57 protein-coding genes, 1 tRNA gene and 1 riboswitch (2 of these 59 only partly in view) are annotated in these 55,657 nt (G+C 69.4%); of the genes, 33 read left to right on the top strand and 25 right to left on the bottom strand.

Annotated features, from left to right (window positions below; genetic code table 11):
• Together ACO0LU_RS14170 and ACO0LU_RS14165 are read right to left on the bottom strand one after the other, a co-directional pair.
• Window positions 1-633: the 5' portion of a Gfo/Idh/MocA family protein gene (locus ACO0LU_RS14170; RefSeq protein ID WP_424791992.1), read on the bottom strand. Its footprint begins 501 nt before the window's first position; the window shows 633 of its 1,134 coding nt (coding positions 1-633); it begins with the start codon at window positions 631-633; its stop codon lies off the left edge, out of view.
• Entirely contained in the window at window positions 630-1,505 is an 876-nt protein-coding gene (locus ACO0LU_RS14165) for a PmoA family protein (protein WP_424791991.1), read from the bottom strand. Before ACO0LU_RS14165 ends, ACO0LU_RS14170 begins: the two co-directional genes overlap by 4 nt.
• Before the next feature lie 196 nt (window positions 1,506-1,701).
• Here ACO0LU_RS14165 and ACO0LU_RS14160 point away from each other — a divergent pair, with 196 nt between their 5' ends.
• Entirely contained in the window at window positions 1,702-2,379 is a 678-nt protein-coding gene (locus ACO0LU_RS14160; RefSeq protein ID WP_424791990.1) for a ThuA domain-containing protein, read from the top strand.
• A 19-nt stretch (window positions 2,380-2,398) separates the two neighbouring features.
• Here the strand turns inward: ACO0LU_RS14160 and ACO0LU_RS14155 are convergent, their stop codons facing one another.
• The gene (locus ACO0LU_RS14155) at window positions 2,399-3,964 is read right to left on the bottom strand and encodes a UxaA family hydrolase (protein WP_424791989.1); all 1,566 of its coding nucleotides are present in this window, start codon (window positions 3,962-3,964) and stop codon (window positions 2,399-2,401) included.
• 131 nt (window positions 3,965-4,095) lie between these two features.
• Here ACO0LU_RS14155 and coaD point away from each other — a divergent pair, with 131 nt between their 5' ends.
• From coaD to ACO0LU_RS14130, 5 genes are read left to right on the top strand one after another with little or no spacing between them, the layout of a single operon-like run.
• Window positions 4,096-4,617, top strand: coding sequence for a pantetheine-phosphate adenylyltransferase (coaD, locus tag ACO0LU_RS14150; protein ID WP_424791988.1), 522 nt, complete (start codon window positions 4,096-4,098; stop codon window positions 4,615-4,617).
• Complete coding sequence (locus ACO0LU_RS14145; protein WP_424791987.1) at window positions 4,614-5,156, top strand: hypothetical protein; 543 nt, start codon at window positions 4,614-4,616, stop codon at window positions 5,154-5,156. The genes coaD and ACO0LU_RS14145 overlap by 4 nt, the downstream gene beginning before the upstream one ends.
• On the top strand, window positions 5,153-5,809 hold the full coding sequence (locus ACO0LU_RS14140; RefSeq protein ID WP_424791986.1) for a YceD family protein: 657 nt from the start codon (window positions 5,153-5,155) through the stop codon (window positions 5,807-5,809). The genes ACO0LU_RS14145 and ACO0LU_RS14140 overlap by 4 nt, the downstream gene beginning before the upstream one ends.
• Entirely contained in the window at window positions 5,793-6,515 is a 723-nt protein-coding gene (gene rnc / locus ACO0LU_RS14135; protein ID WP_424791985.1) for a ribonuclease III, read from the top strand. Before ACO0LU_RS14140 ends, rnc begins: the two co-directional genes overlap by 17 nt.
• Window positions 6,508-7,518 carry a DNA-formamidopyrimidine glycosylase family protein gene (locus ACO0LU_RS14130; RefSeq protein WP_424791984.1) on the top strand — a complete coding sequence of 337 codons (1,011 nt, stop codon included), beginning with the start codon at window positions 6,508-6,510 and terminating at the stop codon, window positions 7,516-7,518. The genes rnc and ACO0LU_RS14130 overlap by 8 nt, the downstream gene beginning before the upstream one ends.
• Window positions 7,519-7,593: 75 nt before the next feature.
• Here ACO0LU_RS14130 and ACO0LU_RS14125 read toward each other — a convergent pair whose 3' ends face one another.
• The 3 genes from ACO0LU_RS14125 to eda all read right to left on the bottom strand — a co-directional run bounded on the left by ACO0LU_RS14125 (window position 7,594) and on the right by eda (window position 10,569).
• Entirely contained in the window at window positions 7,594-8,523 is a 930-nt protein-coding gene (locus ACO0LU_RS14125) for a DUF368 domain-containing protein (protein ID WP_424791983.1), read from the bottom strand.
• Window positions 8,524-8,672: 149 nt separating this feature from the next.
• A complete protein-coding gene (locus ACO0LU_RS14120) occupies window positions 8,673-9,773 on the bottom strand; it encodes a sugar kinase (RefSeq protein ID WP_424791982.1) in 1,101 nt (366 codons plus the stop codon).
• 166 nt (window positions 9,774-9,939) lie between these two features.
• Window positions 9,940-10,569: a bifunctional 4-hydroxy-2-oxoglutarate aldolase/2-dehydro-3-deoxy-phosphogluconate aldolase gene (gene eda / locus ACO0LU_RS14115; protein ID WP_424791981.1), complete on the bottom strand. Its 630-nt coding sequence runs from the start codon at window positions 10,567-10,569 to the stop codon at window positions 9,940-9,942.
• A gap of 207 nt (window positions 10,570-10,776) precedes the next feature.
• Here eda and ACO0LU_RS14110 point away from each other — a divergent pair, with 207 nt between their 5' ends.
• The 4 genes from ACO0LU_RS14110 to ACO0LU_RS14095 all read left to right on the top strand — a co-directional run bounded on the left by ACO0LU_RS14110 (window position 10,777) and on the right by ACO0LU_RS14095 (window position 14,693).
• Window positions 10,777-11,850: a LacI family DNA-binding transcriptional regulator gene (locus ACO0LU_RS14110; RefSeq protein ID WP_424791980.1), complete on the top strand. Its 1,074-nt coding sequence runs from the start codon at window positions 10,777-10,779 to the stop codon at window positions 11,848-11,850.
• Between the two features lie 43 nt (window positions 11,851-11,893).
• A complete protein-coding gene (locus tag ACO0LU_RS14105) occupies window positions 11,894-12,544 on the top strand; it encodes a response regulator (RefSeq protein WP_424792119.1) in 651 nt (216 codons plus the stop codon).
• A gap of 55 nt (window positions 12,545-12,599) precedes the next feature.
• Window positions 12,600-14,000, top strand: a complete 1,401-nt coding sequence (locus tag ACO0LU_RS14100) for a M20/M25/M40 family metallo-hydrolase (protein WP_424791979.1) — start codon at window positions 12,600-12,602, stop codon at window positions 13,998-14,000.
• Between the two features lie 114 nt (window positions 14,001-14,114).
• Window positions 14,115-14,693: a hypothetical protein gene (locus tag ACO0LU_RS14095; RefSeq protein ID WP_424791978.1), complete on the top strand. Its 579-nt coding sequence runs from the start codon at window positions 14,115-14,117 to the stop codon at window positions 14,691-14,693.
• Window positions 14,694-14,714: 21 nt separating this feature from the next.
• On the opposite strand, the gene ACO0LU_RS14090 is transcribed toward ACO0LU_RS14095, so the two are convergent.
• A complete protein-coding gene (locus tag ACO0LU_RS14090) occupies window positions 14,715-16,340 on the bottom strand; it encodes a GAF domain-containing protein (RefSeq protein ID WP_424791977.1) in 1,626 nt (541 codons plus the stop codon).
• 547 nt (window positions 16,341-16,887) lie between these two features.
• Here ACO0LU_RS14090 and ACO0LU_RS14085 point away from each other — a divergent pair.
• A complete protein-coding gene (locus ACO0LU_RS14085) occupies window positions 16,888-20,136 on the top strand; it encodes an Rne/Rng family ribonuclease (RefSeq protein WP_424791976.1) in 3,249 nt (1,082 codons plus the stop codon).
• A gap of 90 nt (window positions 20,137-20,226) precedes the next feature.
• On the opposite strand, the gene ACO0LU_RS14080 is transcribed toward ACO0LU_RS14085, so the two are convergent.
• Window positions 20,227-22,317, bottom strand: coding sequence for a hypothetical protein (locus tag ACO0LU_RS14080; protein WP_424791975.1), 2,091 nt, complete (start codon window positions 22,315-22,317; stop codon window positions 20,227-20,229).
• Window positions 22,318-22,637: 320 nt separating this feature from the next.
• Here ACO0LU_RS14080 and rplU point away from each other — a divergent pair, with 320 nt between their 5' ends.
• The 5 genes from rplU to ACO0LU_RS14055 all read left to right on the top strand — a co-directional run bounded on the left by rplU (window position 22,638) and on the right by ACO0LU_RS14055 (window position 27,596).
• Window positions 22,638-22,946, top strand: a complete 309-nt coding sequence (gene rplU / locus ACO0LU_RS14075; protein WP_424791974.1) for a 50S ribosomal protein L21 — start codon at window positions 22,638-22,640, stop codon at window positions 22,944-22,946.
• Window positions 22,947-22,969: 23 nt separating this feature from the next.
• Window positions 22,970-23,227, top strand: coding sequence for a 50S ribosomal protein L27 (gene rpmA / locus ACO0LU_RS14070; protein ID WP_424788809.1), 258 nt, complete (start codon window positions 22,970-22,972; stop codon window positions 23,225-23,227).
• Window positions 23,228-23,334: 107 nt separating this feature from the next.
• The gene (gene obgE, locus ACO0LU_RS14065) at window positions 23,335-24,822 is read left to right on the top strand and encodes a GTPase ObgE (protein WP_424791973.1); all 1,488 of its coding nucleotides are present in this window, start codon (window positions 23,335-23,337) and stop codon (window positions 24,820-24,822) included.
• A gap of 94 nt (window positions 24,823-24,916) precedes the next feature.
• Window positions 24,917-26,062, top strand: a complete 1,146-nt coding sequence (gene proB, locus ACO0LU_RS14060; protein ID WP_424791972.1) for a glutamate 5-kinase — start codon at window positions 24,917-24,919, stop codon at window positions 26,060-26,062.
• Between the two features lie 131 nt (window positions 26,063-26,193).
• Window positions 26,194-26,307: riboswitch (SAM riboswitch) on the top strand.
• Window positions 26,308-26,591: 284 nt separating this feature from the next.
• Entirely contained in the window at window positions 26,592-27,596 is a 1,005-nt protein-coding gene (locus ACO0LU_RS14055) for a hypothetical protein (protein WP_424791971.1), read from the top strand.
• 10 nt (window positions 27,597-27,606) lie between these two features.
• Here ACO0LU_RS14055 and ACO0LU_RS14050 read toward each other — a convergent pair whose 3' ends face one another.
• Window positions 27,607-28,017 carry a cytidine deaminase family protein gene (locus ACO0LU_RS14050; protein WP_424788805.1) on the bottom strand — a complete coding sequence of 137 codons (411 nt, stop codon included), beginning with the start codon at window positions 28,015-28,017 and terminating at the stop codon, window positions 27,607-27,609.
• A gap of 126 nt (window positions 28,018-28,143) precedes the next feature.
• On the opposite strand from ACO0LU_RS14050, the gene ACO0LU_RS14045 reads away from it, so the two are divergent.
• From ACO0LU_RS14045 to ACO0LU_RS14015, 7 genes are all read left to right on the top strand, one after another.
• Complete coding sequence (locus ACO0LU_RS14045; RefSeq protein ID WP_424791970.1) at window positions 28,144-29,436, top strand: glutamate-5-semialdehyde dehydrogenase; 1,293 nt, start codon at window positions 28,144-28,146, stop codon at window positions 29,434-29,436.
• Window positions 29,437-29,645: 209 nt separating this feature from the next.
• Window positions 29,646-29,807 (top strand): hypothetical protein, encoded by a 162-nt coding sequence (locus ACO0LU_RS14040; protein ID WP_424791969.1) that lies wholly within the window; start codon window positions 29,646-29,648, stop codon window positions 29,805-29,807.
• Between the two features lie 31 nt (window positions 29,808-29,838).
• The gene (gene nadD, locus ACO0LU_RS14035) at window positions 29,839-30,513 is read left to right on the top strand and encodes a nicotinate-nucleotide adenylyltransferase (RefSeq protein WP_424791968.1); all 675 of its coding nucleotides are present in this window, start codon (window positions 29,839-29,841) and stop codon (window positions 30,511-30,513) included.
• Entirely contained in the window at window positions 30,510-32,213 is a 1,704-nt protein-coding gene (locus tag ACO0LU_RS14030; RefSeq protein ID WP_424791967.1) for a hypothetical protein, read from the top strand. The genes nadD and ACO0LU_RS14030 overlap by 4 nt, the downstream gene beginning before the upstream one ends.
• A 53-nt stretch (window positions 32,214-32,266) precedes the next feature.
• A complete protein-coding gene (gene rsfS / locus ACO0LU_RS14025; RefSeq protein ID WP_424791966.1) occupies window positions 32,267-32,665 on the top strand; it encodes a ribosome silencing factor in 399 nt (132 codons plus the stop codon).
• Window positions 32,662-33,309: a histidine phosphatase family protein gene (locus ACO0LU_RS14020; RefSeq protein WP_424791965.1), complete on the top strand. Its 648-nt coding sequence runs from the start codon at window positions 32,662-32,664 to the stop codon at window positions 33,307-33,309. The genes rsfS and ACO0LU_RS14020 overlap by 4 nt, the downstream gene beginning before the upstream one ends.
• Before the next feature lie 26 nt (window positions 33,310-33,335).
• A tRNA-Ala gene (locus tag ACO0LU_RS14015) sits at window positions 33,336-33,408 on the top strand.
• A gap of 272 nt (window positions 33,409-33,680) precedes the next feature.
• On the opposite strand, the gene ACO0LU_RS14010 is transcribed toward ACO0LU_RS14015, so the two are convergent.
• Window positions 33,681-35,138, bottom strand: a complete 1,458-nt coding sequence (locus ACO0LU_RS14010; RefSeq protein ID WP_424791964.1) for a DHA2 family efflux MFS transporter permease subunit — start codon at window positions 35,136-35,138, stop codon at window positions 33,681-33,683.
• Between the two features lie 211 nt (window positions 35,139-35,349).
• Here ACO0LU_RS14010 and ACO0LU_RS14005 point away from each other — a divergent pair, with 211 nt between their 5' ends.
• On the top strand, window positions 35,350-35,886 hold the full coding sequence (locus tag ACO0LU_RS14005; RefSeq protein WP_424791963.1) for a carboxymuconolactone decarboxylase family protein: 537 nt from the start codon (window positions 35,350-35,352) through the stop codon (window positions 35,884-35,886).
• 66 nt (window positions 35,887-35,952) lie between these two features.
• Here ACO0LU_RS14005 and ACO0LU_RS14000 read toward each other — a convergent pair whose 3' ends face one another.
• From ACO0LU_RS14000 to ACO0LU_RS13990, 3 genes are read right to left on the bottom strand one after another with little or no spacing between them, the layout of a single operon-like run.
• Window positions 35,953-36,294, bottom strand: coding sequence for a hypothetical protein (locus ACO0LU_RS14000; protein WP_424791962.1), 342 nt, complete (start codon window positions 36,292-36,294; stop codon window positions 35,953-35,955).
• Window positions 36,195-36,938 carry an RNA polymerase subunit sigma-70 gene (locus ACO0LU_RS13995; protein ID WP_424791961.1) on the bottom strand — a complete coding sequence of 248 codons (744 nt, stop codon included), beginning with the start codon at window positions 36,936-36,938 and terminating at the stop codon, window positions 36,195-36,197. The genes ACO0LU_RS14000 and ACO0LU_RS13995 overlap by 100 nt, the downstream gene beginning before the upstream one ends.
• Window positions 36,935-38,368 carry an MFS transporter gene (locus ACO0LU_RS13990; RefSeq protein WP_424791960.1) on the bottom strand — a complete coding sequence of 478 codons (1,434 nt, stop codon included), beginning with the start codon at window positions 38,366-38,368 and terminating at the stop codon, window positions 36,935-36,937. Before ACO0LU_RS13990 ends, ACO0LU_RS13995 begins: the two co-directional genes overlap by 4 nt.
• A gap of 498 nt (window positions 38,369-38,866) precedes the next feature.
• Between ACO0LU_RS13990 and ACO0LU_RS13985 the strand changes: the two genes are divergently transcribed.
• A complete protein-coding gene (locus ACO0LU_RS13985) occupies window positions 38,867-39,085 on the top strand; it encodes a CGNR zinc finger domain-containing protein (RefSeq protein ID WP_424791959.1) in 219 nt (72 codons plus the stop codon).
• A 6-nt stretch (window positions 39,086-39,091) separates the two neighbouring features.
• Here ACO0LU_RS13985 and ACO0LU_RS13980 read toward each other — a convergent pair whose 3' ends face one another.
• From ACO0LU_RS13980 to fdhD, 5 genes are all read right to left on the bottom strand, one after another.
• On the bottom strand, window positions 39,092-40,456 hold the full coding sequence (locus ACO0LU_RS13980) for an MFS transporter (RefSeq protein WP_424791958.1): 1,365 nt from the start codon (window positions 40,454-40,456) through the stop codon (window positions 39,092-39,094).
• Window positions 40,457-40,602: 146 nt separating this feature from the next.
• On the bottom strand, window positions 40,603-41,280 hold the full coding sequence (locus ACO0LU_RS13975; RefSeq protein WP_424791957.1) for an ArsR/SmtB family transcription factor: 678 nt from the start codon (window positions 41,278-41,280) through the stop codon (window positions 40,603-40,605).
• Between the two features lies 1 nt (window position 41,281).
• Window positions 41,282-41,419 carry a hypothetical protein gene (locus ACO0LU_RS13970; protein WP_424791956.1) on the bottom strand — a complete coding sequence of 46 codons (138 nt, stop codon included), beginning with the start codon at window positions 41,417-41,419 and terminating at the stop codon, window positions 41,282-41,284.
• 155 nt (window positions 41,420-41,574) lie between these two features.
• Window positions 41,575-41,697, bottom strand: coding sequence for a hypothetical protein (locus ACO0LU_RS13965; protein ID WP_424791955.1), 123 nt, complete (start codon window positions 41,695-41,697; stop codon window positions 41,575-41,577).
• A gap of 209 nt (window positions 41,698-41,906) precedes the next feature.
• Entirely contained in the window at window positions 41,907-42,749 is an 843-nt protein-coding gene (gene fdhD, locus ACO0LU_RS13960; protein ID WP_424791954.1) for a formate dehydrogenase accessory sulfurtransferase FdhD, read from the bottom strand.
• A gap of 86 nt (window positions 42,750-42,835) precedes the next feature.
• Between fdhD and ACO0LU_RS13955 the strand changes: the two genes are divergently transcribed.
• A complete protein-coding gene (locus ACO0LU_RS13955) occupies window positions 42,836-45,145 on the top strand; it encodes an FdhF/YdeP family oxidoreductase (RefSeq protein WP_424791953.1) in 2,310 nt (769 codons plus the stop codon).
• Window positions 45,146-45,330: 185 nt separating this feature from the next.
• Entirely contained in the window at window positions 45,331-45,534 is a 204-nt protein-coding gene (locus ACO0LU_RS13950; RefSeq protein ID WP_424786265.1) for a hypothetical protein, read from the top strand.
• Window positions 45,535-45,553: 19 nt separating this feature from the next.
• Here ACO0LU_RS13950 and ACO0LU_RS13945 read toward each other — a convergent pair whose 3' ends face one another.
• Window positions 45,554-46,726 (bottom strand): mechanosensitive ion channel family protein, encoded by a 1,173-nt coding sequence (locus ACO0LU_RS13945; protein WP_424791952.1) that lies wholly within the window; start codon window positions 46,724-46,726, stop codon window positions 45,554-45,556.
• A 107-nt stretch (window positions 46,727-46,833) separates the two neighbouring features.
• On the opposite strand from ACO0LU_RS13945, the gene fdxA reads away from it, so the two are divergent.
• From fdxA to ACO0LU_RS13920, 5 genes are all read left to right on the top strand, one after another.
• Complete coding sequence (fdxA, locus tag ACO0LU_RS13940) at window positions 46,834-47,187, top strand: ferredoxin (protein WP_424791951.1); 354 nt, start codon at window positions 46,834-46,836, stop codon at window positions 47,185-47,187.
• A complete protein-coding gene (locus ACO0LU_RS13935; protein ID WP_424791950.1) occupies window positions 47,184-47,912 on the top strand; it encodes a helix-turn-helix transcriptional regulator in 729 nt (242 codons plus the stop codon). Before fdxA ends, ACO0LU_RS13935 begins: the two co-directional genes overlap by 4 nt.
• Window positions 47,913-47,980: 68 nt before the next feature.
• A complete protein-coding gene (locus ACO0LU_RS13930; protein ID WP_424791949.1) occupies window positions 47,981-48,361 on the top strand; it encodes a LuxR family transcriptional regulator in 381 nt (126 codons plus the stop codon).
• The gene (locus ACO0LU_RS13925; protein ID WP_424791948.1) at window positions 48,361-49,254 is read left to right on the top strand and encodes an NAD-dependent epimerase/dehydratase family protein; all 894 of its coding nucleotides are present in this window, start codon (window positions 48,361-48,363) and stop codon (window positions 49,252-49,254) included. Before ACO0LU_RS13930 ends, ACO0LU_RS13925 begins: the two co-directional genes overlap by 1 nt.
• Window positions 49,255-49,364: 110 nt before the next feature.
• Window positions 49,365-50,213, top strand: a complete 849-nt coding sequence (locus tag ACO0LU_RS13920) for a universal stress protein (protein WP_424791947.1) — start codon at window positions 49,365-49,367, stop codon at window positions 50,211-50,213.
• Window positions 50,214-50,504: 291 nt separating this feature from the next.
• On the opposite strand, the gene trxA is transcribed toward ACO0LU_RS13920, so the two are convergent.
• From trxA to ACO0LU_RS13890, 6 genes are all read right to left on the bottom strand, one after another.
• Entirely contained in the window at window positions 50,505-50,879 is a 375-nt protein-coding gene (gene trxA, locus ACO0LU_RS13915; RefSeq protein ID WP_424791946.1) for a thioredoxin, read from the bottom strand.
• A gap of 96 nt (window positions 50,880-50,975) precedes the next feature.
• On the bottom strand, window positions 50,976-52,022 hold the full coding sequence (locus ACO0LU_RS13910; RefSeq protein ID WP_424791945.1) for an Rv2578c family radical SAM protein: 1,047 nt from the start codon (window positions 52,020-52,022) through the stop codon (window positions 50,976-50,978).
• Between the two features lie 59 nt (window positions 52,023-52,081).
• Entirely contained in the window at window positions 52,082-52,870 is a 789-nt protein-coding gene (locus ACO0LU_RS13905; RefSeq protein ID WP_424791944.1) for a DUF5701 family protein, read from the bottom strand.
• A 101-nt stretch (window positions 52,871-52,971) separates the two neighbouring features.
• The gene (locus ACO0LU_RS13900; RefSeq protein WP_424791943.1) at window positions 52,972-53,763 is read right to left on the bottom strand and encodes a GNAT family N-acetyltransferase; all 792 of its coding nucleotides are present in this window, start codon (window positions 53,761-53,763) and stop codon (window positions 52,972-52,974) included.
• Between the two features lie 20 nt (window positions 53,764-53,783).
• Complete coding sequence (locus tag ACO0LU_RS13895) at window positions 53,784-53,915, bottom strand: hypothetical protein (RefSeq protein ID WP_424791942.1); 132 nt, start codon at window positions 53,913-53,915, stop codon at window positions 53,784-53,786.
• A 79-nt stretch (window positions 53,916-53,994) separates the two neighbouring features.
• The gene (locus ACO0LU_RS13890; RefSeq protein WP_424791941.1) at window positions 53,995-55,017 is read right to left on the bottom strand and encodes a lysostaphin resistance A-like protein; all 1,023 of its coding nucleotides are present in this window, start codon (window positions 55,015-55,017) and stop codon (window positions 53,995-53,997) included.
• Between the two features lie 163 nt (window positions 55,018-55,180).
• On the opposite strand from ACO0LU_RS13890, the gene ACO0LU_RS13885 reads away from it, so the two are divergent.
• Window positions 55,181-55,657, top strand: partial view of a metal ABC transporter substrate-binding protein gene (locus ACO0LU_RS13885; RefSeq protein WP_424791940.1) — the start only. It continues 501 nt past the right edge of the window; only the first 477 of its 978 coding nucleotides appear in the window; the start codon lies at window positions 55,181-55,183; the stop codon falls past the right edge of the window.

Genomic DNA, 55,657 nt, shown 5'->3' with positions numbered 1-55,657 from the left:
GGTCACCACCTCGTCGACGTGGTCGGCGCGCAGTGCCCCGGCGATCCGCAGCCCGGTGGCCACCGCGTGCGCCAACGGGTTGGTCACCACTCCGTCGACCACCTCGCGGCCATCCATCCGGCGCCTGCCGGCCCACGGTGCGCGGGCGTAGTAGTCGGTGCTGCGCAGCCAGGTCCCCACCCCGCCGATGCCGCGCAGTTCGCCGATCTCGCCGGAGGTGATGCGCCGGGCGATCTCGGGCAGGGCGTGCGACCCGAAGGACTGGAATCCCACCTGGCAGGCCAGGCCGGTCTCATCTGCGACCTGTACCAGAGCGTGGAACTCCGCCAACGTGGCGGTGGTGGGCTTCTCCACCAGCACGTTCGATCCGGCGCGGAGCGCCTGCTCGGCCAGCGCACCGTGGGTATGGATCGGAGTGGCCAGCATCACGATGTCCGGCACGGTCCGGTCGAGCAGGTCATTGAGGGAGGTGAGGGAGACGGCCGAGTCCGGGATGTCCGGCAGCCCCTCGGTCCCGTGGGTGTCCACCACGGCCACGACCTCGGTGAGGCCCTGGGCGCTCAGGGCGCTGAGCGCCCGGAGGTGCTGACGTCCGTACCCCCGGGCACCGACGACGGCGACGGATCTGGTCACATGTCCTCCTGCAGGATGCTGGTCTGGTCGGCGGCCAGCACGGCCGCCTCATCTGGGGTGATAGCCCGGTCCGTCAGGACCGCGGCCAGGCTCATCCGGTAGTGCTGCCCGAAGCCGAGGTGCCGCTGGTCGCGCCAGGCCACGGCAGGCCCGGCGCCCACGTAGCCTTGCGTGCGCACGAACCACGGCAGCGTCGGCGCCGGTTGGGCCAGCAGCAGGCTCACGGTGCCTCGTTCGCGCTCCTGCTGCACCAGTAGCCACGGACTGCGCGAGCCGAGCGCCCGCGTCGTGCCGCCGCCGTCGACGACGGTGACCGTGGTCGGCCAGGAGGTGTCCGACAGCCGCCAGAACAGCCCGCCGTACCCGGCTCCGATACGCCCGAGGGTGGCCGGCGACCCCAGTGCGAGGGCGGTGGCGTCGGCGTGCAGCACCGAGTGCCAGTGCAGCGCCCAACCCTGGGCCTGGGGAAGATGCACTGCGCGCAGATGCCGCTGCTCACTGAGGTGATGGGTGCCCCCGGCGTCCAGCCACTGCACCTGCTGCTCGATCGTGGTGGTGCTGGCGTGGGTGTGCAGGACCTGCTGCCTACCCTGGTCGGGCAGCATCTGGTACCCGCGGGATTCCACGTAACCGGGCCCGCCCCAGTAGTTGCTGGAGTCCACGTCCGCGATCGCGTTGGACATCCCGTAGTGGTGCGGGTGATCGGCCGGTTCGGCCTCGGTCATCTCCACCCCGTCCAGAGTGCGGATCGGGTGCAGGTAAGGCCGGGGGGAGTGGTCGGGGTCCATCGAGGTGCCGTCGCAGTAGTCGGCTACGGGTGTCCCGGCCACGATCAGAGTCTGGGCTCGGATTGCGGTGGCGTGAGCAGTCACGCGGGATGTATCTCTTCCTCACTGGATGGGAACGATGCCCGGCACGGGCCGAGGGCGTCGCTGGCAAAGAACCGCCACCCAGGGTAGCGCCGAACTCGCGCTCCCGAACAGGGGCGCGCCGACCCACGGCGCCCCTGGACTCGTGCCGACCGACCCGGGTCGCGCTGGGCCGTGGCGTCTCTGGCAGGATCGTGACATGACTTCTCCTCGCGCCGTCATCATCTCCGGAGCCGGGCGCTACGCCGACCCGTGGCACCCGTTCGAGCAGACGTCCGCCGCGCTGGCCCGGCTGCTGACCGAGAACGGCGTCACCGCGCACATTTATCCCAGCGACGCCGGGGACGTGGACCTGGCCGGGGTCGACCTGCTGGTGGTGAACGCGGGGGGCGGGTCCACCACGGATGCCGACGACGCCGCGTCCGACCCGGTCGCGTTGCGCCGGTCGGTGCTCGACTTCACCGCAGCCGGCGGGCCCACCCTGGTGGTGCACACCGGATCCAACACCTTCTATGAGTCCGCTCGGTGGTCGGAGTTGCTCGGCGGGGCCTGGGTGACGGGCGTCTCGATGCATCCGCCGTTGGCCGAGGACGTGGTGCAGGTGGTCGATGCCGATCATCCGATCAGCACCGGCTTGGGCGAACTGCGCATCCGCGACGAACGGTACAGCTTCCTGCGGGTGGCCCCCACCGCCCGGGTGCTCATCACCCACCGGCACGACGACACCGAACACGCGCTGGTGTGGGTGCACACCCACGAGGGCGTGCGGGTGGTCTACGACGCCCTCGGCCATGACGAGGCGGCTTACGCCGGAGCGGACCGGCGCGAACTCCTGCGCCGGGAGGTGGCGTGGCTGCTGGACCGGACGACCGGGTAGCCCCGGGGCGCCATCGGCCTCAGGTGACCGCGCCGACGTGCCACGGGATGAACTCGTCCTGACCCAGGTCCAGTTCCTCGCTCACGGTCCGCTGCCCGGAGGCCACCGCGATGATCTGCTCGTAGATCTCCCGGCCCTTCTGCTCCAGGGTGGTGGTGCCGTCGACGATCCCGCCGCAGTTGATGTCCATGTCCTCGTGCATGCGCTCGTACATGGCGGTGTTCGTGGCCAGTTTGATCGACGGCGTGGGTTTGCAGCCCAGCACCGAGCCGCGTCCGGTGGTGAAACACACCACGGTGGCACCACCGGCCACCAACCCGGTCACCGAGACCGGGTCGTAGCCGGGGGTGTCCATGAACGTGAATCCGGTGTCGGTGATCGGTTCGGCGTACTCGTACACCGCCGTCATCTCCGCTGAGCCGCCCTTGGCCACCGCACCGAGGGACTTCTCCAGGATGGTGGTCAGCCCGCCGGCCTTGTTGCCCGGCGAGGGGTTGTTGTCTAGGGTGCCCGCACCGGCAGCGGTGTAGTTCTTCCACCACTCGATCCGGCCCAGGAGCTTGGTGCCCACCTCCGGGGAGACCGCGCGTCGGGTGAGCAGGTGCTCGGCCCCGTAGACCTCCGGGGTCTCGGCCAGCACCGAGGTGCCGCCGGCGGCCACCAGCATGTCCGAGGCCAGCCCCAGCGCGGGGTTCGCGGTGATGCCGGAGTAGCCGTCCGAGCCGCCACAGTTCAGACCCAGGGTCAGGTGGGATACGTCCGCGGGTTCGCGCTGCACCTTGTTCACCTCGGGCAGCATCTGCCGGATCCGTTCCACCCCGGCACGCACGGTGGCGCGGATCCCGCCCATGTCCTGGATGGTCATCGTCTCCACGTAGGTCCCGGTGGGTAGCCCCAGGTTTCCGGCCAGGGACTCCACCGGGATCATCTCGCAGCCGAGTCCGAGCACCAACAGGCCACCGAAGTTGGGATGGTTGGCATACCCGCGCAGGGTGCGCAGCAGCATCTGCCCGCCCTCGGAGTCCGTAACCAGCCCGCACCCGCTCTGGTGGGTGATCGCCATGACGCCGTCGATGTTCTCGTACCCTTCGAGAGCACCGATGCCGCGGAACTGGTCGGCGATCATCTTGGCGGTCGAGACCGAGCAGTTCACCGAGGTGATGACGCCGATGAAATTGCGGGTGGCGACGCGCCCGTCGGGCCGGTGGTAGCCCAGGAACGTGCGGGGCAGGTCCGCCGGCGCCTCCGGACGGATCCGGTCGGTGCCGAACTCGTGCTCGCGCTCGGCGGTGTCCATGCCCAGGTTGTGGGAGTGCACGTGCTGACCGGCAGCGATCGGGTTCAGCGCCAACCCGATCGACTGCCCGTACTTGCGGACCTGCTCGCCCTGGGCGGCGTCGCGGACCGCGAGCTTGTGTCCCATCGGCACCGCCTGGGTCACCTCCAGGGTTCCGCGCTCGGCGAGGGGGGTGTCGGCCAGGTCCAGGACCGCGCCCGGGCTGAGTTCCCTGGTGGCCACGGCCACGTGGTCCTGATCGGCCAACAGCAACGCGGTCTGGGAGAAGGGGAGCGGGGAATGCGGCACGGCTGCCTCCGAACGGGTGCGAAAACGCTTTCATCATACCCGGTCGGTGCACCTCGGCTCCGCGACCAGCCCCACCTCGGGCTCCGCGATCGGCGCACCGGTACCGGATCGGGCGGGGGAGGTGCTTTCGAATGTACGTTATTGATGTGAGTTCTCGTATCGCCGTCTGCCCCGGTTCGTTCGACCCGGTGACCCTCGGGCACCTGGATGTGGTGCACCGGGCCCGGAGCCTGTTCGATGAGGTGATCGTGGCCGTGGGCATCAACGCAGGTAAGTCCGCTCTCCTGGATCCCGAGCAGCGCGTGGACCTGTTCGCCGGCGCGGTCGCCGATCTGGCGGGTGTACGGGTGGAGCGGATGGACGGGTTGCTGGTGGACCTGTGCCGCGAACACGGTGCGGACGTGATCGTCAAGGGCCTTCGGGGCGGGGCCGACTTCGACGACGAGCACCCGATGGCCGCGATGAACCGGCACCTGGCGGGGGTGGAGACCGTGTTCGTCATCCCGGATGCCTCCCTGAGCCACATCTCCTCCTCATTGGTCAAGGATGTGGCCCGCTACGGGGGTGACATCACCGATCTGGTTCCGGCCACGGCCGCTGACGCGGTCTATCAGGCACTGGGCACCCGCCCACCGAAGGAAGGCAGGCGATGACACGCGAATCCGATGCAGGTTCGTCCCTCGTGGCGATCCTGGACGAGCTGGATGAACTCGTCACCAGCGCCCGGTCCATGCCGATGTCCGCCTCGGCGATCATCAACCGCGCCCAGGTGACCGAACTGATCGAGGCTGCCAAGGAGGTACTTCCCGGCCAGATCTCCCGGGCCGACCGGGTGGTCGCCGACGCCGACGCTGTGCTCGCCGAGGCACGCAGCCAGGCCGAGGACATCCTGGAACGTGCCCATACCCGGGCCGAGGAGTTGATCTCCGAGCAACACGTGGTGGCCGAGGCCGAGGCGAAGGCAGCACGGATCGTGGCCGAGGCCGAGGCGACCGCGGAGAGACTCGCCCGGGACGCCGATGATTACTGTGACCGCCAACTGGCCCAGTTCGAGATCGACCTGAATGCCGTAGCCGCCCAGGTCAGCGCCGGAAGGGCGCGCCTGGAGGAGCGCGCTCGCACCCGCGGACCGGGTGACAGCGGCGCGGGCACCCACCGTGCCGGGCCGGGTGGCAAGGAAGGACGAGAGTGACCGATTCCCCATTCGTGGTCAGTACCTACGAACTGCGCCGCTCACCCGGGGCGATGATCGAGGTGGAGGCGACCGCCAGCAGCGAGACCGACCTGGGAAACCAGGTGATCTCGGTTCCGGCCCAAAGCCCGATCGCACTCGATCTGCGGTTGGAGTCGGTGATGGACGGCGTGCTGGTGACCGGATTCGCCCGGGCCGAGGCCCGCGGGGAGTGCGTGCGCTGCTTGCGTCCGGTGACCGCGGACCTGGCAGTGGACATCACCGAGTTGTTCGCCTACATGGGCGCCCGGCACGTCAAGACCGAGGACGACGCGGACGAGGAGGCGGTGCCGCAGGTGCACGCCGACACGGTGGACCTGGAGGGAACGGTCATCGATGCCCTGGTCACCTCCTTGCCACTGCGGCCGCTGTGTGATCCCGGTTGCCCGGGACTTTGTCCCGAGTGCGGGATCCGGATGGAGGACGCCGAGCCCGGCCACGCCCACGAGAAGATCGATCCGCGGTGGGCAGCCCTGGCTGCCCTGGCCGGTCCGCAGCAGGAGGGCGAGCTCGACAGTGATGCGGATGACGAAGGTGCCGCGGACCGCAGTCCCGGTGGCGGTAGTTCCGAGGATGCCCACGAGCCCGACGGCGGGGATGCCCCTCGTGACTGATCCCGGCGATGCTGCGGTGCTGCTGGACGCCCTCGGCGTGCAGATCTCACCGGAGTTATTGGTCCTGTCGCTCACGCACCGCTCCTTCGCCCATGAGGCCGGCGGCATCCCCACCAATGAGCGCCTGGAGTTCCTCGGCGACGCCGTGCTCGGGGTGATCGTGACCGAGTATCTCTACCGCAGCCACGAAACCGTCCCCGAGGGCGGCTTGGCGAAGATGCGTGCGGCAACCGTGTCCCAGCGGGCCTTGGCCCGCAGCGCCCGCGCGTTGAACCTGGGGGAGTACCTGCTGCTCGGCAAGGGCGAACTGGCTACCGGTGGGCGGGACAAGGACTCCATCCTTGCCGACACCATCGAGGCGGTCTTCGGCGCGGTCTACCTCACCCACGGTTTGGAGATCACCCGGGAGGTGGTGCACCGGGTGGTGGGCGAGTCCCTGGAGCAGGCTGCCGGTCTGGGCGCGGGCCTGGACTGGAAGACCTCCGTGCAGGAACTCTCGGCCCGGTTGGGCCTGGGCACGCCCCGGTACGAGGTCGAGGGCACCGGCCCGGACCACGCCCGCAGTTTCACCGCGATGTTGCTACTGGACGGGACCGAGTGGGGCCGTGGTCACGGCCGGTCCAAGAAGGTCGCCGAACAGGACGCCGCCGAGAGGGCTCACGCCGCGCTCAAAGGGGCCCACCCGGAGGTACCACGCGGTGCCTGAACTTCCCGAGGTGGAAACCGTTCGGGCGGGACTGGCGGCGCACGTGCGGGGCCGCACCATCACCGCGGTGACCGTCTACCGGGACCGTGCCGTGCGCCGCCAGGCCGGGGGAGCGACCCAGTTCGAGTCGATGCTGATCGGGCGGACCATCACCGCGGTGGTGCGCCGCGGCAAGTTCTGCTGGTTGTTGCTCAGCGGCCCGGACGGGGCCGGGGAGGATTACGCGCTGCTGGCCCACCTGGGTATGAGCGGGCAACTGCTGGTGCGCGCGGCGCCCGGCGGGGAGCACCCGCACCTGCGGATCCGGATATCGATGCACGACGACGGCGAGGTCTGGTTCGTGGACCAGCGCACCTTCGGTTACCTCACCGTGGATGATCTGATCCCCACCCGCGACGGGGGCCCGGGAGGTTTCGCCGGTCCGGATCCGGGCCCCGGGCAGTCCGCCCCGTCCGCAGCCGTCCCGATCACCCCGGGCCCGGGCGTGCCCCACGGCCGGCAGACCGCTGCGGCCGGGTCGGTGCTGCCACGGCCGGTGGTACACATCGGGCGGGACCTGCTCGATCCGCTGCTGGCCCCGGGCACGCCCGGGCGGGCGGGCTTGAACCGTCGCCTGCGGTTGGGCCGACGGGACCTCAAACGGGCCCTGCTGGATCAGGAACTGACCTCCGGTATCGGCAATATCTACGCCGACGAGGCATTGTGGCGGGCCCGGCTGCACTATCAGCGCCGCACCGACCGGCTGCGCCCAGCCGTCGTCGATGAACTGCTCGACGCCGCTACCGAGGTGATGCGCGAGGCGCTGGTGGCAGGCGGCACGAGTTTCGATGCGCTGTACGTCAACGTCGACGGGACGGCCGGTTACTTCGACCGGGCCCTCGCGGTGTACGGAAGGGCGGGGCAGCCGTGCCCGCGATGCGGGGCCATCATCGTGCGGGAGGCGTTCATGAACCGGTCGTCCTACTTCTGCCCCCGGTGCCAGCGCCGCCCGCGCCGGCTCTGAGCCGGGCTGGGAGGCTTTCGCCGCGGCTACCGACGCCCCCCGGGCTGCACCGAGTCCACTGACCGTGTGCCGGGGTCAGGTGTGCGGGTCCGATCCCACGTCCTCCTCGTCCGGGTGAACCCGGGACAGCGCCGTGTGCTCACGGTCGACTTTGCGCCCGAGCAGGAACAGGCCCAGCACCAGCGCCGAACCGAGCAGGAAGACAGTGACCGCCAGGCCCACCTGCTCACCGGGCGCGAGCAGTTCGCGCCCGTCGCCCTGCCAGGGCCACAGCGCCCGCAGCGCCCCGGCCACCACGCCGGTGAGCACCACGAGCGTGACCTCGCGCCGGTGCGCCAGTAACCATTGCAGGCCCTTGACGAACAAGGCGAGACCGGTGATCAAGCCGGCCACGAAAATGCCCAGGTAGGTCAGGTCCCGGGAGTTCAGCGCCTCCAGGGTCGGCTCGTACAGGCCCAGGGTGAGCAGGATGAATGCCCCTGAGGTACCGGGCAGTACCAGCGCGCACACCGCCACTGCAGCGGCCACGAAGATCAGGGGGGCCACCGGATCCAGATTCCCCGGCGGCAGGCCCACCAGGAAGAACACACCCACGGCCACCGCGACGCCCAGGAGCACCTGGCCGGCGGACCAGCCGGTGCCCTTCATGGTGATCGGCACGATGATCGCGGTGGCCGTCATGCCCATGAACAGCGCCAGCATCGGGATCGGGTGGTCCTCGACCAGGGGAGCCAGGAACCGCGCGCCCAGCAACACAGCCGGTACCATCCCGGCCAGCAGCGTCAGGATCACCTTCCAGTTCACCCGCCCGAACTCCATCCGCGCGCGGGCCCGGTCGGTGATCAGGGCCTTGACGCCGCTGAGGAAGTGGCCGGCGGAGGTGATGATCGTCTCGTACACCCCGGTCACCAGGGCGATCGTGCCGCCGCTGACCCCGGGCATCACTTCCGCGGTGCCGATCAGGCCACCGCGGATCACGGTGTAGACGCTACGAAGGAGGGACACGGCGCAACCTTAACCGCTGCGTGCGCCGTGGGTCGGTGCGGCGCCGCGCCGACCGGCGGGCGCAGATGCCTCAGGTGCGCCCCGTCGTCGTCGGGCCCTTCGGCAGGCCCGACGACGACGGAGCCCGACCGGGTGCGGCAGGCCGGCGATCAGCGGTCCACGCGGGCGCTGCCCCCACCGGCGAGCTTGACCACCTGCTCCTTGGTGACCATCGACGTGTCGCCCGGGGTGGTCATCGCCAGCAGACCATGGGCGGCGCCGTACTCCACCGCGGTGGCGAGCGGCTCACCTGTGATCAGGCCGTAGATCAAGCCCGAGGCGAAGGAGTCCCCACCGCCCACACGGTCCAGGATCTCCATGTTCTTGCGGTGCGTGGCCTCGGCGAAGCCCTCGTCCGCGGACCAGGCGATTGCGCCCCAGTCGTTGTCCGAGGCGGTGTTCACGGTGCGCAGCGTGTTGCCGATCACCTGGAAGTTCGGGAACGTCCTCGAGGCGGTGGCGATCATGGCCTTGAAGTTGGAGATGTCCAGGTCGGCGAGGTTCTCATCGACCCCCTCCACCTCGAACCCGAGGGAGGCGGTGAAGTCCTCCTCGTTGCCGATCATCACGTCGATGTGCGGGGCGATCCGGGAGTTGACCTCCCGTGCCTTGTCCACCCCACCGATCGACTTCCACAGGCTCGGGCGGTAGTTCAGGTCGTAGGAGACGATCGTGCCGTGCTTCTTCGCCGCGGTGACGGCCTCGACCACGACCTCGGCGGTGGTCTCGCTCAGTGCGGCGAAGATCCCGCCGGTGTGCAACCATCGCACGCCCAGGTCGCCGAAGATGTGGTCCCAGTCCACATCGCCGGGTGCCAGCCGGCTGGCGGCGGTGTGGCCGCGGTCTGAGACACCGACCGCCCCGCGCACGCCGAAACCGCGCTCGGTGAAGTTCAGCCCGTTGCGGGCCTCGCGGCCCAGGCCGTCGAAGGGGGTCCACTTGATGAAGGAGGGGTCCACCCCACCGGTGAGGATGAAGTCCTCCACCAGGCGGCCCACCTCGTTGTCCACCAAGGCCGTCACCACGGCGGCACGCAGGCCGAAGGCGCGGCGCAGGCCCCGGGCCACGTTGTACTCGCCACCACCTTCCCAGACCCGGAACTGCCGCGTGGTGCGGATGCGTCCATCGCCGGGGTCCAGCCGCAGCATCACCTCGCCCAGGGACAGCACGTCGTAGCGGGTTTCCTCAGCGGGGCGGATGTTCAGAGCCATCGTGGCTGCTCCTTCGGGATCGGGGATGTCGGTTCGGATCGGCCAGTGGTCAGGCCGCAGGGTTGGGTGGTGGTGGCGCGGCCATGGGGTGGCCGTGGCGGGATAGTCCGGACGGTGGTGCCGCGCGGCGCGTGGCCGTCCGGCGCAGGGGTCAGCCGGCGCCGGGTCAGCGCGCGGCCAGGCGCACGGCCTCGGCGGTCAGGCCGGTGATCTCGTCGAAGGCGCCTGCGGCGACCTTGTCCCGCGGCACCATCCAGGACCCGCCCACGGCAAGCACGCTCGGCAGGTCCAGGTACTCGGCGAGGTTGGTCGGGCCGATCCCGCCCGTGGGCACGAACCGCAGGCCGGCGAACGGCGCGGACAGGGCCTTGATCGCCTTGGCGCCCCCGGAGGTCTCGGCCGGGAAGAACTTCACCACCTCCAGGCCGGCCGCGAGTGCGGCCTGGACCTCGGAGGCGGTCACGGCGCCGGGCAGCGGCAGCACGCCGCGCTCCTGGGCCCGGGCCACCACGGGAGCGTGGAAGCCGGGGGAGACGATGTACTGCGCCCCGGCGTCCACAGCGGCGTCGACCTGTTCGGGGGTGAGGACGGTGCCCGCCCCGACAAGCACGTCACCGCGGGCGGCGAAGGCCTTGATCGCCTCGGCCGCGGCGCTGGTGCGGAAGGTCACCTCCGCCACCGGGAGGCCACCGGCGACCAGGGCCTGGGCCAGGGGATCGGCGGAGCGGGCGTCGTCGAGCACCACCACGGGCACCAGCCGCGCGGTGCCCAGTTGCTCGAGAAGTTCAGCGGACATCGGCATCTCCTGGTCGTAAACGTTTGCAGCAAGCCTTGACTGGGAACGCTAGCACGGACAGGATAAGGCCTACAAGAGTGGGAGGAAACGTTTGCAGGCTCAAGGATCCGCTGCGTCGTGGTTCGATCCGTCCCGACGTCGCGGCGGTCGCCCGCAGCGAAGTGAGCGGGGCGTAGGTCTGCCGCGCGGGCGGCGGGAAGGTGGAGCATGAGTACGACCATCCATGACGTGGCCCGCACCAGCGGGGTCTCCACCGCCACCGTCTCGCGGGCGCTCGCGGGATCGCCGGGTGTGGCTGCGACCACCCGGGCCCGGGTGGCCCGGGCCGCCCGGGAGTTGGGCTACGTGCCCAACCGTGCCGCCCGGCAACTGGTCACCGGCCGGGGCTACTCGGTCGGTCTGGTGCTACCGGACCTGGAGAACTCCTTCTACTCCTCGGTGACCAAGGGTGTGCAGCAGCGTGTGCGGGCAGCGGGCTTCACCGCGGTGGTGGCCGACACCGATGAGGACGTCGAGACCGAGCGAGCCGTCCTGGAACAGTTGGCGGCCGGAATCGATCGGCTGATCCTCGCCTCGCCCCGGGTGCCCGATGAGGACCTGCTCGAGTTGTCCACCCGGGCGGACCTGGTGCTGATCAACCGGCAGGTTCCGGCCCGGCCCGGCGCCGGGGCGGCGGGCGCCGGGGACGGCCACGTGCTCCGGGACGGCATCGCCAGTGTGGTGCCGGACAACGCCAGCGGGATCGCCCAATCGATCCGTCACCTGCGCAACCTCGGCCACCGCCGGATCGGTTATGCCGGCGGGCCCGGTACCTCCTGGTCCGATGCTCAGCGCCGCGCCGCCTACCGAGCCGATTCCCAAGGTGTGCAGATCGTGGACCTGGGGGCCTTCCGGCCCGGGCAGGCCGGGGGTGTCACCGCGGCGGATGAGGCGATCGCCACCGGGGTCAGCGCGGTGCTGGCCTTCAACGACCAACTCGCCATCGGCATGCTGGGCCGCTTCGCCGCTCGCCGCGTGGCCGTGCCGGAGCAGATCTCGGTGGTCGGGTTCGACGACGTGCAGGTGGCCGCCCTGCTGGCTCCGGCGCTGACCACCGTGGCAGTACCGGCGAAGCGGATGGGAGCCCGGGCCGTGGACCTCCTGCTGGCCGCGCACGCCCCGGCCCGCCGGTACCGGTCCAGTCCGGTCCAGTCGGTGGAAGTGGTGGAACTGCAGGTGCGGGCCTCCACCGCGGAACCGTTCCAACCGGCAGCGGGCGCCGGCAGCGCCCCAGTAGAGTGACCGGCATGAGCAGGGCATCCGCATGACTGAGGACATCCGCGTCATGATCATCGACGATCACGAGGTGGTCCGTCGTGGCCTGCTCGAGGTGGTCCAGCGAGCCGAGGGCCTGGAGGTGGTGGCCGAGGCCAGTTCGGTGGCCGAGGCGACGCGCCGGCTCGTGCTGGTGCGTCCGGATGTGCTGCTGGTGGACCTGCAACTGCCCGATGGTACCGGGATCGAGATCATCAACGCCGTCGGCCGGCATGTGCCCGAGGCCGGGTGCATCGTGCTGACGTCCTTCGACGACGACGATGCCGTGGCCGCCTCGCTGGCGGCCGGTGCCAAGGCGTTCGTGCTCAAGACCGTCCGCGGGGCCGAGATCGCCGACGTGATCCGCTCGGTCGCGGCCGGTCGAACCCTGCTCGATGAGCGCACCGTGACGCGCCGCAAGGCCCATATCGAGGACCCGACCGCGGATCTGACCGCCTCCGAACTGCGGATCGTCGAGCTCATCGGTGAGGGCCTGGCCAACCGGCAGATCGCCGAGGTCCTCGGGGTGGCGGAGAAGACCGTGAAGAACCACGTCACCGCGGTGCTGGCGAAGATGGGCCTGCAGCGCCGGACGCAGGTGGCCGCATGGGTGGCCGGGCAACGCTCATCCGGGTGGCGGGGCGCCCAGGAGAACGCGGCTCAACCCGGCCGGCACCCCTGAGGAGACCCTCGCCCCTCCCGGGCCACCACAGGCCCGGGGCTGCAAGGATGGGGCCATGACCTCCTCCGAGCACACCGACGCCCCAGGTTCCATCCCACCAGACTCTCCGGCCGAGGCCGCACTGCGCGAGCGCGTTGCGGGCCTGATGCCCCGAGCGCTGGCGGACCTGGGTGACCTGGTCGCCTTCCGCTCCGTCGCCGACGCCGAGGTGGAGGACCCGGCTCAGTGCACCGCGGCAGCGCACTGGGTGCGCCGAGCCCTCATCGACGAGGGTCTGACCGCGGACCTGGTGCCCACCCCTGACGGCAGCGATGCGGTGATCGGGCACTACCAGGGCCCGCCGGGAGCGCCCCGGGTGCTCCTGTACGCCCACTACGACGTCCAGCCCGCCACTCCCGCCGAGTGGACTGGCGATCCCTGGACGCTGACCGAGCGGGAGGGGCGCTACTACGGTCGGGGGGCCGCGGACTGCAAGGGATCGGTGATCACCCACCTGACCGCCCTGCGGGCGTTGCGGGCCGACGGCGACTATCCGGTCTCCCTGACCGTTGTGGTGGAGGGGTCGGAGGAGCAGGGTACCGGCGGGCTGGAACAACTCGTCCTGGCCGATCCCGACAGTTTCGCTGCCGACGTCATCCTGATCCAGGACACCGGGAATGCTGCGGTGGGCCTGCCGACCCTCACCGTGGCGCTGCGTGGTGTGGTCGATGCGACGGTGCGGGTGCAGTCCCTGAGCACCTCCCTGCACTCGGGTGCCTTCGGTGGAGCGGCCCCCGACGCCCTGGCGGCGTTGATCGCCATCCTGGCCAGCCTGCGCAACGCCGACGGAGACACCGTGATCGATGGGCTGCCGGCCACCGGCACCTGGGACGGGATGGGGTATGACACCGGGCAGTTCGCCCGCGACGCCGGATTGGTGCAGGGGGCCCAGGTGATCGGTTCGGGGACCGTGGCGGACCAGATCTGGGCGCGGCCGGCCGCGACCGTGCTGGGCATCGACGCCCCGGCGGTGGAGGGTGCGGTGGCGGCGATCCAGCCCCGAGCCGCGGCCCGGGTGAACCTGCGCATCCCGCCCTCGGTCGATCTGGCCGAGGCCGAGACCGCCCTGGTGGAGCACCTTCGGTCGCACGCCCCGTGGGGTGTCGAGGTGGCGGTGGAGGTGACCGGGCGCGGTCGGCCCTTCGCCGCGCGCACCGACACCCCTGCCTTCGCCGAACTCAGCAACGCGCTGGCCCAGTCCTACGGCCGGGCCACCGTGACGAACGGTCAGGGCGGAGCCATCCCGTTGACCGCAGCGCTGGCCGAGGTGCATCCGCAGGCCGCGATCGTCATGCTCGGCCTGTCCGAACCGGAATCACGGATGCACGCCCCCGACGAGAGCGTGCACCCCGGGGAGATCGAGCACATCGCGCTGGGCACGGCGCTGTTCATGCGCCGGCTGGGTGGGCGTGGCTGACCCGCGGGCTGCTGGCCGAGCGACCGAGGTCGGTGCGACGCCGATCCACGGCTGCGCAACACCGCGGGTCGGTGCGACATAGACCCGGCACGAGCCGAACTGGAGGGAACGGTCATGGCGCGGGCGATGCTTCGGGCAGTGGTCGTGCTGGCCGCGATGGGGGTGCTGGCCGGCTGTTCCGGTGCAGTGCCCGGGTACGCACCCGGCGTGCAGCCATTGGCGAAGGTCGAAGGGTGGCGCGTCGAGCCGTTTCACCCCGACGTGCCCTTCGGGCTCGTGGAGGTTGTCTACGACCGCGACACCGCCGAGCAGGCGTGGCGGGAGAACGTGCCGGAGGATCTCGGGGAGGGCGACAGCGCGGAGGGGGAGCCGGGGCGCTACGGCTCGTTGGACGATGTCGACTTCTCCGCTCAGGTGCTGGTGGTGTGGCACTCGGGCCAGTCCAGCAGTTGTCCGAGCTGGCTGGCAGGAATCGAAAGTGACGGTGCGGCGGTCGCGATCGAACGGGGCGAGTACGTTCCGCAGGATGCGTGCACCGATGACTACAACCCGTACCGCATGGTGCTCGCCGTTGCCGCCGACCGGCTGCCTGAGCCTGGTCTGCTGCCGACCCAGGACGTCGTGATCGACACCATCTCCGACGGCCGCGTCAGCGCCTACCCGGACGAGCGCGTCACGAACCAGAGCGGGTGAACCGCCCGGACCGGACGGAGTTCACGGACCAGACTGCGCTCGATGCAGCGGTACCGTCCAACTCAGGCACAGCCCGCCCTCGCCGCTGTTGTCCCAGGTGAAGGTCCCACCGTGCTGGCGGGCGCGCTGCCCGAGGTTCGCCAAGCCCGAGGAGCGCACCGAGGTGGCCCTCAGCCCCACGCCGTCGTCCTGGATCTGCACCTGCAACTCCTCCGTGCTCAACCGCAGCCGCACGTGCAGTGAGGAGGCGCGTGCGTGCCGGGCCGCATTGGCCAGCCCCTCCCGGACCACCGCGACCACATCATCGGCCAGATCGTCCTCGATGCGCGCATCCACCTCATCCGAAGCCAGCGGTGCATCCTTCGGCTCGCGCTCCAGGATCAGGGAGGGGGCGAAGCCCAGCCCGGTACGGGCCAGGGAGACCTCCCGCTCCAACCGGTCCACCAGCCCGGCCCGCTCGTCCGGTGAGCGCAACGCGTGCACGATCGAGCGGATCTGGCGCACCGATTCATCCACCCCCGTCAGCGCCTCATCGAGGACTCCGAGCAGCCGCGGCTCATCGGCGGGGATCTGCTCCCGCGCCTGGGTCAGTTGCAGCCCGGATGCGAACAACTGCTGGATGGCCAGATCGTGCAGATCACGGGAGATCCGGGCGCGCTCGTCCAGCACCGACGCACGGTCCTGGGCGTCGCGCGCCTCGGCCAGTTCCAACGTCAGGGCAGCCTGCCGGGCGAAGGACTCGGCGATGGCCAGATCGGTGTCGGTGAACTCCGGCGCGCTCTTGCGGCGCAGCAGCACGATCACCCCCATCACCGCCTGGCCACCGGTCAGCGGGGCGTACAGCGAGGGCCCGTACCGGCTGAACTGCGCCAGGCGCACCACCTCGGCCCGGGCGAAGGAGTCCACGATCATCCCGGTGCCGCTCTCGATCACCTGGACCGCGCGACCGTTCGCGGGCATGGTCGCCCCGAGCAGGTCACCGTGGAGGTCGCCGTCGACGATCTCGATAACCCAGTCCTTGGACAGACCCGGTAGCACCAGCACGGCGGTATCAGCCCTGGCGATCGTGCGGGCCCGCTGCGCGATCATCTCCAGTGCCTCCTCCACATCGATGCCCTGCAGCATCGCGGTGGTGATCTCCTGCCCGGCCGCCACCCACCGTTCCCGGGTCCGGATGTCGGAGTAGAGCCGGGCGTTCTGCACCGCGATCGCCGCGCCGGCGGCCAGCACCTCGACCTGATCGGCGTCCTCCTGGCTGAAACCGCCGGGCTTTTCCGACAGGTAGATGCGCCCGTACACCTGGGCGCCGATCAGCAGGGGCAGGCCCAGGAAGGAGTGCATCGGCGGATGGCCTGCCGGGAAGCCCCCGAATGCCTCATGGGTGGTGAGGTCGTCCAGGATCAGCGCACCATCGGCGGGGATGGCGCCGAGGACGCCGTGGCCCCGGGGTGGGTCATGGGTGTCGGTGAAGGACCGAGGCATCCCGGTGTAGATGAACGTCTCGTTCACCCCGGCCGAGTCCAGGACGCCGATGGCGGCGTAGCGGGCTCCGGTGATCTGTGCGGCGGCGTCGACCAGTTCCTGCAGCACCTGATCGAGTTCGAGGTGGGAGGTCAGCGACAGGACTGCCCGCAGGATCGGTTCCATGGCTCACAACGTACGCCGCGCCGGCATGTGGCGTCCTCGGGAAACGCCGGCTACCGGCCGCGACCGACGCGGCGCGAAGCCGGTGCCGCACGTGTGATGGTACGGGCGCAGTGACCGGTATGGCCCACCATCGAGAGGTTGTGTGCGATACTCGCCGTGGTGCTGCGGGTGGAACCCATACCAGCCGCAGGACCCGACGACATCGGCATAGGTAGTTGGGGTTCGAGTCTTCATGCGCCGCCGGACCGGCCAGGCGCAGGGACCCGGACCGACCACCCGGCACCGGCCCACATGGCACGGAAGATGGCGCCGCGAGAGTTCCCCGCGAGAGATCGCGAAACTTCTCGAACCGACAGACTTTTTCCTACCCGGTACCGGCTCCGGCCGGCACCACCGAGCAGCCCGGAACGCCAGATATGGGTGGCGGCGCCGGGCCGGAGCGTACCTCGTGAGCGATCAGCCCACCAGTAACGAGACAACCAACGAAGAAGAATCCACGCCCGCCGCATCGGGCCGGCGCAGGCCGCGGCGGGCAACCAGGCCGGTGATGACACCAGCGGAGCGTGAGGCGGCCGAGCGGGAGCAGGCAGCCGGTGCTGCCGGCGCTGCCGGCGCTGCGGAGGACGGCGCAACACCCGAGGCCGACGAGGCCGCCGCGGTCGAGGTGACCGCGCCGGACACTGCCGAAGCCGGGGACCCCGGGGGCGAGAGTGCCGAGGATACCGACGGCGAGGAGGCCGGCGAGGAGGCCCCCGCGGCCGAGACGACCGACGGCGAGAACGAGGGGAACACCGACCGCCGGGACGGTGCGTTCGATGTCTTTGCTGCGCTGGGTGTGGACCCGGACGCGGCTCCGGCCGAGACCACGACCAGCGCGACCACGGTCGATGTGACCCTGCCCGAGCGGGATGACCGGCCCAGCCGCTCGCGCAGGAGCCGCCGCAATTCCGGCGCCGGGCCGACCAGCGACCCGGGGCCGGAGCAACCGGCCCAGGCCAAGCAGGCAGACCAGCCCGAGCGATCGGACCAACCCGAGCAACCCGATGGTGCCGACCAGACCGGCTCGGAGGCGGAGGCCGCCGGGTCGAGTGACGACGAGGACTCGCCCCGTCTGCCGGCGACCGCCTTACTGTTCCAGGCGCCTGATCCCTCCCGTGCACGCCGCAGCCGTCGAGCCGCCGCACCTGCCGGACCGCCGGTGATCAGCGATGAGCCGGACTCGGCACCGGCCGATGGCAGCGAGGGTGATGACCAGGACGACCAGGATGGCGAGAAGGCCCAGCGGGGCTCCCGGGGTGGGGGACGCGGGCGTGGCCGTCGTGGCGGTGGCCGCACCGACACCGGCAGCACTGAGTCCGGTGGTGGCACCAAGGGGACCGAGCAGGACGGGCCGGCTGCTGGCACCGGTGAGGATTCCGGCAGCCAGGACGGCTCGGATGAGGACCAGGACGGGTCCGGGGACGATTCGGACCAGCAGGGTGGTGGCTCCAAGCGCCGGCGCCGGCGTCGCGGTGGCCGTGGCCGCCGGCGGGGCCAGTCCGGTGGTTCCGACAGCCAGTCCGATAACTCCGAAGAGGATGAGACGGCCGATTCCGCCGCCTCCGACGGCGGCCCGAAGGATTCGGGCCGCCGATCGAAGGGTCAGGGCAAGTCAGAGGCCGCGTCCGCGAAGTCGGACAGCGGATCCGACCAGGCCGATGACGACACCGACGGGGACGCCGATAAGGGGAATGGCAACGGCGGCAACGGCGGCGGAGGTGGAGGCGAGCAGTCCGGTTCGTCGTCCTCGCGCCGGCGTCGCCGGCGCAGCCGCGGCTCACGCGGATCGGGTTCGGATGACTCCGGCCGCGATGAGGTGACCGCGCTGAAGGGCTCCACCCGGTTGGAGGCCAAGCGACAGCGTCGACGCGACGGCAGGGATTCCCAGCGCCGCCGGTCGATCATCACCGAGGCCGAGTTCCTGGCCCGCCGGGAGTCGGTCAAGCGCGACATGGTGGTGCGCGAGCGTGATGGGCGCACCCAGGTCGCGGTGCTCGAGGACGAGGTGCTCGTGGAGCACTACGTCGCTCGCAAGACGCAGGTCTCCCTGGTCGGCAACGTCTATCTGGGCCGCGTGCAGAACGTGCTGCCCTCGATGGAGGCCGCGTTCATCGACATCGGCAAGGGCCGTAACGCCGTGCTCTATGCCGGTGAGGTGAACTGGGACGCCGCAGGTCTGGAAGGGCAGCCTCGCCGGATCGAGCAGGCGCTCTCCTCCGGTGACAGCGTGCTGGTGCAGGTCACCAAGGACCCGGTCGGTCACAAGGGCGCCCGGCTGACCTCGCAGATCACCCTGGCCGGCCGGTACCTGGTGCTGGTGCCCTCCGGCGCGATGACCGGGATCTCCCGGAAACTTCCTGACACCGAGCGGAACCGGTTGAAGAAGTTGCTCAAGGAGATCGTCCCGGACGATCAGGGCGTGATCGTGCGCACCGCGGCCGAGGGGGCCAGCGAAGAAGAGTTGCGCCGGGACGTGGAACGGCTGGGCAAGCAGTGGGCCGACATCGAGAAGAAGGTCGCCCGCAAGTCGCTTACCGCCCCGACCTTGCTCAAGGGTGAACCCGAGTTGTCGCTGCGGGTGGTGCGCGATGTCTTCAACGAGGACTTCAACTCCCTGACCATCTCTGGTGATGAGGCCTGGAAGACGATCTCGGAGTATGTCCAGGCGGTGGCTCCGGACCTGAGCAAGCGGGTCTACCACTGGACCGACAACAAGGACTTGTTCGCCGAGTTACGGATCGATGAGCAGATCGCCAAGGCCCTGGATCGCAAGGTCTGGTTGCCTTCGGGCGGTTCCCTCGTGATCGATGACACCGAGGCGATGACCGTGGTGGACGTCAACACCGGCAAGTTCACCGGTACTGGCGGGACCCTGGAGGAAACGGTCACCCGCAACAACCTCGAGGCGGCCGAGGAGATCGTGCGCCAACTGCGGCTGCGCGATATCGGCGGGATCATCGTGATCGACTTCATCGACATGGTGCTCGAGGCCAACCGGGACCTGGTGCTGCGCCGGCTGGTGGAGTGCCTGGGTCGGGATCGCACCCGACACCAGGTGGCCGAGGTAACGTCGCTCGGCCTGGTGCAGATGACGCGCAAACGGATCGGGCAGGGGCTACTGGAGGCGTTCAGCGACAGTTGTGAGCACTGCAACGGTCGCGGGTACCAGATACACGCTGACCCCGTGGACCCCGACGAGCGTTCCCGGCGGGGCGGAAAGGGCAAGAGCGGCCGCGGGGATTCCGCTCCGGACGAGCAGCAGCGTGCCCAGGTGCGCGCTGCGCTGGCCAATATCGCCGCTGCAGCAGCGACCGCTCACGCCGAGCAGGACGCCAAGGAGGCCGAGAAAACCGATGAGGCCGGCGCGTCCGCGGAGTCCGGCGACGACAAGTCCGACAAGTCCGACGAGTCCGACGATGACAGGTTCGAGAAGTCTGAGAAGTCCGACGTAGCGGATGAGTCGGGCGGGTCTGACGGTGCGGGCCAGGCGGATGGGTCCGGCCAAGCGGGTGAGCCGGGTCAACCGGACGAGGCTGACCAGCCCACTGAGGCTGACCAGCCCGCCGAGGCTGACCGGCCCACTGAGGCTGACCAGCCCGCAGCGACCGCCGAACTCGGCGCGGCCGAGCCCGGCGGCTACGCTGACGAGGCGGACAAGGGTGAGCAGGCCGCAGGCGGTAGTGAGTCGGACGGAGTGCAGGTACCGGAGGTACCGGCCGCAGAGCCTGAGGCTGCTCACCCGACGCCGAGCACCTGAACCAGCCTGGCTGTGTGAACCCGGGCAGTCCCGGCCGATGACGATCATCGCCCGGGACCGATCCACGCCATCGGGTCCGGACTGGCTGGGTTACCGGCCCCTCGAGCGGTTCGTCGTCTTCATGCGCCCCGGCGCGCTCCCACGGGATCGGCCCTGTAACCAGGTACGCACCACGCGACGGACCACCACCGGGCCGCCGGCCAGTAGCGCCACGGTCAGCAGGAACACCTGGTGCGTGGATCCGGAAGCAGCGATGGTGACCAGGAAGACCCCCAGCGCCCACCACATCGGCCACAGCATCGCCCGGGTGTAGGGGCCCCTGGACCGGCGCACGGAGTCGGCACCCCTACCGCTGAACGTGGGTTCGCCCAGCCGGCGCGGGGGTGTGTGCTCATCGCCCAGGTCCAGCCCGGCGCGCCGTGCGAACGCTGCCAGCCCTTCCACGTCCCCGCCGGGGGCCCACTCGGGTGCGGGGAGCACCAGGCGCCACCGCTCCAGGCGATCGGCGAAGGCGAAGGCCCATGTGTGACCTTCGTGTGTGAGGCGCACCAACGTGACCACGCCCAGGTCCTGATCGGAACCGGCGGCGAGCCATGCCTCATGCCCACCGGCTCCGCGCACTCCGATGTTCGCGCCGTCGAAGCACAACTCTGCCCGCTGGGCGAACTGCCTGGTCGCTTCGGGGGAGCCACCCGGCCTGTACACCGCGACCATTCGTCGCCAGTCGCGGTCCAACAGCCACTGGCCGGCCCACCACGCCCACGGTTCGATCACCGCCAGCAGGGCGACCAGCATGCTGACGGTCACCACCCGACCGGCCGAGTCGGAGAACGCCAAGCCCAGGCCGGCGATCACGATCGCCGGTGCGGCCAGATACTGCAGCCACGGCTGCAACGGCGAGGCCGGCCCGACCTCGAGCCGGTTCCGCGTGCGGCGCCGGGCGGCCTGCTTCCGGCTCGCAGCCTGCCCCAGGTAGGGCTGCAGGTGCGGGGCAGGACGCAGCAGGTGCACCCCTGGGTGCGGGTCCGGCCCGGTGGGACCGGACCCTGGGGCGTCGGCAGCGTTGGCAGCAGCGCGTGAGCGGCGCGAGCGTGTGGCGATACTGGGGTGGAGCGGGGGATGGGCCACGCCCCGACGCATCGGCGCCCCGAGCACCGCAGCACCGGCCACGAACCCGCCGGCTTCCAGTGCCCAGACCACCTGGGAGTGCACCGACAACTCAACCGGGGTCAGGGACGTCCACTCGGGTTGGCCGACCACCACGTCGGGCTGGGCCAGCCAATCCGCCACCGCCACCGCACCAAGGGAGTAGCCGTCCGCGCTACAGAAGTGGATCATCCCCAGGTCCTCGAACCGGTCGACCGGCAGATACCTCTGGGCCGGATCGGCCAGGAACTCGGCGGTGCCCGGCGTCGGTGGCGCCACGTGCATGAGGAAGGCGATCGGTTCGGACCCACCGATCACCTCGTGACCGGCGTCAGTGGTCAGTTCCACCCGGTTCTGCAGGAACATCAACCGGGCGTAGCGGGCCCAGCGGGTCTGCGGGATCGCCCGCGGCGAGGAGCGCAACTCGATCCGGCCCGCGGCCGAGGGCAGCGGTGGCATCCCCGGGCGCTCGAAGTCCCACACGGCCGCGGTGAACATCGCGGCAAGATGGAAAGCGGCGTCGGCGCCGTACACGACGCGGCCGGCCAGGTACAGCGCGTGCAGGGTGCCCTTCGCTCCGGCTGTGGTGCCGGTCAGCGCCCCAGCGGTGACCGCCAGGTGATCGCGCACCGTCACCAGGGTGGCGGCGAAACCGAACACCGGCTCGTCCTGGTGATGGCGCGGCGCCGGCTGCGATGCTACCGGCGCTCCGCCCCGCACCCGTTCCTCACCCCAGGGGGGCGGCGGGTGGCGGCGCACGGTACGCAACTGGTCCCCGTCGATGCGCCAGTTCCGGGCGTGGATCTCGAACTGCTCGAACTGCCGCCTCAGATTGGTGAACTCCTCGCGGAGTCTGCCCTGCTCGGCCGGGAGGAACTCGATCAGTTCGGACAGGGCCTGCCAGGCCCTGGCCACCCGCTCCCGGGCGTGCACGAAGGGGACACCGGGAAGTGCCAACAGCAGTTGCGTCGTCGTGCGCGGGTAGTGAGCCGGCAGCACCGGAGGGCGCAGCGGATCCATCGTCGAGTCAGGCATCGCCCGCCAAGATTAGCGCCCGGCAGTGCCGAACCGGCCCACACCCATGGGCAGATCGGCCCATTGCGGGGCACGGTTGCGTCCCCTGGTGCCGCCGTAGCCCGAAGCGGCGAACCTCAGATTCAGAGGCCCACATCACAGGGCGTGGGGTTTGCTCGCACTGCCCCGTTCGCGTAACCTTGGGCGTCGGTGCCTCGTGCGCCGCAACCCTTCGCATGCGCTGTGATCCTCGTGTGCCCGCCCGCTTCGTGCCGGGGCCGGCTGCAGATATCCAGCCTCGAAGGACCTCAGATGTTGTCCGCGAGAAGGAATGAGCAAACGTGGTGTACGCGATCGTCAAGGCCGGTGGCCGGCAGGAGAAGGTGTCCGTGGGTGACATCGTGGTCGTGGACCGGCTCTCCGGTGACGCGGGCGACTCCGTGGAACTCACCCCCGTGCTGGTGGTGGACGGCGAGAAGGTAACCACCGACGCCGACGCACTGGCCAAGGTGACAGTCTCCGCCGAGATCGTCCGGGACGAGAAGGGCCCGAAGATTACTATCGGTAAGTACAAGAACAAGACTCGGTATCGCCGTCGGGCCGGTCATCGCCAGAAGTTGACCCGCCTGAAGGTCACCGGAATCGCCTAACACTCCCAGGAAGCAGGTACGTCATGGCAACGAAGAAGGGCGCGAGTTCTACCCGGAACGGCCGCGACTCCAACGCACAGCGGCTGGGAGTCAAGCGGTTCGGTGGGCAGGACGTCAAGGCCGGTGAGATCCTGGTGCGGCAGCGCGGCACCAAGTTCCACCCCGGCATCAACGTGGCTCGCGGTAGGGACGACACCCTCTACGCGCTGTCCGCAGGACAGGTTCAGTTCGGAAGCCGGCGGGGCCGCAAGGTCGTCGACGTCACGCTTGTGGACGCCTGAGATTCGACATCGGCGGGGGCGCACCGGCTAGCAGTCGGGGCGCCCCCGCTTTCGTATTCCCAGCCGGTTCCGGCGCCCGACCCACCACCACCGACAGGAGGGTAGCGATGGCCAGTTTCGTCGACCACGTGATGTTGCACGTACGCGGCGGTGACGGCGGCAACGGCTGCGTGTCGGTGCACCGTGAGAAGTTCAAGCCCCTGGGGGGCCCGGATGGCGCCAACGGTGGACCCGGCGGCGACGTGATCCTGCGGGTGGACAGCCAGGTCACGACGCTGCTGGACTACCACCACTCTCCGCACCGCCGCGCCGGCAACGGCACCCAGGGGATGGGGGACAACCGCACCGGCAAGAAGGGCGAGCACCTGGTCCTCGCTGTGCCCGACGGCACCGTGGTCAAGACCGCCAAGGGCGAGATCCTGGCCGACCTCGTCGGTCACGGCACCGAGTACGTCGCCGCGGCCGGGGGTAACGGCGGGCTCGGCAATGCCGCCCTGGCCTCGCGCAAACGCAAGGCTCCCGGATTCGCCCTGCTCGGGGAACCCGGGCAGGAGCGGGACCTGGTACTGGAACTCAAGACCGTGGCCGATGTGGCTCTGGTCGGCTTCCCCTCGGCGGGCAAGTCCTCCCTGATCGCGGCGATGAGCGCGGCCCGGCCCAAGATCGCCGACTACCCGTTCACCACTCTGGTACCGAACCTGGGAGTGGTCCAGGCCGGACAGGCCCGGTTCACGATGGCCGACGTGCCCGGGCTGATCCCCGGCGCCTCCCAGGGCAGGGGCTTGGGCCTGGAGTTCCTGCGACACATCGAGCGGTGTGCCGTGATCGTCCATGTGCTGGACTGCGCCACCCTGGAGCCGAACCGGGACCCGATCAGCGATCTGGACGCGATCGAGGCGGAACTGGATGCCTACAGTGCCGATGTCGGAATCGAAGGCGGCCGGGTGCCGCTGGCGCAGCGCCCCCGGCTGGTGGTGCTGAACAAGGTGGACGTGCCCGAGGCCCAGGACCTGGCCGATCTGGTGCGGCCCGACCTGGAGGCCCGTGGCCTGGAGGTTTTCGAGGTCTCCGCGGTGGCGCGCAAGGGCCTTCGGCCGCTGTCCTTCAGACTGGCCGAGATCGTGCAACAGGCCCGCGAGGCCGCCCCGTCGCCGGAGCCCACCCCGACGGTGCTGCGCCCCCGCGCGGTGGACGAAACCGGGTTCGCCGTCACCCGGCGCAGGAGTGACCACGAGTACTTCCTGATCACCGGCACCAAACCAGAGCGTTGGGTGCGCCAGACCGACTTCGCCAACGATGAGGCCGTGGGTTACCTCGCCGACCGGTTGGCCCGCCTGGGAGTGGAGGAGGCACTGTTCGAAGCGGGCGCCACCCCGGGTGCGGAGGTCGTGATCGGTGACGGCCCCGAGGGCGTGGTCTTCGACTGGGAGCCGACCATGATGACCGGCCCCGAACTGCTGGGCGCTCGCGGCTCCGACGTGCGTCTGGAGGAGCGTCAGCGGCCTACGCGGGCGGAGAAACGCGAGGAGTTCCACAGCCGGATGGACGCCAAGGCTGCCGCTCGCGAGGAGTTGTGGACCGACCGGGAGCAGTGAGGTCACCTCATCGGCGCGCACCGAACGGGGCCCGGGGCGCCCAGTAGATGGACGGTCCCGTCCGAATCGTGATCGGGTGCGCCACAATGGTGCCGTGACCAAGACCGTGACGGACCGGCGTGAACTGGGGGACCCCGGTCGCGCCCGACGAGTCGTGGTCAAGATCGGCTCCTCCTCGCTCACCGACGCGGCTGGGCGGCTGGATGTACACAAGCTCACCGCGCTGGTTGAGGTCCTGGCCGGTCGCCGGGGCGCGGGTGGGCAGGTGGTGCTGGTCTCCTCCGGGGCCATCGCCTCGGCGCTGGGCGTCCTCGGGCTCACCGGCCGGCCCCGGGACCTGGCAACCGCCCAGGCCGCGGCCAGCGTCGGGCAAGGGCTCTTGATGGCGCACTACACGCGCGCGTTCGGTGCCCACGGGCTCACCGTTGGCCAGGTGCTGCTCACCGTGGAGGACGTGGTGCGCCGGGCACATCACCGCAACGTCCAGCGCAACGTCGAACGACTGCTGGCGCTGGGAGTGGTGCCGGTGATCAACGAGAACGACGCCGTGGCCACCCAGGAGATCAAATTCGGTGACAATGACCGGCTGGCCGCTCTGGTCTCGCACCTGTCCAAAGCCGACGCCCTGGTGCTGCTCACCGACGTCGACGCCCTGTACGATCGCTCGCCCCGGCTGCCCGGTGCCCGGCGGATCGCACGCGTGCGTGACCGGCGAGACCTGGAGGGCATCGAGGTCACCGCCCGAGGCGGGGCGGTGGGCACCGGGGGAATGGTCTCGAAGTTGGAGTCCGCCGCGATCGCCTCCGGCGCCGGGATCCCGGTGGTGGTGACCGCGGCACACAATGCCGGGGCCGTGTTGTCCGGGGAGGACGTGGGCACCTGGTTCGAGCCGGCCCGCCGGCGCACCAATGCCCGGCGGCTGTGGTTGGCTCACGCGGCGCACACCGGAGGTTCGATCAGCGTCGACGAGGGTGCGGTGCAGGCGATCACTGCCGGGAAGAAGTCGCTGCTGGCGGCCGGCGTGGTGGACGTGACGGGGGAGTTCGACGCCGGCGACCCGATCGACGTGCTGGACCCAGCCGGCCGGGTGGTGGCTCGAGGCTTGGCCTCCTACAGCGCTGAGGAACTCCCTGCGCGTTTGGGCCGCACCTCGGTGCAGATGCGGGAGCAGTTCGGCCCGGATAGTGCCCGCGCGGTGGTGCACCGGGATGACCTGGTGGTGCTGGACCGCACCGACTGAGGCCGGGGAGGCGGTCGCATCAGCCGACGGCGCGCTCCGGCCTCTCGCACGGGGACCGCGTCCTGGCTACCGAAGGCGCCCGGCCCTTAGGTAGTTGACACGACAACTATCCGACTCATAGGTTGATCCCAGGTTCAGAGCGTCAGTGCCAAGTCCCGGCTTGCTGACCGGCAACCCCCCGCGCGGCGGGGTGCTCCGGGAGATGACCTGGCCGCGGGCCACATGGCCCCCGGCAAGCGCATCACCGCTCCCAGCGGTGCAGACAGAAGGATGAAGACAGCGATGCACACCGACAGGACCCTTGCGTACCAGCGACGCCACGTCTCCTGTGTGATGTGTGCGATGTGTTGCTGCTTCATGTCGGCCTGAGCCGACACCTCAACCGGCAGCCTCGGGCCCTCTGACGGCCCCTCGGCGCCACCCCTCAGCCGGTCGGTGCGCACCTGAGCCCGATGCGTGACACACCGGGCGTGCGACCCGCGCTGAGGCAGCAATGTTGAGCCCTTCTTGCACCGAGAGTGAGCACCCCATGTCTGCTGTACCTGCATCTGTGAACGAGACCGCGTCCTTGGTCGGATTGGATCTGTCCAATGCCGGCGCGCCCCGGGACTGGCAGCGCGAGCGCAACGCCGAGACCGAGCAATTCATCATGGGCCGCCTGGCCGGCCTGGCCTCCCTCGCCGACCGGGGCGGGGTAGACCTGATCTCGCTGGATGAGACATTCCGGCTCGGTGGTAAGCGGCGCCGGGACGCCTGGCTGGACGGGGCACTGGCCACCTCCCGCCTTGCCCGGCACACCACCCGGGCCGCCCTGGTGGCCACAGTTCCGCTGGGGATCACGCGCCCCGAACACGTCGCTGGTGCCATCGCCTCGGTGCACCGGGCCAGTGCCCAGCGCGCGGGCTGGCAACTCGAGCACGGCGCCACCGCCCAGGGCACCGGTGCGCGCACGGTGGATGCGGTGCTGAACGCGCCGGTGGCCGCCCCCCGCAAGCGCACCGTGGATGATGTGGCTCGCGAACCAGTCCGCCCACTGGTGGTGGTACCGGTGCGCAACGGTGTGGACGCCGAGTTGGCTGCGGCCCGTGCTGACGTGGCACGGCTGTCGGTGGCAACCCTGGAGGAGGCCCGTGCCGCCCGGGCTGCGATCCGTGAAGCGGCAATCGAGTGGGGCCGGGCACCCGGTGACGTCAAGGTGCTGGTCGATGTGCACACGGTGATCTCCGCAGATCGGGCCAGCGCACAGGCACGCTGGGATCTGCTGTCCTCACTGGAACTGCCTTCCGGCCTGCCGGCTCTGCGCACCATCGGGACCGCCGAGGACCTCGCCACGCTCTGGAACGCGTGGGTCCGGGCCGGCGGAGCCGACGGGTTCACCGTGGTGCCGGCCTCGGTACCCACCGATGTGGTGGCTCTGGCCCAGAACCTGCTGCCGGCGCTGACCGAACTCGGGCTGCGTACGCCGGCGACGGCTCCGGTCACGCCCGCGGCGACGCCTGCTCGCTCCCGGCGTGCCCCGGAGCGGGTGCGATGAGCCGTCCTTCTCAGGCGGTCCCGGCCGGCCAGTCGTTCTCGGGCAACAGGTCGCGTAGTGGTGCCGAGCGCCCCGGGCCGAGGATCACCTGGGTGTCGATGTTCGCCGGGTCGATCTGTCGGATGAACTCGCGGCAGCGTCCGCACGGTGAGACCACGTGCAGGGTGCCGGCCTCGTCGCGCCACACTGCCACGATCTGGGCGATACGGAACTCTCCGGCCGTGACCATCGCGGCGATAGCGGCGTGTTCGGCGCAGAAGCCGGTTCCGCACGGGGTGTCGATGCACACCCCTGAGTACCGCGCGCCGGCGGCCGTCACCAGGGTGGCTGCGACATCACCCGACTTCCGGTCCTCCGCCTCGCTGGGGTTCAGGTACTCCTGGGCCGAAGCGATCAGGGAGGAGAACGACGCGGTGTCCATAAGCACGATCCTAGGGGGAACCGGTGTGGCAGCCCTCGCCGGTTCCCGTGGCGGACGGGCCCGGATCGACGGTCGCAGCGCACCGGCCGCAGCCTGGGATCGCGGCGGCGGCGTAGGCTTGGCTGCATGACTCAGACGACGGCGCAGCCCGCCGCGGACGTGACGGCGCAGGTCCAGCAGGTGGCCACCGACGCGAAGGTGGCCGCCCGCGCCCTGGCGCGGGCCACCCGGGCCACCAAGGACGCCGCACTGCACCGGATGGCCGATGCGTTGGTGGATGCCACCGAGCGGATCGTGGCCGCCAACGATGTCGACGTGCGCCGGGAGGAGGCCGGCGGGATGAGCCCGGGCCTGCTGGACCGGCTCACCCTGGACGCCGGCCGGGTCGAGGGGATCGCCGAGGCGTTGCGGGACCTGGCGGCCCTGCCGGACCCGGTGGGGGAGGTGTTGCACGGGTCCACGTTGCCCAACGGGTTGCGGGTGCGCCAGGTGCGGGTGCCCATGGGGGTGGTGGGCATGATCTACGAGGCACGCCCGAACGTCACCGTCGATGCCGCCGGCCTGGCACTCAAGAGCGGGAACGCGGTGGTGCTGCGCGGGGGTTCGGCCGCCGCGCAGTCCAACCAGGAGATCGTGGCGGTCCTGGGTGAGGCACTGGAGCAGGCCGGCCTGCCCGCTGACCTGGTGCAGTCCATTGACGCCTACGGGCGCGCTGGCGCCCAGGCGCTGATGCGGGCCCGTGGGCTCATCGACGTACTGATCCCCCGCGGCGGGGCCGGACTGATCCAGACGGTGGTGACCGAGTCCACGGTGCCGGTGATCGAGACCGGGGTGGGCAACTGTCACCTGTACATCGATGCTGGCGCACCGCTGGATCAGGCGCTGTCCCTGTTGCTGAACTCCAAGACCCACCGGTTAGGGGTGTGCAACGCCCTGGAGACCCTGTTGGTGCACACCGAAGCCGCGACGGACTTCCTGCCGGCGGCGCTGGACGCACTGGACGGCGCGGGTGTGCGGATCCATGGCGATCAGCGCACCCGCGCCCTGGCCCCGGGCAATGTGGACGTGATCGCGGCTACCGAGCAGGATTGGGCCACCGAGTACCTCAGCGCCGACCTGGCCGTGGCCGTCGTCGATGACATCGATGCGGCCCTGGAGCACATCCGTACCTACTCCTCCGGGCACACCGAGGCCATCTGCACCACGGACACCCGGAGTGTGGCGCGGTTCACCGCCGAGGTGGACTCCGCCGCCGTGATGGTCAACGCCTCCACCCGGTTCACCGACGGAGGCCAACTCGGCCTCGGCGCGGAGATCGGGATCTCCACCCAGAAACTGCATGCACGCGGACCGATGGGCCTTGCCGAGTTGACCACCACCACCTGGGTGGTGGAGGGAGACGGGCATATCCGAACCTGAGTGGCTGACGGTGAGGCGCATCCGCTGAGGACCTGCCCGGACCGCGTGGCCCGGCAGGTGGGCGGCGTCAGCGGGGCGGTAGAGTTGGCTCTCGGATGATCGACGGCGCAGCGCCCCTGGTATGGCGAGCATCACCGGGGTGGTAGGAACCCGGGCGGGAACGTGCGAAACTGTGGCTGTAGAGCCAGGAACAGAGAGGACCGGAGTCGATGAGCAGTTCGCTGCTGACCTTCACCGCATTGGCCGCTGAGGCATCGAACGTGCCGATGCCGCCCGTGGGGTACGGAGTAGTGTCCATCACCATCTTGATGTTCCTGCTCTTGGTGACGCTCGCCTTCCGCTCGGTTGGTACCCGCCAGCGTCACAAGTGAGGCTGCCCGATTACACAGTGTCGGAGTTGACGTGAGCACACCCACGCGCACCCGGATCGGGATCATGGGCGGCACGTTCGACCCGATCCACCACGGTCACCTGGTTGCCGCCAGTGAGGTGGCCGACGAGTTCGATCTGGACGAGGTCATCTTCGTGCCCACCGGCGCGCAACCCTTCAAGTCGGACCGCGACGTGACCCTGGCCGAGCACCGGTACCTGATGACCGTGATCGCTACCGCCTCCAACCCCCGGTTCACGGTTTCCCGGGTCGACATCGACCGGGGCGGGGTGACCTTCACCGTCGATACGTTGCGGGACCTGCACAAGACCTTCCCGGAAGCGGAGTTGTTCTTCATCACCGGCGCCGATGCGCTGGGCCAGATCCTGCAGTGGAAGGACTCCCCGGAACTGTGGGAGTTGGCCCACTTCGTGGGAGTTACCCGCCCGGGGCACGAACTCAGCGGTCAGGACCTGCCCGATGGTGAGTACTCCCTCCTGGAGATTCCCGCGATGGCGATTTCCTCGACCGACTGCCGCGCACGGGTCTCGGAGAACAAGCCGGTGTGGTACCTGGTACCCGACGGCGTGGTGCAGTACATCGCCAAGCACGGCCTGTACCGCGACCCGGCCACGTTCCACCGGCCGGAGTTGGGTGTCCGCACTGACGGGAGGGACAGTGACGCGGTGGCGGTGACCTCGGCGTGAACCAGCCTGTCGACCCGAACGAGGACACCACCACGGCCGGTCTGGGGGAGCGACGCCGACGGCGTGAGGCCGAGCGGGCCCGTGCCCGCGCGGCGGGCCGGGCGGAGGAGCGTCCCCTGACACGGCGCGAACGGCGCGCCCGTGATGAGGCGCTGGCCAGCGGTGCCCTGACCTATGGGCCCGACGGTCTGGTACCCACCTCGGAGTTCGCGCGGATCGAGGCCGAGAGCCTGTCGGCCGCCTCGGCCGCCGAACCGGTGAGCGCTGCTTCAGCGGCCTCGGCGGCGGATCCGCCGCCCCGCAGCAGGCGGGCGCGCCGGGAAGCCGAGCGAGCCGCCACCGCGGCTTCGGCTGTGTCGGCACTGTCCGCGCCGTCGGCGACCGAGGCGCCCGCACAGCCGAAGACAGACCGGACCGAGGAACCGGTGCGTCGACGTGAGCCTGAGGGTCCCACAGCCGGGAGCGATCCCGGGCAGACGGCAGCCCAGGGTGAGCCCGAGGAGCCTGCAGCGGGGAGCGTGCCGGAGGAGGCCGCGGCTGACCGGGTTTCGGAGCAGGCCGAGGAGCGGCGTGAGCCGGAGGAGCCTGCGACCGGGCGTGCCTCCGAGGATCAGGAGACCCGGTCCGAGCCCGAGCAACGGGAGGGGAGTCCGGCGATGCCGAGCGCGTCCTCACCCGACGGCGGCCCGGCGACGGCGCTGATGGTGCCGGTGTCCCGGAAGTCCCTGCGGGACAAGCGAGCCGCGGCGCCGGCACCGCCCACGATGGATGCACGGCCGGCCGAACGCACCAGTACCGGACGGCGTCCGGTGGTGCGGCCACCGGCCTCGGTGCGTGCGCGGCGCGGGGTGGACGGTTCAGGGGAACTGACGGCCATCCAGCGCGCGGTCCGCGAGGCGAACACCGCGGCCGAGGGCATCGCGGTGGGGGAGCAGGGTGAATCCTCATCCCCGACCTCCTGGCACTCGGCTGTGGACATCCCGGCGGTCAGTTACGAGGTGAGTCAGCAGACGGTGCGCCCTGGGGCTACCGCGGCTTCCGCGCCGACGGCCCGTTCGGATTCAGACGCGGTCTCCGCACCGAGCGGTGACTCCGGTCCTATTGTGGTTTCCGCACCGACGCCTGGCTCCGGTTCGAGTACGGCTTCCGCACCCACGACCGACTCCGGTCCCACCGCGGTTTCGGCACCGAGCGCTGACTCCGGACCGGCCGCGGCTTCCGCGCCGACACCGGCCCGAGCGCCCGAGGCGACCTCACCGCAGGAGCCACACTCGCCGTCGTCGGCCCCCGCGGTAGCCAGCGCCGACAGCGAGGACGACGACGACGGCGCCTTCGACATGACGCCGCGCTGGGAGTCGCTGCAGCGGGCCGCGGCCCTTCGGGCCAAGGCCGAAGCCGAGCCGGCGGCACGCCCCACGCCACCGTTGCGCACCTCGGCGATGCGCTCGGCCGAAGTCGGCGAACCTCCAGTACAGCCGCTGGGCCCTGCGGAGGAAGAGGACCCCGAGGATGAACTCCACGAGGCCGAGGCACGCAAGACGCCCGGCTGGCTGTTCGCGCTGCAGATGCTGGTGTTGGTTCTGGTGATCGCGATTCTCGGGGCGTTGGTGTACCTGTTTGCCACCGGGGACCTGTTCGGGGACGACGACGCCGCTGTCCTGGGACTGTCCGGTTCCGTCCTCTGGTCAACGGGCCGCTGAGGCGGCCCGGGCCGTAGACTGGGTTCGACCAGGGCGTCTACCCGAGGAGAACCGTGCCCGCTGACGAACGAGCCATCGAACTGACCGAGGTGGCCGCACTCGCGGCCGCGACCCTCAAGGCGGAGGAGATCATCGCCCTCGACGTCTCCGAGCGGCTCGTGCTCACCGACGTCTTCGTGGTGGCCTCGGGCAGCAGTGAACGGCAGGTGCGCTCGATCGTCGATGCGGTGGAGGAGGCTCTGGCCGACCACGGGGCGAAACCGGTGCGCCGCGAGGGTGTGGCTGAGGCACGCTGGGTGCTGCTGGACTTCGGCGACATCGTCGTGCACATCCAGCACGCCGAGGACCGGGTCTACTACGCGCTGGAACGGCTCTGGAAGGACTGCCCGGTGATCGAACTGCCCGAGGAGGTCCGGGCCGGCGCTCAGGGTGACGGTGCCGGGCAGGCATGAGCGCCACCATCCTGTTCTGGCGTCACGGCCAGACCGATTACAACGCCCAGGGACGGCTGCAGGGCCAGGTGGATATCCCTCTGAACGAGGTGGGCCGGGCCCAGGCGCTCGCCGCCGCGCCGGCTTTGAGCCAGATCGAACCCGTCGCGATCATCTCCTCGGACCTGATGCGGGCGCGCGATACCGCCGAGTACCTCGCTGAACGGACCGGGGTGGCGGTGAGCACGGACGCGCGGTTGCGGGAACGCAACTTCGGTGCCTGGGAGGGTCTGACGCACGAGGAGATGCGCGCCGGGTGGGCCGACGCCTTCGCCGTATGGCGTGATGGTGGTCACCCGGCGGGCATCGGGGCCGAGACTCGTTCGGCGCTCGGGCAGCGTGTGGCCCAGGCAGCCGCGGAGGCATCCGCGGGCTACGAGGAAGGCGGGGTGGTCGTGTTGGTGGCCCATGGGGCCGCGATTAGCGCGGGATTAGTGGCTTTGCTGGGCCACGATCCGGAGACCTGGCACGGCATCACCGGGATCGGCAACTGCCACTGGAGCGTGGTGCGCCCGAACAACGGCGCCGAGCCGGGCTGGCGGATGACCGCGCACAACGCCGGCGGGGGTCTGGTCGATTTTCCCCAAGGGGCCAGGATCGTCTAGAGTATCTCTCGCCTGCACAGGCACCCGGGGCTATGGCGCAGTTGGTAGCGCGCTTCCATGGCATGGAAGAGGTCGGGGGTTCGAATCCCCCTAGCTCCACCCAAATCGACGGAGCGACCGATGTGCGCATCAAGGTGAGTCGCCCCCCCCGGGACGCATACTGATCGCTGCGTTCGTTCGGACAATCCCAACGGGCCCATCAGCGCGGTGAGGGCGCACTCGATCAGACAGCGCACGATGCTGCGCGTAATAGCGGAACCTCCGACCGTGGCCAGGCCGGCGCGAAGGGGGGAACCCTGCTTGATCATGGTTCTGCACTCCTGAGCGTTGAGCCCGGCGGGAGTCGCCTCCCGCCGGGCGAGTGGTTGACGTCAGTTGCCACCTGGCTCGGCGCTGCCCGCCCCAGCGGGCTCTGGCTCGCCGGCAGTGGCCGACATGCGCAATGTGACGAACGCCAGGATTGCCCCGGCCAGGGCGATCCCAGCCGCACCGATGAATGCCGCCGAGAAGCCGTTCGTCAGCGCGGACGCGTTGCCGAGTCGATCTGCCCCGTACACGGCGGCTACCGCTGTCATCGCAGCCAGACCGAGGGCGGAACCGACCTGGTAACTGGTGTTGACGATGCCTGCGGCCAGTCCGCCTTCCTCCGGTCGGGCTGAGGAGATCGCCGTTCCCAACGAGGGGATGAAGGCCAGCGACATACCGAGCGCCGCCACCAACGATGCCGGCAGGACGTCTGCCCAGTAGTTGCCATCCGGTCGAATTTGCGACAACCAGCCAAGGCCGACGGCGAGGATCAGTAGTCCGGCCACGATGGGGACCTTGGGGCCGAACTTGCCTATTACGCGCGGTGCCAGCACGATCATGCCGAGCATGATCAGGCCTGTCATCGGCAGTAGTGCCGCGCCGGACGGGAATGCGGTGTATTCGAGAACCTGCTGCAGGTAGAGGTTGAGGAAGAACCACATCGGGATCCACGATCCACCCAGCAGCACCTGAGCGAGGTTGGCGGCACCGAGGTTGGGGGTGCGGAAGATCGAAAGTCGCATCAGCGGCTCGCGGCGGACACCCTGAGAGATCACGAACGCCACGAGTAGCACGGCGGCGATACTCAACGCGATCCAGGTCTCACCAGAGCCCCAGCCTGCCTCGGGCGCACGGACGATTCCGTAGACCGCGGCGGCCAGGCCGAGCGTGACGGTGAGGGCGCCGAAGACGTCCACCGATCCCCGGGCACCCAAGGAACCGCCCGGCATCAGGGCCCGGTTACCGATCAGGGCGATGATGGCGATGGGGATGTTGATGTAGAAGACCCAGGGCCACGAGATGTACTCGGTGATCACGCCGCCCAGGAACACGCCGGCAGTACCGCCGGCCGGTGCTGCCGCCCCGTACAGCGCGAGAGCCTTGGTGAGTTCCTTGGGGTTAGCCCCGAAGATCATCATCAGCAAGGTCAGCGCAGATGGGGCGATGAGTGCGGCACCCACACCCTGGATGGCACGACCGGTCAGTTCGACGCCGACACTGCCGGCGAGGCCCGCGACGAGCGAACCGACGAGCAGGACGAACCATCCGGTGCCGAATATGCGACGGGCGCCGAAGAGGTCCGCCAGCCGGCCGCCGAGCAACAGCAGCCCGCCCAGGGCGATGACATAGGCGTTGAAGACCCAGGACAGGTTGTGTTGGGTGAATCCGAGGTCGGCCTGCATGCGTGGCAGGGCAACCCCGATGATCGAGGTGTCCATGATGACCATGAACTGGGCGGTGGCAATCAGAGCCAGAGCCCACCATCTGGTGGTGCTCCGCTGATTCTTGACTGTAGTAGTCATGGTGTACTCCATACGGGTAGGGGGTATCGGTAATTCGATCGAGCCTGCTGGTATTCCCAGGCTTCGGATTCGGACTTGGTCCTCTTCATCTCCGTCCACCGCCGACACTAGGCGCTTGATTCATACCCCAGGGGGGTATAGGGTGCACACCGAATCCCGGGCTCATCGGCGCGGGAGCAGCCACCGGAAGGAACAACTAAGGAGCACGCTCATGCCTCGACTCACCCGTCTCACCCCCGACACGGCGGTAGGCGCAGCCCGCGACCTGTTAGGCGACCTCGTATCCCGGCACGGCCGAGTCAGCGACATGGTTGCCACCATGGCGCACTCGCCAGCAGTCCTGGGTGGCTACCTGCAGTTGAGCCGCGCGATGAAGAGAGCCAAACTCGACAGGAAGATCAGTGAGCGGATATCGATCGCAATCCACGAAAAGCAAGGATGCGACCTGTGCCTCGAAGCGCACATCGACGCCGCTCGCGGGCTCGGCGTCGACGACGACGAGATCGAACGCGCCCGCGCCGGGACTTCGGAAGATCCCGCGATTGCTGCCATCATCGAACTCGGGCTGCAGGTCTACCGCGAGCCGACCGCCATCACCGATGAACAGATCGAGCGTCTCCGTGGCGCCGGTTACCGTGATCGGGAGATCGCCGATGTCGTCGGCGTCGTCTCCCTCAACATCCTGACCGGCGCATTCAACCTGGTCGCTGGTTTGAAACCGGGCGTTGTGACCGAGTCCACGTACTGACCCCGCGCCGCCTGCCCATCGTCGGCACTGACCAGGAGGTAGCCATCCCGGCGGTCCGGGGCTGTCTCAGTTCGGCACTCTCGTCTCCGGAAGGCCGAACCGGCTGAAGAGGCGTAGGTCGAAGAACGCGACGACGTGTGAGATCTGAGCCGGGGTCAGGGTGAGGACCTGCAGGTTGAACGCACGGTGGACACCCCGCTCGTCCGGGAGGTAGAGACCGAAGGCGGGTTGCCCGTTGGCCTTGGTGGGCACGAGCAGGTGATCACCCGGGCGTCGGGCGGGGCTCTGCGCGGCGACCATTCGCCCGATCATGGAGGCGCCATGGAACCAGGCTGGATAGGGCGGCATCTCCCAGACGGCATCAGCGGCCAGGGTCGCGACGAGTCCGTCGATGTCGTTGGCATGCATCGCGGTGACGTAGCGGTCGAGAAGCTCGCGCTGGCGTGGAGTGGGTGGCTCGGGACCTCATCCTCGTCGACCTGCGCATGATCGAGTTGCGCACGGGCGCGTTGCAACAGACTGTTTACCGCGGCTGGAGTGGTCTCCAGCATGTCCGCAACCTCGGCCGCACTGAACATGAGCACCTCGCGCAGCACAAGGACGGCGCGTTGGCGCGGGGGAAGGTGCTGCAACGCGGCGATGAACGCCAGCCTGACGCTTTGACGTTGTGTCACTGCGGCGAGGGGATCATCGGCGGCCGAGGCGCCGAGCATGGTGTCCGGAAGTGGTTCCAGCCAGGGAAGTTCGGGCCATTGCGCCAGGTGCGCTGTGGGGTCCTGTGCTGGGCCACCCAGGCCGGTGGGCAGGGCGCGGCGCCCGCGGTTCTCCAGGGCGCGTAGGCAGGTGTTGGTCGCGATCCGATACAGCCAGGTACGGATCGACGAGCGTTCTTCGAAACCGGCGTAACCGCGCCAGGCGCGCAGGTAGGTCTCCTGGACGGCGTCGTCGGCATCGTGGATGGAGGCCAGCATCCGATAACTGTGGGCGAGTAGTTCGGACCGGTAGGGACGGGTCCGGCGATCGAAGTCATGGCCGAGTTCTTGCGTACTCACGAAGTCAACATCCTTTCCCCGGTTTCGGTGCTCTGCTCCTCCTGCGGCCGGAGCAGAAGCATTGCGAGCAGGGCACCAAGTGCTGCGACGCCAGCCAGGACGGTCAGCGCGAACTGGATCCCCTCGGTCAGCGCCACGGTTGACGGCTCGATGTCGGATGCGCGTGTCGCGTAACCGATGGCGGCCGCCGAGGCTAGTGCCGCACCGATTGTGGTCCCGAGCGCGAAGGAGGTCTCCTCGAGGCCCGCTGCCAGCCCGGCGTCGTGCTCGGCGACGTCGGCCAAGGCGGCAATCTGACCGGCGACGAATGCCGCACCCATACCGGCACCGAATACCACCAAGCCGCCGAGCAGGTCTTCGACAAGGCTGCCCTCGGGCCGCAGGCGAGCCAGAAGTACACACGAGACCGCCAACAGGGCCATACCGACGCCAGCAACCTTCCGGAACCCGGACCGGGTGACCAGGTGCTGCCCGGCCAGCACACCGATGACCGAGGTGACGGTCATGATCGCCATCGTCAGTCCGAACTGTAGTGCGGAGAAGCCCAGAACCTGCTGGGCGTACAGCGTCACGACGATCAGTAGACCATCGACCGCGATACCGGCGATCACGATCACCAGATTGCCGCCGACCAGGGTGCGTTTGGCGAAGATCCGCATCGGCACCAGCGGCGCCGGGCTGCGTCGCTCCACGACCACGAACAGCATTGCCGCGATGGCGGCGCCGAAACCGAAGATCGCGGCAGGAAGATCGGCTCCGTGCTCGGTGATCCGGAACAGTCCCAGGAGCAGCAGCACCAGCGCACTGGTGGCCACGATCGAGCCCGGCAGATCGAGCCGCTGGTTGTTCCGAGGACTCTCGGGCAGCAGGATCGGGCACAGAATCAACACCACCAGGCAGACGGGGACGTTGGTGTAGAAGACCCAGGCCCAGCCCACCCAGTCGGTCAGCACACCGCCCAGCAGGAGCCCAGCCGAAGCCCCCGTCCCGCCTAGACCGCCCCAGATGCCCAGGGCCCTATGTCGCTCCCGGCCATTGGGGAAGGTATTCATCAGGATCGACAACCCGGCCGGGGTCATCACCGCCGCGCCAGCACCCTGGAGTACCCTGGCGGCGATCAGGAGTTCACTGGTGGCAGCCAGTCCGCATGCCAGAGAGGCCGCCGCGAACACAGCGACCGCGATCATGAACACCATGCGCCGTCCCAGACGGTCGGCCAGCCGCCCTCCCAACAGCAACAGGCCGCCGATCGCGGCTCCATAAGCGGTGATCACCCACTGGACCTCCGCTGGAGCGAATCCGAGGTCGCGCGCGATCGCGGGCAGGGCTGCGTACACGCTCGTGGAATCCAGCACCCCCATGAACATCGCCACACACACCACGGCTAGCACCCACCAGCGCCGTACCGTCTTCACTTCAGTGCGAACCATCGCGCATCCTCCACAGACCATCGGTGTCACAGAGTTAGATACCTGTTCACCGGCAGACTCATCGGTACGCCAGAAATGGCACCTCGATCGCATCCTCGGGTGCGAGCCGGTCGTGCGGGAGGCCCTCTCGTAGGATCGGGGCTGTGGCCAGCGTCGTGTTCATGTGCGGTCCGGCCGGGTCGGGCAAGTCCACCGTCGCCGGCCGGCGCGAAGGCGAGGGCATGACCAGACTCTCGTTCGACCTGGTCACGGCCGTGAAACTGGATATGGCTGAGCGCCTTCGCGAGTTTCGCAGCAGGCAGTTGCTCCTGCCGCAGTTCGTGCACGGTCCTGGTGGCAGCATCAACAGCCGAGAAGTGGCCGTCCCGCCAGGGCATGTAGTTGTTGTTGTCGAGGACGACCTTCCCGGCCAACTCCTCCGCGGGAAGTGCGTGGCCGGGAACGTAGGGGAAGGCAAGGACAGCGAAGCCGGCCGCCGCAGTGGCGTCGGCGGCCCATGTGGCACGGGCGCGTGGACCCGCCCGGGCGATGCTCGCCTGGGCCTCGATCCATGCGCGCAGCCCGGAGCGGCTGCGACCCTGCGCCAAACCCGAGTGCTGCCGGTTCCTGCTGGATCGCAGCAACGCCAACACTGCCCGGTGGTGCTCGATGGCGCTGCGCGGGAACCGTTCCAAGGTCCGGCGCCATTACCGCCGCAACCGCGCCACGCAGGAGTGAGCGTTGCTACCGGGAATTCTCGGTGACCTGCGGTATTGCGGCCCACGGCCGGCAGGCCAGCGCGCACCCGATCAGGGCAACCACGCAGAGGGCGAGCAGGATCCGGTAATCCATCACCAGGATGATCCCCGCGCCGGCCACCGTGGCAGCGGTCTGGGGTGCATTGAACACCATATTCATTGCCGCGCTCGCCCGGCCCTGGATGCCCGGTGGGGTGACCCGGATCCGGTAGTTCGACGCCCCGACCACGAACCAGGGGATGCCGAGCCCGGAGGTGGCAAGGGTGAGGCTTATCAGCAGCAGACCGAAGGCGCCATCGGCGGGCACGATCGTGATGATCGCCAGGGAGCCGACCAACCCACCGCTGAGCACGCCCAGGCCCGTGCCGACCAGGCGGCGCTCCCCGATGCGTTTGAGGATCGCAGCGCTCGTGGCCCCGCCGATCACCGCGCCCACACCCTGGACGGTGACGACGATGCCCAGCGCCTGGGAACCTACCCCCAGTCCCTGCTCGAGGATGGGGAAGACCAGCACATTCAGAAATCCCGTGATGCCCACCGCGATCGCGAGCACGATGGTGATCAGGCGCAGGGTGGGGTCGCCCCAGAGCACGCCGAAACCCGCGCCGAGTTGGCGCAACGCCCCGGGAGCATCGGTGTCCTGCGGCGCTGGAGACTCTGTCAGTCGTACCGTAGTCAGCACAGCGGCGGTAACCAGGAAGCAGGTCGCGGTCAGGACCACGACGGTATGCGGGCCGGTCAGGACGAACAGGCCGGTGCCCAGCAGCGGACTGATCAGCCGCAGGCCCTGGTCGATCGTGGTGAACAGTCCGTTCGCGCCGGGCAGTTCGTCATCGTTGAGCATGTCACGAAGCAGTCCGGACTGGGCAGCCGAGGTCAGGTAGGCGGCCAGGCCGTAGCAGAACGTGACCGCGTAGATCAGCCACAAGCCGGAGGCGTCCTGCACCGTGAGCAGACTGGCCACGACCAGGCCGATGCCCACGTTGGTGGCGATCAGCAGCCGGCGCCGCGAGACGCGATCGGCCAGTTGTCCAGCCAGGGGGGCGAGAAGAGCGGGCAACCCGAGTGCTGCGAAGACCAGCCCGGCGGCGCTGTCGGAGCCGGTGAGTTCCCGCACCCAGATGGCCAGTACCAGGAACAGGGCACTGTCCCCGATGTTCGTGCTGACCCAGGCCAGGGTCAGACGGCGGAAGGCCTGGTGGCGCATCGCCAGCGGTAACCGCTCGCGCAGCGACGGCTTCACCGGGGGGTGCTGACCAGGCGTGGGCGAAGCCGGTTGGATGCCGACCGGGGCATCGGCGACGGCGGTCGGAGCCTCGCTCTCGGCGTCATCCGGGCGGGGGGTACTCATGGATCGGTGTCCTCATCCTCGGGGAACTGTCGGCGGCATTAACGACGACGCTCCGGTGCGCGCCGGGCGTGGGCGGATCCGATGGGGTCAGCCGAATCCGGAGCGGGCCGGGTGGAAGTCGCGTGTGGTGTGGGTGCTCTTGCTGATCAAGGGGCCTGATCGCTGCTGCCGTCGGCGTTGTCGCCGGCGGCCTCGCCGTCCTGGGCTCGGGCCAGCAATTCGTCGAGGTCCGGGTTGAGGGTGGCGAAGAACCTAGCCTTGGTGGCACCGGCGGGCCGATTCGCAGGGTCGCGGCGGCCATCGAACCGGTCCACCATCTCTTTGATGCCTTCGGCGAGTTCGGCCATCTCCTCGGGGGTGGCCCAGAACGTGGAGGTGTTCACGGTCACCGCCGGCACCCACGTGCGGTCCTTCATATAGGCGGGCGCCTCGCGCAGGAACTTGATCACCCGGGCGGCCTCGCGTTGGACGTAGAGAGCGCCCAGTTCGGTCGACTCTGCGATCCCGGTGGGATCGTCGCGATCGGGGCGCATGTCGCGGGACTTGTGAATCGAACGCCACGGTTTCTCCCGGCCCCGGGGTTCGGCCCGCTCGATGAAGCCGCCGCCGGCCAGGATCCGCAGGTGGAAGGAGCAGTTCGCCACGCTCTGATCGAGCTTGGCGGCGATCTCACTTGCGGTGGCCTCGGTGACCTCGTCGAGGATCTCCATGATCTCGATCCGCAACGGGTGGGCCAGCGCCCGCATCACCGCAGGGTCGGTGCTGCGGTACTCGGCCCGGCCGGGTTGGTCCTGGTCCTCGGGGGAGGCGGTCGTTTCGCTCACCTCAGGCCCCCCGGGTGTGCAGAGTCGCCTGGGCGCGGAAGCGGTCCTGCCGACGTTCGGCGATCTCGGCGGCGATCTGGCTGCGTCGGGTGGTGGCGCGGCGGATGGTGCTCAGGTGCGGGGTGGTGCGGCGCATCATCTGCGTCCTTTCTGGTGGCTCATGCACAACAGTACTTGCGAAAGGGCCATTGCGCAAGACGTGTTGCGAAAGATTCGTTGCGAGCGTGAGGTGGGGGAGCCGTTCGCGGACCTGGGCGCCCTATCGCCGGCGAGTCCGGCAGGTTCGCTGCCGAATCAGACCGGCCGTGCGTGCAGGGAGGCCTGGGCCCGGTGCAGGTCGTGGCGGTGCCGAGCGGTCTCGGCTGCGATCTGGGAGCGCCGAGTGGTGCGGAGGGAGGTGGGGGCGATGCGTCGCATGGTGCTGGTCCTTTCGGTGCGGTGTGGACACAACATTACTTGCGAAAGGACTCTTGCGCAAGAGATATTGCGAAAGAGATGTTGCGTATCTGGAGACGTGCCTTCTCCGACTCCAATGCTGGTGGCTACGGTGAGCGGAGGAACGCGATCCCAGCGACACGGATCGCCCCGCTGAGGGGCATGTGCGCGAGCAGTCCTGACCTGGTCTCTCAGGTATGCGTGCCGGACACCACCCGGTGGGCCCCGGTGTAGACGTTCAGCCGGTCACCGCGGTTGAACGCGACCAGCGTCAGGCCCACCTCCTGCGCCAGTTCCACCGCGAGGGCGGAGGGTGCCGAGACGGCCGAGAGCACCGGGACCCCTGCCATCGCTGCCTTCTGCACCAACTCGAACGAGGCCCGGCCCGAGACCTGCAGCACCGTGGCGCGCAGCGGAAGGTGATTTTCTCGCAACGCCCAGCCCACCACCTTGTCCACCGCGTTGTGGCGACCCACGTCCTCCCGCACGCAGCGCACGGCCGGGGCACCGTCGTCGTCGGCGGTGAACAGTGCCGCGGCATGGACCCCACCAGTGCGCCCGAAGACGTCCTGACGTTCACGTAACCGCTGCGGCAGCGCCAGCAGGTCGGCCAGGGTGAACCGGACCTCGTCGTCGGCCACCGGGTAGGCCGAGGTCTTGCGGATCGCCTCGATCGAGGCGGTCCCGCACACCCCGCAACTGGAGGTGGTGTAGACGTGCCGCGCCAGGTCGGGCATCACCACGTCCTGGCTCAGGTGCACACTCACCACGTTGTAGTCACGCTCTCCCTGCGGGGTGAGGCCGTCGTAGGCGATCTGGCGCACCTGGTCCGCCCTCCGGATCACGCCCTCGGAGACCAGGAACCCGATCACCAGATCCAGGTCGGAGCCTGGCGTGCGCATCGTCACCGAGAATGCGCTGGCCCCCACCCGGATCTCCAACGGTTCCTCACCGGCGATCTGGTCGGCCCGTTCCCGCCGCCCGCCGTCGGCGTCCAGGCGCAGCACCGGCCATCGTTTGACGATCCGCGCCATCGGCAACTCACCTCCCGCTTCACCGGGTCCGCGCAGGCGCAGGCGCCTACGATGAACCGCACACCCGAGGATAGGGCGGTGCGGACATGACCGAGGACGATCTCAAGGTCACAACGCCGCCGGACAGCGCCGTCGGGCCGGCGGGGGTGACCACGGCCCTTCGGCACGTGCTGCGGGAGATGGGCCCGGTGCGCGGCGCCGCCGGTTTGTTGAAACTCAACCAGCCCGACGGCGTGGACTGCATGAGTTGTGCGTGGCCGGACCCGGAGGCGGGGGAGCGCAGTCATGCCGAGTTCTGCGAGAACGGCGCCAAGGCCCTGGCCAGTGAGGCCACCCGGAAACGGGTCCCCCCGGAGTTCTTCGCCGAGCACTCCATCGCCGATCTGGCCCGGCGCGACGACTATTGGCTGAACCGCCAGGGCCGCCTGACCACCCCGATGCTCAAGGAGGCCGGGGACACCAACTACCGGCCCACCACCTGGGAGCAGGCGTTCACGCGCATCGCCACCGAACTGCGCTCCCTTGCCGATCCGGACCAGGCGGCGTTCTACACCTCCGGGCGCACCTCCAACGAGGCAGCGTTCCTGTACCAGTTGATGGTGCGCGGTTTCGGTACGAACAATTTGCCGGACTGTTCGAACATGTGCCACGAGTCCTCCGGGGAGGCGCTGGGGCGCACGATCGGGATCGGGAAGGGCTCGGTCACCCTGCACGACGTGCACATGAGCAAATTGATCGTGATCGCCGGCCAGAACGCCGGCACCAACCACCCGCGGATGCTCACCGCCCTGGAGAAGGCCAAGCGGAACGGCGCCACGATCGTGTCGATCAACCCGTTGCGTGAGGCCGGCTTGGGCCGGTACAAGAACCCGCAGAGCGCCCGGGGCCTGCTCGGGCGGGGTACCCAGTTGGCCGATCTGCACCTCCCGGTCCGCCTGGCCGGTGACCTGGCGCTGTTCCAGGGGCTGGGCAAGTTCCTGCTCGACGCCCACCGGGCCGGCCGGCGCACCCCGGGCCGGGCCGGGGCGATCGATGAGGAGTTCCTGGCGCAGCACACCCACGGCTTCGAGGACTACGCCGCCGGCCTGGCTGTAACCGGTTGGGCCGACATCGAGACCGCCAGCGGCCTGAGCCGGGACCAGATCGAAGAACTGGGCGAGTTGCTGCTGGCCTCCGAGGCCACCGTCTTCGCCTGGGCGATGGGCCTGACCCAGCACCGGCACGCGGTGCCCACCATCACCGAGATCGTCAACGTGGCCCTGCTGCAGGGCAACCTAGGCAAGACCGGAGCCGGGCTCTTGCCGGTGCGCGGGCATTCCAACGTGCAGGGGGACCGCACGATGGGGATCTACGAGAAGATGCCCCAGCCGTTCCTGGACGCACTCGGCGCCGAGTTCTCCTTCACCCCACCGGCCGAGCACGGGGTGGACACCGTGAACGCGGTGCGGGCGATGCGCGACGGGCGGGTCCGATTCTTCATGGCGATGGGTGGGAACTTCGTCAAGTCCGCCCCCGACACCGCCGTCACCGAGGCCGCGCTGGCCTCGTGCGCGATTACGGTGCACGTGGCCACCAAGCTCAACCACACCCACCTGGTCCCGGGGCGGGCCTCTCTGCTACTGCCCTGCCTGGCGCGCTCGGACCTGGACGTCCGGGCCGGGGGGCGGCAGCGGGTCAGCGTGGAGGACTCGATGTCGATGGTGCACGCCTCCTCCGGTCACCTGCAGCCGCCGTCGAAGCAGTTGCGCTCGGAGATCGCCATCGTGTGCGGCATCGCCCGGGAGTTGTTCACCGACTCCCGGGGCCGTCCACTTCCCGGTGCGCCGGAGGCGGACTGGGAGGCCCTGGCGGCTGACTACCGGCTGATCAGACGCCACATCGAGGCCGTGGTGCCCGGGTTTACCGATTTCGAGGCCAGACTGGACCACCCCGGCGGATTCCGCCTGCCCCACGGTCCCCACGACGTGCGCACCTTCGACACCCAAACCGCCAGGGCAACATTCAGCCGCAATGACCTGTGGTGGCCGCAGGTCCCACGGGGGCGGCTGCTGCTGCAGACGCTGCGCTCCCACGACCAGTTCAACACCACCGTGTACGGGATGGATGATCGCTACCGGGGAATCGCCGGAGGGCGACGGGTGGTCATGGTGAACAAGGCCGACCTGACCGAACTCGGACTCGCCGACGGTGACCTGGTGGACCTGGTCTCGGAATGGCGTGATGGTTCGCAGCGTCGTGCCCCGGGGTTCCGGGTGGTGGTCTACGACACCCCGCGCGGGTGCGCCGCGGCCTACTTCCCCGAGACGAACGTACTGGTGCCGCTGGATGACACCGCGATCGATTCGGGCACCCCGGTCTACAAGTCGGTGGTGGTCCGGCTCGAGCCGACCGGGTGAACTGCGCCCGCACCGGGCACGGTCAGTGAAGATGAACGAAGAAAGTTGGGCAATCCAGCGGGTCCGGCCGAACACTCGGGACAACTCGGCAGACCTGGATTCCCAGCGGGCGTAGGCTGGTGCGATACCCGGGTGGCTCGGGTCTGTTCGGCAGCGACGATGCGACGGTCCAGGAGGAACCAGCGATGACGCAGGTACCCAGCGGCGATTCCCACGATCTGGCGGTACTGCGCCGTTGGGAGAACGCCGGCGGCGATTGGGAGGTCGTGGCTCGCGGAGAGACATCGGTGCGGATTGCGCTGTGCCGATGCGACGGGGGCGAGGAGGTGGAGCGGATCACCTCCACCGATCCAGCGCTCCTGCGCTACATCGTTGAGGCGAGCCACTGATCTCAGCCCGGGGCCGAACTCAGCCCCGGGTGATGTTGCCGTCCGTGCGGCCACCGGTGTTCCCGCCTGCTCCGGCAGGGGTAGCGCCCTGCCCGGTGCTGGTTCCGCCCGCTGTCTTGGGAGGTGTGGCTGCAACGCCGGGCCCGGGTCCGGGTCCGGGTCCGGAGAGCATGTGCACCCGGGTCTGTGGAAGTGCCTCGGGGTTGTGCTCCTGGAGCCACTTCACCAGGGATTCTCGGACGTCCAACCGCAGGTACCACACGGCGTCGGGGTCATCGGCGCTGACGCTCGCGCGCACCTGCACGTAACCGGCGCTGGCGTCGGTGATCACCAGGTTCGCCGAGCGGCCGTTGAAGTGATCGGAGGCGTTCACCACCCGGTGGAACTCCGCGCGCAGGCCGTCGAGGTCGATCCGCCAATCGAGGTCGAAGAACACCGTGCCGGTGATGCGGTCATCGCGCCTGGTCCAGTTCTCGAACGGGGTCGCGGTGAAGTAGGTGGACGGCAGCACCAGGCGGCGCTCGTCCCAGATCTTGACCACCACGTAGGTCAAGGTGATCTCCTCGATCGTGCCGTACTCGCCTTCGACGATCACTGTGTCATCGAGTCGGACGGCGTCACTGAAGGCCAACTGCAGGCCGGCGAAGAGGTTGCTCAGCGTGGACTGTGCGGCCAGCGCTGCCACCACCGACGCCAGGCCCGCGGAGGCCAGCAGGCCCGCCCCGACCGCCCGCACGCCCTCGAACGTGAGCAGGACGGCAGCCACGGTGAGGACCACCATCAGCACCAACAGCACCCTGCGCGTCACGTGCATCTGGGTCTGCATCCGCAACGCGTCGCGGGTGCCCATCCGCTTGCCGGCCCGGTGCACCACGCCGTCGACGATGAAAAGGATGATCGCGGTGACCAGCCAGGCCACGTTGATGATCCACAGCACCTGCAGGATGTGGGCGACCAGGTCCCACCGTCCGGCCCCCTCCCCACGCGGACGGTTCGCGGCCACCACGGCGTTCGCGGCGATCACCAGCGCCAGCACCAGGAACGGCACTCGCGTGCGGCGCACCAGGTACTTCACCGATGGCCATCGTCCCACCATCCGAAGCGCCAGCGCAGGCACGCCGATGCCGACCGCCAGCGCGATGGCCAGGGCGACGCCGGCGGAGGTCAGCAGTCGAATCAGATCGTCAGGCATGCCCCCACTGTGGCCGCTGTACCCGGCCCACGCCAAGTATCGGTGAGCCGGCTCACCGTTGGGCGCCACCCGGAGTTCCTCCAAGGAGCATTGTGTAAACTGGGGGAATGACGTACGTGATCGCTCAGCCGTGTGTGGACGTCATGGACCGCTCGTGTGTGGACGAGTGTCCGGTCGACTGCATCTACGAGGGTGGCCGAAGCCTGTACATCCAGCCCGACGAGTGCGTGGACTGTGGGGCTTGTGAACCGGTCTGTCCGGTTGAGGCGATCTACTACGAGGACGACCTGCCGTCCGCGTTCGCCGCCTACTTGGACGACAACGCCGCCTTCTTCACCGAGACTCTGCCCGGTCAGCCCGAGCCACTGCACTCACCCGGCGGTGCCGCCCGGGTCGGGGCACTTGACGGCGACACCGCGTTGGTCAGGAGTCTCCCGCCGAGCCCGGGGGGCCTGTCATGAAGCCCACCCAGCCGGCCGAGCCCGCCCGGGCGGCCATCCAGCGTTCCCGACCCGCCCGGCCCGGCCGGCGGGAGCAGGTGCTCCGGGCGTTGAAGAGCGCCGAGGTACCGCTGAGCATCGCCGGAATCGCCGAGCAACTCAGTGTCCATCCCAACACGGTGCGGTTCCACCTCGAGGCATTGAGCCGAACCGGCCAGGTGGAGCAGGTCGCAGGCAAGCCCACCGGGCCGGGCCGTCCCGCAGCACTGTTCCGCGCGGTGCCGGGCATGGATCCCTCAGGGCCCACGCAGTACCGGACATTGGCGCGCATCCTGGCCCAGGACATCGCGGCCGGTCCGGATCCTCGGTCCCGGGCGATCGAGGCCGGGCGCCGGTGGGGTGCCGCGCACGCGGAGGAACTCGGAGGCCCGGCTGCCTCCGATGAGGAACCTGGCGCGGGCGCTGCCCCCGGCACCGAGCGCCTGATGCACCTAATGAAGGAGATGGACTTCGATCCCGGCCTGCAACCGGGTCAGGCCGGTTCGGTGGGCCTTCGGCACTGCCCGTTCCTGGATCTGGTTGCTGAGTTCCCCACCGTGGTCTGTGCCCTGCATCTGGGCCTGATGCAGGGGGCCATGGGGGAGTGGAAGAGTGGCACCGAGGTCACCGAACTGGTCCCGTTCGCCCAGCCGGATCTGTGCGTGGCGCACCTGCACCCGGTGGAGGCGGGTCCCTCCCGCGGGTAGGCGCCGATCGGGCTCCCGCCCGGGCGAGGGACTGTGCTAACAGGCATGATGGAGCCCGAGGAGGATCCATGGACAGTGTTTCGCTGGCCGAACTGGGCACCACGCTGCTGCAGAAGGCCCGCAGCAACAAGGCCGGCCGCGCGGCGCGGACCATCCACGGCGGCCGCGAGCACGTGCTGCGCCAGACTCTGATCGCCCTGGCCGCCGGGCGACACCTGGGTGAACACGACACCCCGGAGGAGGCCACCTTGCAGGTCCTGAGCGGACAGGTGCGCCTGCACTGCGCCGACCGGCAGGTGTGGGTGGGGCGCACCGGCGAGTACGTGGTCATCCCGCCGGTGCGGCACGACCTGGGCGCGCTGGACGAAGCGGTGGTGCTGCTGACTTCTACGGTCACCCCGCACCGGGTGACCTCCCAGGTCCCTAGTGAGCAGGAAGGTGAATCATGATGGCCACACGACACGCCGAACCGCGTCATGTCCTGGTGACCGGATCCTCCGGGCTGATCGGCACCGGGGTACTGGCTGAACTGCGACGGCGGGGGATCGGCTCCACGTCCCTGAACCGACGCGAGTACCCGGATCTTGATACCGACCGAGCGGTGGTCGGCTCGGCGGCGGACCCGGAGGCTGTCGCCGAAGCGATCGAGGGCGCCGACGCGGTGATCCACCTGGCGGCCGCGCCCACGCCGGACATGGACGAGGACCACGTGGTGTTCTCCGGCAACGTCGCGGGCACCTACGTGATCCTGGAGGCGGCAGCGGCGGCTGGCATCTCCCGGGTCGTGATCGCCTCCAGTATCAACGCCCTGGGGGTGCGGTTCAGCCCACACCCGGTGCAGCCGCCGTATGTTCCGGTGGACCACCTGGCGCCCACCCAGGCAGCCGACCCGTATTCGCTGTCGAAGTGGGTCGATGAGGAGACCGCACGGGCGGCTCACCGGCGTCACGGCCTGGACATCGTGGCCCTGCGGTACCCGCTCACCGGGGGGTTCGGCGATCGCCTGCCCGACGCCTTTGCCGGGCAGTGGGCCGATCCGGCCGAGGGTGCAGCGGACCTGTGGGCCTACCTGACCACCGAGGACGGTGCTCGCGCCGCCGTCGATGCCCTGCAACCCCGTGAACCCGGGGTGCACGTGGCCTATGTGGCAGCACCGACCACATGCATGCCGCAGGACACCACCGAACTGCTCGACGCGTATCTACCGGACGTGCCGCGCACGCGTGAGTTCACCGGTCGTCAGGTCCCGATGGACCTGGAACCGGCTCGGCGGGTGTTCGGCTTCAGCGCCCCGGACCTGAGCGTGGCGGAGTTGAAGGAGCGCTGTCGGGCGGGGGAGTAACCGGGCCGCTCGAGCACCGACCGGGACCTTCGACACTGGCGCCGCCCTCGCGGCCACGATGCAATGGAAGCACCTGAACTTCTCGAGGACCCTAGGAAAGGGAGGCCGTCATGAGTGCTGGCAAGCAGATCGTCGTCGGGACCGACGGATCACCCCACGCGGGGAGTGCCGTGACGTGGGCGGCAGGTGAGGCACACCGGCTGGGTATGCCGTTGCGGATCGTGACGGTGTTCGAACAGTGGGCGGACGTGCGCCCGCACGACGCCGAGGTGCACACCGAGCAGGAGGAACGCGCCATGGGTGTGCTGGCCGACGCCAAGAAGGCGGCGCAGGCACAGCATCCGGACCTGGAGGTGGAGGCGGTGCTCCGGGTGGGCGATGCGGTCGAGGAACTGACCCATCAGTCCATCGGCGCCCACCTGGTGGTCACCGGCTCGCGGGGCCGGGGCGGTTTCGCCGGTATGGTGCTCGGGTCGACCAGCCGGAGCCTGACCATCGCCTCCGGTGCGCCACTGGTGATCGTGCCCGAGCAGGGGGCGGGTTCGGGTCCGGTCGTCGTGGGAGTCGACGGCTCGGAGCAGTCGGACCGCGCGCTGGCTTTCGCGGCGGCGCAGGCCCACTCCCGGGGGGTCGCGCTCAAGCCGGTGCGGGTGGTGACCGAACCGCCGTGGTTCGGACCGGTCGAGACCTACGGTTCCTGGTTGGAGGGGATTGTGGTTGAGGCCGAGAACGACCTGGAGAGGCAGGTGGGCCCGATCCGTACCCAGTACCCCGACCTGCAGGTTCATCGCACAGTGATGCGGGGCCATCCGGCCGATGCGCTGCGCGAGGCCGGCAAGGACGCCTCGATGCTGGTGGTGGGCTCGCGGGGACGGTCAACCGCCCGATCGATGCTGCTCGGATCCATCAGTCACGGGGTGTTGCACCACGCACCGTGCCCGGTGGCAGTACTTTCCTGAACCAACCCATCGGCCTTGATACGTCGGCCCGCCATACTGTGCCGGAGATCACGAATCTGTAACTCTACGTCCCTAAGGGTGGAATCCGGAGCCGAAACGTGGCTGCATGGGTATGCGCCCTCGGGCGCACCGGGGATTCACCCCCCGGGACGCGAGGCCGCAACCCGGCAACGGCGCCGAGTTGCGGCAACGCCCTGGGGTCGGTCCGCGATCACGCCGCCTGCGCGTGCGGCTACCAGCGTGGTGCTCGTGCGCCCACGCGGCACGGACCGCGCCCAGCACCTCCCCGGATCAGGAGTGCTGACTGCCCTGCTGTTCGGCGACCTTGGCCTTGACCTCATCCATGTCCAGGCCCTTGACGGCGCCGACCAGTTCGGTCAGCGACTTCTCCGGTAGCGCGCCGGCCTGGTTGAACACCAGGATGCCCTCGCGGAAGGCCATCAGGGTGGGGATGGAGGTGATCTGCGCCTGGGCCGCCAGGGCTTGCTCAGCCTCGGTGTCGACCTTGGCGAACGTCACGTCCGGGTTCGCCTCGGACACCTTGTCGTAGATGGGAGCGAACTGTTTGCACGGTCCGCACCAGTCCGCCCAGAAGTCCACGAGCACGATGTCGTTGGATTCGATGGTCTCGCTGAAGTTCTCGGTGGTGATGTCGATGGTGGACAAGAAATACTCCTCGATCGGGATAACGGTCGCACGTTCTACAACAGTCGGGCATCCCGTGTATTCCCCGGCAGGCGCCGGGCAGGGGTGGCAGCCGGATCAGAACAGCGCCGGCTGGGCCGGCTCTGTCACGGGCGGGGTGCCCGGGACTTGTCCCACCCGCTCGGGTGAGCGCTGCCACCGGTCCGGTGTGCCGTCGTCGTCGCTTGATCGCTGTGGTCTGATGAAGCCGAGCCGACGGCGTAACCGGTCCACCCGGGTGGAGAGCCAGCGCGCGTAGTCCTTGGGCACGTAGGAAGATCCGGAGTACAGGCGCCGGTAGCGGCCGACCAGGTCCGGTCGCTCGGTGGCGAGCCAGCCCATGAACCACTCCCGAGCACCCGGTCTGAGGTGCAACGGACCGGCGCTGATCCACTGCGCCCCGGAGGAGCGCACCGCGGTGAACAGTTCCTCCAGGTGCTCATCGCCGTCGGTCAGCCACGGCAGGATCGGCATGGCGAGCACGTGGCAATCCAGTCCGGCTTCGCGCACCGCCCGGATCAGGCCCAGGCGTGCTTTCGGCGGGGAAGTGCCCGGCTCGACGAGTTGCTGCAGGTGAGGATCGATGAACGCCAGCGATACCCCGACCTGGGTCTCGGGAGCCCTCGTTGCCAGCAGTGGTAGATCGCGGCGCAGGAGCGGGCCCTTGGTCAGTATCGACATCGGGGTGCCTGATTGCGCCAGCGCTTCGATGATGCCGGGCATCAGTTCATAACGACCCTCGGCGCGCATGTACGGGTCGGAGTTCGTTCCCAGGGCCACGTGTTCGCGCTGCCAGGACGGCCGCGCCAGTTCGGCCCGCAGCACCTGCACGATATTGGTCTTCACCACGATCTGGGTGTCGAAGTCCCGGCCGGCATCCAGGTCCAGGTACTCGTGGGTCTTGCGAGCGAAGCAGTAGGTGCAGCGGTGCAGGCAGCCCCGCGTGGGGTTGATCGTCCACCCGAACGGCATCTGGGAGTTGCCCGGCACCTTGTTCAACGCCGACTTGCAGGCGACCTCGTGGAACGTGACGCCGTCGAACTCGGGCGTGCGGACGCTGCGGATCAGGCCACGCAGCGGGAGGAGTGCCTGGGAGTCGTCGAGTTGCTGTGCTGACCATCGCATGACTCCAGTCGAACAGAAGTTCGATGCGATGTCACGTCATGACACTCCGGTGGTGCGGCTCAACGCAGCGCCACCCTGCTCGCAGCTGAGGCGATGCCGAGCCAGGTGTGCCGGTTGCGCCACCAGCACCAGCCGACCTTCGGGGCGTTCTTACGTCCCGCCCCGTCGCGCCCGGTGCCGCCGGAGATCCATAGGGCGGGGGTGCGGGCGTCGAGGCGGCCACGGGGTTTGCGCAACCGGGAGGCGATCGTCATGAAGCAGTAGTTCGGCTCCAGCGCCTCGGGCTGGGCGAGCACCCAGAAGATGCCCTCGGTCAGGGTCAGGGGAGTGCGCGCCTCGGCGGTGAAGCGCTCCAGAGCCTCCGCCGGGCTGGCGTTGCGCAGGTGGTCGCCGCGGTCGGGGTCGGTGAGCAGGTACGGGGTCTCGGGCACCTCGATACCGGTGGGGGTGAATTCATCCACGTCGGTCATGTCCTGCACCACGAAACCGGGTTTGGTGCCGCGACGCATCAGGGCTGCCAGATCCGCGACCGGCGCGCCGGGCAGAACCAGCAGCGGCGGGCCGGCCGCCGCCTCGGAAAGGGCATCGGCAGCCAATCCGCGCACCTGCTCGGCCTCGAGGTGGAGGAGTTCGGGGACCCCCAGCGCGATCAGATTCTCGGCCTGCTGAATCGTGCTCGGCAGCAGCGGCAGGGCACGGTCGTTCACAGCCCGGGCGGCGCCGTCATCGTGGCGGGCGGCGCCGTCATCGTGGAGGTCGGGGACGGTCTCGGCGGTTGCGTGACCGGGGGCGATCCCAGCGGTGGTGCTGTGCGGAACGGACTCGGTGGAGGCGTGGGCGGGCGTCATCGAACCTCACGGGGCATCGGGCCTGACAGCCGCTGGGCGGCCGCCGGAGGCAGAGGCGGGTGGGATCGGTGTAACGCCCCCGATCGTGGGATTGTTCCGGGTCAGACCGCGCCGGCAGCCAGCGAACGGGAGGCCCATGCCCACGCAGTGCGGTAGCTCAGGCGGTGGTAGGCGCGCCGTGCAACCGGGTTGTCGGAGTACATGCTCAGTGTGCACACCCCGGCCTCATCCAGACCAACCCGGGTCAACGCGGCCGTCACCGCGGCCCCCAGCCCTCGACCGCGATGCGCGGTGTGCACCACGATCCCGGCCAGGTAGGGCACGCCGGAGGGTAGGCGCTGCATCGCGCCGGCGGCGATCAGGGCACCTTCCGGGGCCCGGGCGCCGATCCACACCTCGCTGAGCCCGGTACCCGGCTCGCCCTCGGCAGTGGGGGAGTGATCGGTGGAAAGTTGGAGGATCTCGGCCGCATCGTCCGTGTCGTCCAGGTGCAGCAGGTCTGCCTCGACAGCCAGCGGTGCGGGTGCGGTCAGGGTCCACATCCACTCCCAGTCCCCGCCGCCATCCACCCGAACCTGTCGCTCGAGCGCCCCGATGTGGGCCTGGGGGACGGAGATGCCCAGCACTCCGAGTTCGCCGACGAGGCCGGAGTGCACCGCCTCGGCGATGACCCCCTCGACCGCGGCTTCCGGGTCCGGAGCGCCCGGCAGCGGGATCACGGTCAGACTGTGACGGCGACCGCCCTCGCGCTCCACCGCGAGTGCGAACTCACTACGCCACATCCGTGGCGCCGGATCGGAGGGTAGCGACCAGCGAACCCACGGGTCGCCACCGGAGATCGCCAGTGCGTGGGAGTGGGAGCCGACCGGTTCAAGCACAGCGCTATCGAGCACGGCACCATTCTGCCCCGGGATCACGAGTGGGACCGGGGTGCCCGGGTCTCGGCGACGTGGTCCAGATACGTCTGGAGCGCCGAGTCGTCGATGAAGAAGCCGTGGCTACCAGTGGACGCCGAGTGCAGGGACGAGGGCGGAACTGAACGCATGTTGACCAGGCTGTGTGAGCCTTCAGCCAGGGACAAGGCGAACCGGGACCGTCAGGTGCGCGGAGCCTGCGGGTTGCCGTCACGGCAGTGCGCCGTCGGAGCGTGTCCGGGCGTGCTGCCCGGCTGCCCGGGCCGCGCCGGCACGGCGGTTCGTACCTCGTCGGAGGAGCCCCACCTGCCCCGACGGCAAACCGGCGTCGGCTGCCACCACGGCCGGGTTGGCCCGCAGCCGGAACTTGCCCGTGGCCACGATCAGAGCCAGCAACAGCGCCGGCACGATCCACCCCGACCAGCCCAGGATGCTCGCGTGCACGGTGTCCACCGTCTCCCCGGCCATGGCGAAGATGACGAAGGACCCTGCGGCGGCATTGAAAGCGCCGTGGGCCAGTGCGGCCGGCCAGACCGAGTCGCTGCGCAGCCGGAGCCAGCCGAACACCCCACCGATGAGGATGCACATTCCAGTCATCATCAGCAGGCTGAGCCACCCCGGTGCGAGAGGGTAGTTGTAGCCGAGCAGAATGAGGGGCGCGTGCCACACTCCCCAGATCACACCGGAGACCCCGATCGCCCCGAGTGGGCCTAGCGGCATCAGTTTGGGAAGCAGCCAACCCCGCCAGCCGATCTCCTCGCCCAGGGCGGGGATCAGGTTCAAGAAGGCGGCGACGAAGACATTGATCAGTTGCAGGGCGGCGAGCACCTGGACCGGGACCCCCGTATCCGGCACGCCCTGCTGCTCGAGGACCTGTGCGAAGGCGGACAGGTTCGCGAAGTCGGCCGGATACACGCCCAGCCAGGCGCCGACTGGCAGTGCCACCAGGCACAGTGCCGTCGGCACCACGATGGCGAGGGCGAGATAGCCGATGAACCGGCCCGGTCTGCCCAGCGGCCAGATACCCAGGGCGTACAGGATCCGGGTGGGTCGGCTGATCAGCAGCACCACCACCAGTGCGGCCACGGTGGGGGTGAACATCATGGCCGTCGCGAGCAGCCCGAACCGGCGATCTGCCAGACCGTCACCGAGCCACAGCGGCAGAGCCACCGCCCAGGCGAGCGCGATGGAGACCACCACGAACAGGGCGATCTGAGCGTTGGGTCGACGCATGGATCTCCTCCGGCACTCTCCGGGCCACGGCTGTGCCCCGTACGCCCAGCATCGTAGTGATGGCCCGGCGCCGACGTGGCGATACCGGCTACCGGCGTTGGCTGCACGGCCAGTTCTCATGGTAGTAAAGTTCGGCATCCCGAACTTTTATGTGAGGCCTCTCATGAAACCTCTTCCTCGACGGCGACTCCGTGCCTGCATCGGCGCCGGCAGTGCTGTGGCACTGCTGACGGCGGGGTGCCTGGGCGGGCCGTACGCCGGTAGCGGGCAGGAGGACGACGGCCGCCCGGTGGTCCTCACCACCTTCACGATCATCGCGGACATCGCCCAGAACGTGGCCGGCGAGCATCTACAGGTGCGCTCCCTGATACCGGTCGGCGCCGAGGTGCACTCCTACGAGCCCACGCCCGGTGACCTGCGGCAGGCCGCTGAGGCCGACCTGATCCTGGACAACGGGCTGGGCCTGGAAGCGTGGTTCGACCAGTTCATCGCCGACGTGCAGGCCCCGCACGTCGTGGTCAGCGACGGGGTGGAGCCCCTGGAAATCGGCGCCCAGGCCGGCAGCACTGCCGATGCCGGGAGCGAGAGCGTGCCGACCGACTCTCGCCCCAACCCCCACGCCTGGATGTCCCCCCGGCAG

The organism is Pseudactinotalea sp. Z1748 (assembly GCF_049725185.1).
Classification (GTDB): Bacteria; Actinomycetota; Actinomycetes; order Actinomycetales; family Beutenbergiaceae; genus CALKWS01.
The sequence above is the reverse complement of the archived record's forward strand: the minus strand, read 5'-3'. Positions and strand labels throughout refer to the sequence as shown.

Coding starts and splice junctions, on each gene's coding strand:
- ACO0LU_RS14160 (WP_424791990.1), top strand. CDS start 1,702: ATGACTTCTCCTCGCGCCGTCATCATCTCCGGAGCCGGGCGCTACGCC.
- coaD (WP_424791988.1), top strand. CDS start 4,096: ATGTACGTTATTGATGTGAGTTCTCGTATCGCCGTCTGCCCCGGTTCG.
- ACO0LU_RS14145 (WP_424791987.1), top strand. CDS start 4,614: ATGACACGCGAATCCGATGCAGGTTCGTCCCTCGTGGCGATCCTGGAC.
- rnc (WP_424791985.1), top strand. CDS start 5,793: ATGCCCCTCGTGACTGATCCCGGCGATGCTGCGGTGCTGCTGGACGCC.
- ACO0LU_RS14120 (WP_424791982.1), bottom strand. CDS start 9,773: ATGGCTCTGAACATCCGCCCCGCTGAGGAAACCCGCTACGACGTGCTG.
- eda (WP_424791981.1), bottom strand. CDS start 10,569: ATGTCCGCTGAACTTCTCGAGCAACTGGGCACCGCGCGGCTGGTGCCC.
- ACO0LU_RS14110 (WP_424791980.1), top strand. CDS start 10,777: ATGAGTACGACCATCCATGACGTGGCCCGCACCAGCGGGGTCTCCACC.
- ACO0LU_RS14105 (WP_424792119.1), top strand. CDS start 11,894: ATGATCATCGACGATCACGAGGTGGTCCGTCGTGGCCTGCTCGAGGTG.
- ACO0LU_RS14100 (WP_424791979.1), top strand. CDS start 12,600: ATGACCTCCTCCGAGCACACCGACGCCCCAGGTTCCATCCCACCAGAC.
- ACO0LU_RS14095 (WP_424791978.1), top strand. CDS start 14,115: ATGGCGCGGGCGATGCTTCGGGCAGTGGTCGTGCTGGCCGCGATGGGG.
- ACO0LU_RS14090 (WP_424791977.1), bottom strand. CDS start 16,340: ATGGAACCGATCCTGCGGGCAGTCCTGTCGCTGACCTCCCACCTCGAA.
- ACO0LU_RS14085 (WP_424791976.1), top strand. CDS start 16,888: ATGACACCAGCGGAGCGTGAGGCGGCCGAGCGGGAGCAGGCAGCCGGT.
- ACO0LU_RS14080 (WP_424791975.1), bottom strand. CDS start 22,317: ATGCCTGACTCGACGATGGATCCGCTGCGCCCTCCGGTGCTGCCGGCT.
- rpmA (WP_424788809.1), top strand. CDS start 22,970: ATGGCAACGAAGAAGGGCGCGAGTTCTACCCGGAACGGCCGCGACTCC.
- obgE (WP_424791973.1), top strand. CDS start 23,335: ATGGCCAGTTTCGTCGACCACGTGATGTTGCACGTACGCGGCGGTGAC.
- ACO0LU_RS14055 (WP_424791971.1), top strand. CDS start 26,592: ATGTCTGCTGTACCTGCATCTGTGAACGAGACCGCGTCCTTGGTCGGA.
- ACO0LU_RS14050 (WP_424788805.1), bottom strand. CDS start 28,017: ATGGACACCGCGTCGTTCTCCTCCCTGATCGCTTCGGCCCAGGAGTAC.
- ACO0LU_RS14045 (WP_424791970.1), top strand. CDS start 28,144: ATGACTCAGACGACGGCGCAGCCCGCCGCGGACGTGACGGCGCAGGTC.
- ACO0LU_RS14040 (WP_424791969.1), top strand. CDS start 29,646: ATGAGCAGTTCGCTGCTGACCTTCACCGCATTGGCCGCTGAGGCATCG.
- ACO0LU_RS14020 (WP_424791965.1), top strand. CDS start 32,662: ATGAGCGCCACCATCCTGTTCTGGCGTCACGGCCAGACCGATTACAAC.
- ACO0LU_RS14010 (WP_424791964.1), bottom strand. CDS start 35,138: ATGACTACTACAGTCAAGAATCAGCGGAGCACCACCAGATGGTGGGCT.
- ACO0LU_RS14005 (WP_424791963.1), top strand. CDS start 35,350: ATGCCTCGACTCACCCGTCTCACCCCCGACACGGCGGTAGGCGCAGCC.
- ACO0LU_RS14000 (WP_424791962.1), bottom strand. CDS start 36,294: ATGCATGCCAACGACATCGACGGACTCGTCGCGACCCTGGCCGCTGAT.
- ACO0LU_RS13990 (WP_424791960.1), bottom strand. CDS start 38,368: ATGGTTCGCACTGAAGTGAAGACGGTACGGCGCTGGTGGGTGCTAGCC.
- ACO0LU_RS13980 (WP_424791958.1), bottom strand. CDS start 40,456: ATGAGTACCCCCCGCCCGGATGACGCCGAGAGCGAGGCTCCGACCGCC.
- ACO0LU_RS13970 (WP_424791956.1), bottom strand. CDS start 41,419: ATGATGCGCCGCACCACCCCGCACCTGAGCACCATCCGCCGCGCCACC.
- ACO0LU_RS13965 (WP_424791955.1), bottom strand. CDS start 41,697: ATGCGACGCATCGCCCCCACCTCCCTCCGCACCACTCGGCGCTCCCAG.
- fdhD (WP_424791954.1), bottom strand. CDS start 42,749: ATGGCGCGGATCGTCAAACGATGGCCGGTGCTGCGCCTGGACGCCGAC.
- ACO0LU_RS13955 (WP_424791953.1), top strand. CDS start 42,836: ATGACCGAGGACGATCTCAAGGTCACAACGCCGCCGGACAGCGCCGTC.
- ACO0LU_RS13950 (WP_424786265.1), top strand. CDS start 45,331: ATGACGCAGGTACCCAGCGGCGATTCCCACGATCTGGCGGTACTGCGC.
- ACO0LU_RS13945 (WP_424791952.1), bottom strand. CDS start 46,726: ATGCCTGACGATCTGATTCGACTGCTGACCTCCGCCGGCGTCGCCCTG.
- fdxA (WP_424791951.1), top strand. CDS start 46,834: ATGACGTACGTGATCGCTCAGCCGTGTGTGGACGTCATGGACCGCTCG.
- ACO0LU_RS13935 (WP_424791950.1), top strand. CDS start 47,184: ATGAAGCCCACCCAGCCGGCCGAGCCCGCCCGGGCGGCCATCCAGCGT.
- ACO0LU_RS13930 (WP_424791949.1), top strand. CDS start 47,981: ATGGACAGTGTTTCGCTGGCCGAACTGGGCACCACGCTGCTGCAGAAG.
- ACO0LU_RS13925 (WP_424791948.1), top strand. CDS start 48,361: ATGGCCACACGACACGCCGAACCGCGTCATGTCCTGGTGACCGGATCC.
- ACO0LU_RS13920 (WP_424791947.1), top strand. CDS start 49,365: ATGAGTGCTGGCAAGCAGATCGTCGTCGGGACCGACGGATCACCCCAC.
- ACO0LU_RS13910 (WP_424791945.1), bottom strand. CDS start 52,022: ATGCGATGGTCAGCACAGCAACTCGACGACTCCCAGGCACTCCTCCCG.
- ACO0LU_RS13905 (WP_424791944.1), bottom strand. CDS start 52,870: ATGACGCCCGCCCACGCCTCCACCGAGTCCGTTCCGCACAGCACCACC.
- ACO0LU_RS13895 (WP_424791942.1), bottom strand. CDS start 53,915: ATGCGTTCAGTTCCGCCCTCGTCCCTGCACTCGGCGTCCACTGGTAGC.
- ACO0LU_RS13890 (WP_424791941.1), bottom strand. CDS start 55,017: ATGCGTCGACCCAACGCTCAGATCGCCCTGTTCGTGGTGGTCTCCATC.